We start from the raw sequence: 57,671 nt of genomic DNA, 5'->3' as shown, positions 1-57,671 counted from the left end.
CCGCTTGAAAAAAGCCTATTTCATCTTTAGCATCTAATGCTTGCTCGTGAGGTATAGCAATTGCAAACGCTTTAGACAATGCTGTAACTTCATTGATAAAACGTTTTTTACCATCTTCAATACTCAAAATATGCTCTTCTGCTGCTAATATTATTTTAAGTTTAGTTTTGGTATCAGCTGTAAAATATTCTTCATACAATAAACCTTTATTTCTCCCTAAATATGGAACGGATGGATCTTCTACTAATGAAGTAAAATCGCTGGAATAGCCTTGCTCTGGTTTCTCTAAAAACATTTGCGATACAACTTCTATTTTTTCCAACATTAGTTGTACTGCTTGATCCTGTGCAATGGTTGGGTCTCCTTTACCACCACTATCTGAATAAAAGGCTAATGCCTTTTTAAGGTCTGATGCTATACCCAAATAATCAACAACTAAACCACCTGGTTTATCTTTATAAACTCTATTTACTCTTGCAATAGCTTGCATTAAATTATGGCCTTTCATTGGCTTGTCAATGTAAAGAGTGTGCATAGAAGGAGCATCAAAACCTGTTAACCACATATCTCGAACTATTACTAATTTTAATTCGTCTTTTGGGTCTTTCATACGGTCTGCTAATGCTCTACGCTGTTGCTTTGTGGTATGATGTTTTGCCATTTCTGGACCATCAGAAGATGATGCAGTCATTATTACTTTTATTGCTCCTTTGTCTAAATCGTCATTGTGCCAATCTGGTCTTAAAGTGGTAATAGCTTTGTATAATTCTGCTGCTATTCTTCTCGACATAGAAACTACCATTGCTTTACCTTCAAAAACCTCTTGCCGAGCTTCAAAGTGTGTTACTACATCTTTAGCAATACTTTTTACTCTTCTTTCGCTTCCGACTAAGGCTTCTAATTTTGTCCATTTTGCTTTAGCCTTTTGGGTTTCGGTTAATTCTATTTCGCCTAATTCCTCATCTAAATCTTCAACCATTTTTTTACCTTCTTCTGTTAAGGCAATTTTGGCTAATCTACTTTCATAAAATATTCTAACTGTTGCACCATCTTCTACTGCTTGGGCTATATCATATATATCTACATAGTTCCCAAATACTGCTGATGTGTTTACGTCTGTATTTTCAATAGGTGTTCCTGTAAAACCTAAATAAGTGGCATTTGGCAAAGCATCTCTCATATACTTTGCAAAACCATAAACTACTTTATTACCTACCACATTACCATCTGCATCTTTTTCATCTATTGTTTTAGCTTTAAAACCATACTGTGTTCTATGGGCTTCATCTGCTACAACAATTATGTTTTTACGTTCTGAAAGGGTTTCAAAAATGTTTCCTTCTTCTGGTTGGAATTTTTGAATGGTTGCAAAAACAACTCCACCTGATGCAACTTTTAGCAACTCTTTTAAGTGATGGCGATTTTCAGCTTGTACCGGTGTTTGTCTTAATAATTGAGTGGATGAAGCAAAGGTGTCAAATAATTGGTCGTCTAAATCATTTCTATCTGTTATGACTAATATGGTAGGGTTGTTTAGATTTAAAACTATCTTACCTGAATAGAAAACCATTGATAAAGACTTTCCAGAGCCTTGTGTATGCCATACAACTCCACCTTTTCTGTCTCCATCTTCTACACTTGCTAATTGGGTACTTTTAACTGCTTTGTTAACTGCATAATATTGATGATAGGCTGCTATTTTCTTTACCGTTTCAATAGTGGTAATACCTGTTTTTAAATCTTCTTTTTTAGATTTTTCAAATACAATAAAATGACGAATAAGGTCTAAAACGGTTTCTTTATTTAGCATCCCATTGATAAGCGTTTCCATTTCAGGAATAAGATGTGATGCTTCACTTTCTCCGTCTGCTGTTTTCCAAGACATAAAACGAGTAAATCCTGCCGATAATGAACCTGCTTTGGCTTCTGTACCGTCTGAAATTACCAATATGCTGTTGTAGGTAAATAATGATGGAATGGTAGCTTTATAGGTTTGTATTTGCTTGTAAGCCGACCTTATTGTTGCATTTTCATCTACTGCATTTTTTAGCTCTATGACTACTAAGGGTAAACCATTTATAAATAGAATTACATCTGGTCTTTTGTTGTTGTTATTTTCAATAACAGTAAACTGATTGATAACATTAAATTCATTGTTATTTACCGTATCAAAATCAACTAATTTTACAATATCTCCTCTTTGGCTTCCGTTTTTTTGATAGGTTACATTTATGCCCTCTGTGAGCATTTTATGAAACGTTTCATTATCGGTTAATAAATCAGGTGTACCTATACGCAATACTTGTTTTAGAGCATCTTCTTTAGCATTACTTGGAATACTTGGATTTATACGGTCTATTGCTTTCTGAAGCCTTTCTGTAAGAATTACTTGATCAAAAGAGGTTCTTTCTTGTGCATCTGTATCAGGTGCAATATCTGGACCATAGATATAGGAATACCCAAGGTTTTCTAATTCTTCTATAGCATATAATTCTATGTCGTTTTCAGTAATTTTAGCCATAGCTTAAATAGTTAAGTCAGTAAATTCTACCTTAGTTTTTAAGCTATTCAAACGTACATTTTTATACAAATGTCTGTATTGTCTTTGTACTTGGGCTACAATGATACCAGGGTGTTTTTTAAATTTATCACTTAGTTTTAAAATTAACTCTCTATCAAATTTTGGATATTTAGATAACTCATTTCTTTCTTTTTCTGATAATAACATACGTGCTGCAAATGCATCTGCTTCATCTTCCTTGTCTTTATCTGGAACAATTTCTTCCAACCCTTCAATAAAAATATCTTTTTTGCCGTGGTATAAAATATGCCCTAATTCGTGATAAAAGGAAAACCAAAAGGCGTTGTAGTCTTTTCGTCTATCTGTTAATTGAATTAGTGGTGTTGAATAATTTTTTATCCATCTGGAAGCTCCATAAATTGGTGCTTTTTTAATACAAGGTGTATAGACTATTGCAATACCGCAAGAAGCACAAAGTGCTTGCAATTCTTCTAACCAATTATCGGAATGGTTGTAGCAAATACTTTGAAAAGAGCTGTAATTTGCTCTAATCTTCTTTTTGTCAAATGTATCTAATTTTATTTTTTCAGCTTGTAATTCTCCTAAACGCAACCAAACTGAAATGGCTTGTGGATGAACAGTATGCTTTAATTCTATTTTAAAAGCTAATGAGCTTTCTTGGTAAATAGCGTGCCATTCATTTGGTGTTGCAATTCTAAAGTATTTTAACAAGCCTTCTGCTAAAATTGTCTTTTCGTTGGTATCCGGCAATAATCCCCAATTCTTTAGCTCTTTTGTAGGAAAACCTTGAACCCACTCTTTGCAAGTTTCAAGATATTCCATTTGCTCTATCTCCAATAATTCATCTTGGTAGGTACGTTCTAAGTTTATCCAAAAACTTGCAGGCACACCTAAAACGTATTCTAATTTGGTGGCTGTTTCTTTAGTTATTGGTGCTTTTCCTTTGATTAACTCATTAAGTTTAGGAACAGACCTCCCTAAACGCTCTGCTAATTCTGCTTGCGACATACCTATATGGTCTATATGCTCTTGAATACTATCGCCTGGGCAAGAGAGTAAGGATTTTTTTAATTTTAAATCAGTCATTTTGTTTCCTTTTTAAGTTAGTGAGGGTCTTCTACAGACTCAATACTTATAATGGTTATCGCTTTTAAATCTACTCCACCATCTTCTAAGGTTGGTATAGGGTCTTGGTTTATTATAAATAGTATTCTCCAATTTTCTTGAATGTCTATTGACCAACTGCCTTTCCCTTTGCCTATGTGTTGGTGCAATCGTAATACAGGTAATTTTGAGATCACCTCTAAATTATCTGCGTTTTTAAGCTGAGTGATACGCAACTTTACCTTTTTTGCTAATGTGCCGTAACTCTTTGCTATACCTTTATCAGTATCGAGCGACTTCTTCAGCTTGTTATTTTTATACGATAATTCCATTGCAAAGTTACAAAATTAATTACTTAAAAGGTTAATGATTTTTAATTTTAATGATTTTTAGATACTAATCAAGTCTGATTTCTCCACTCAATAATCGTGGCAAAAGTGTTTTTCTTAAATGCTTTAATGTTTTTATTTCATCAAAATTGATTTGCCTTTTTTTAAAAATGTCTTGAAAAATTGGCGTTAGTCTTTCAATTGTTTTTTCATCTGGTATTAGGACTTCCACTAATTTAAGTTCGGATTGTTTAATTCCTTGAACAGTAGAGCCAGAACCCCTTCTTGAAACAAGATATTTACCATATCGTGAATTAAGCCATAAATACAAATATTCAGAGGGAAGAATTGCTTTGTCGGTTCTTAATGTATATACTCTTTGTGCAGGGTAATAATTAGTGTTACCTAAAACAAAATACAACTCACCTAATGGAGCCTCTGAAGTCATAATTATATCCCTTTCTTGAAGTTTCTCGCTTGCTTCCCATAGTTCTTGACTAACGTAATTCATTTGGTGTTGGCGAATTATTTCACCACCTTTTACAAACTTTGCACTTAATGCAGGTATTCCTTCATCAACATATACAGGTGTTTTACCTCTATTGTCTATTAATATGGTAAGACAATCAATCAATTTGACAACCTGCCAGTTACTCGGTATTAAACCTATTTCAGTACTAATTGAATTGTCACTTTCATTATCAAGCTTTATATTTTCTTCAAAAATGATATTAGCTAAGTTGTATAATGTTTCATTCGTTGATTCTAAATTTTTAATTTTTCTGCTAATACTAAATAATGTATCAGCAATTGTTTCTTGTTCCTTAGGATTAGGAAGAGGAATCAACATCTCTTTAAAATCTCTTTGATATAAATGAGGTATTACAGAACCTTCTGTTCTACTTTTTATTAGATGCTTAAAAAAATGAGACCTAAAATAATTGTACAAATAGCGTTGGTTTAGCTTTTCAGAATTTTGTCTTATAACAAAAACACCACTTGCAACAGTTGCTGGTTCAGGTAATTTATCTACATAAGCTATTTTTCCAATTGTACCATCTTTGGTCATTAAAATATCATCCTGTTGAAGCATAATTTCTGGACTTTCGTCATACCTTTCTTTTGGAATTCGACCTACTGTAGCCCAGTTTACTTCATCATTTTTTATTTGCTCACCATTTATTATAGCATAGCCTTCTTGGATGTACTCAGATTTTTTTAAACCTTTCCAACCAATACGTCCTTTTATGTAGAGTAAATCACCCAATGGCACTAAATCCCAATCCTTAGGAAGTAAACCTAATTCTGTTTCTATCCTTTCGCTCATAATTCAATACCAACTTTTTTAAGGTTCTTTAATAGAGATTCGTCAATTATTTTTGATTCTTCATATTGAAAACTTAAATCCTTTTGAATTTCATTAATCTTATCTTCATAAGGAATACCATCATCTTCAAGGTCTGGAATGCCAACATACCTTCCTGGAGTTAAAACATATTTATGTTTTTCTACAGCTTCAAGTGTTGCTGACTTACAAAAGCCCTTAATATCTTCATATTCACTTGGATTATTTAACCAGTTATGATAAGTGTCTTTTACTTGTTGAATATCAGATTCGGCAAAAGCCCTGTTTTTACGATTAATCATATACCCTAAATCAGAAGCATCAATAAATAAAATCTCACCTTTTCTTTTGGTCTTTTGTTTCCTCATAAACCACAAACAAGCTGGAATACCTGTATTGAAGAATAAAGAGCTTGGAAGCATAACAATACATTCCACTAAGTCTCTTTTCACAAACTCTGACCTTATTTCTCCTTCATTAGAAGTGTTTGACGATAACGCACCATTTGATAGAACAAACCCTGCTTTTCCTTCATTATTTAAGTGATATAAGAAATGTTGAACCCAACCAAAATTTGCATTGTTTATTGGGGGTGGTGCGATAGACCACCTTGCATCACTTCTTAAAAGATTTCCGCTCCAATCACTATCATTAAATGGAGGATTTGCGATAATGTAATCTGCTTTTAAATCTTTATGTGCATTGTTTAAAAATGAGCCTTCATTGTTCCACTTTACTTGTGAGCTATCAATCCCTCTAATGGCTAAATTCATTTTAGCCAAACGCCAAGTAGTCTGATTGCTTTCTTGCCCGTAAATGGAAATATCATTGATTTTACCTTGATGAGCCAAAATGAATTTTTCAGACTGAACGAACATACCACCTGAACCACAACAAGGGTCAAACACTCTACCTTTATATGGTTGTAGCATTTCTACCAATAGTTTTACAATACTCTCAGGCGTGTAGAACTGTCCGCCCTTTTTACCTTCAGCTAAAGCAAATTCACCTAAAAAATACTCATATACTTTCCCCAATAAATCTTGACTTCTGCTTACTTCATCACCTAAAGCAATGTTACTAATCAAATCAATGAGTTGCCCTAAACTGGTAGGGTCTAAATTCTCTTTGGCAAATGCTTTGGGTAGTACTCCTTTTAGTGAAGCATTGTCTCTTTCAATAGCATCCATTGCATTATCAATGTCTTTACCTATTTCAGGAAGTTTGGCTCTACCTTGTAAATAAGACCATCTTGCAGAAGGTGGCACAAAGAATACATTTTCTGCTCTGTACTCGTCTCTGTCTTCTGGGTCAGCACCTGCATATTCGCCTTCACCTGCTTTTAGTTTGGCATAAAGTTCTTCAAAAGAATCAGATATGTATTTTAGAAAGATTAAGCCTAATACAATATGTTTATATTCTGCTGCATCAATATTTTTTCGCAGTTTATCTGCTGCTTTCCAAAGCTGTTTCTCAATTGGTTCCTGGGTTGATTCCTTTTTTTTAGCCATCTATTTTAATTCCTTTTAATTCTTTGTAAAACAATTTTTAATGATTCCATAGCTGTTGGTTCTGATTTTGTCATATTGTATATTTTATCAGCTAACCAAAGCGTTTGCAAATCATCTTCTTCCACCTTGAAATACTTACTTAATGTTGCAAGGTGCTTTCTGTTGATTGGTTTTTCGCTATTTTCGACTTTGCTTATAAATGCTCCGTCAACTTCTATTACTGCCCCAACTTCTCTTTGCATTAAGTTTTTTTCATCTCTTAACTGCCGAAGTTTATCGCCTAAGGTGTTGGTATGAAATACTTTCTTTGTCATCTTAATTGAGTATTGATTGAAGTCTTTCTTTTTCGCTCCAGTTCACTAAAAGTGAACCTGTGTGGTGTTCTAAATGATATAAATAACCTGCTAATTTTTCAGGCACATAACCATCTGCTGTATTGTCTATGATGGATACTTTTGATTTAATAAATTCTTTAGCACTTGAATCATCAGCCATTTGAAAAAGCATATTTGCTTTTGAAATACTATTTGAAAAATAAGAGTTTGAGCTACCTGTAACGTAATTTACCAAAGACAGTGTGCTTGGTGTATTATTGTAAATAGCATTGAACTTAATGTCTTTTTTCTCAGGTATTAGATATTGATTTAGTTTCAATTTCTCTCTGTTGGCAAATGATTTCAAGTATTCATTTGCTATTGAAACAAATCTTTCTTTGGTTTCCTTTTCTTCTTTGTCATCAAATGCTATTTCTGAAACGCTTACTATATTTTGAATGAATAAAGTAAGGTCAAACAGTTTAGAGGGTATATCTATTGCATTGGCTGTTTTTAGGTAGTAGTATGTAATGCCTTCAGCATTTGCAATTTGCTTTATTTCAAAAGAGTTTTGGAAATGGTATAGTATTTTTAAAAAGCAAGTTTCTTCACCTATTGCAACTTCATACACTCCACTATTTAACCAACCACCATCAGAAATAACATAATCATCACCTTGCTTGGATAGAAATACTGAAACAAAACGATTGTTGGTCGTAGCGTATGGGGTAATAATTTCTAATGAATTACCTCTCTGTTTGGTTTGCCATAAGCCTCCAAAAGCATTTTTTATATCTGTGAAAATTTCTAATAGATTCATAGGAAGGCAATATTTTGATTAGGGTCTTCCTTAGTCATTTTAAAACCTAAGGTGTCAGACATTATTTTGATTTCGGGAAAATCATCATTCTTTAATCTTGTGTTTGATTCGTGGAAAAAATGAATAATACAAAGGTTTATATCTTCTAATGCCTTGCTTTCTTTTGGGTCTAACAACTTATCCGTTTTGTAGGCTATTTCAATACCGTTTTCATTGAACTTGTGAAAATGAGGTGTTGTGATTGCTTGCTCATTAAGAGGGATTCCGTCTATTCTATTATGATGGGTAGTACCATCACTATCAAACCTGAAAAATGGAGCTGGTGTAAATTCCTTTAACTTTAGTTTTATCTCGAAAAAATGGTGGTTATTGAGTTTAACTCTTACCAATAATTTCATTTTATCATTCTCAAGCTCAGGGTAAACAACCGGTTCTATACTTTCAATAAAATTATGGTTATTAGCTTTGCTATTAATTTCAATTACTTCTGAAAAAATAGACTTCCTTTCAAGCAATAGTTTATTGTAGAAAGAGTAGTTATTTTTAACCGCTAATGAAAGATGTTGACCCATATTGAACCATTTATTGACTTGTCCGAACTTGGGCAAATATACAAGTTTAAATCAATTCTCTTCATTATTGGGTCTCTTTTCCATAATGCCCTGTCTTTGGTTTCTACAAAAGCATTGGTAAAGGGTTGTTTAGATAATCATCAACCGACCTTTCGAATAAGCCTAACTATTTACCAAGGGGAACTGCTTATTTGCGTTGAAACTCTTGTGGCAAAAGTTCTAAAAATTGTTTTTGCTGGTTGCCAATTTATAAAAGACGAGATTTTCAAAGATTTGGAATTGTTAGAACTATTGGGTTCCGGCATTCCTCGAATCTCATAGCATTACGAAAAAGGGAGCTTTATTTTTTTCAATTAACTTCTTTGGAATTACTTTTTTTGCTAAAGAAACTGCAGCAGAGGTTAATGAAAAGGCTAAGCAATAAGATGGTGTAATTGATGCAACTGAAGATCTGGCTAAAAGACAAAAATAAGTCCTTCAATTAATTGCAAACCATACTTCTATTACTTCTACTGAAATTTAAGAATAAACGAATTTGCTGTTGGAAAACATATTATAGATATTAAGAATAAAGAGTTTTTAACACATAACGGCGGTACGCAAGGATATTGGCAAATCAACCTCGAAAAGAATTAATAAAAGTTCTTTTTCAAAAAGGCCCTTTCTCTCTCGGTCCTTTGCTGGTCACTTTCCATTGTCCATTCTCTTTGGCTAATTTGAAAACACCAGATTTTCCATCATAGGTAGTGCTATATTTTACCCAAGCAATGTCTCCATCTGTGGCTTCATCTAAGATTTCTACCTCGATGTCTTTATCTGATTCTGGCATCATACTTTGAACCGTAATCAAACTACTATATTCTTCTAATGTTGTATGCTTTTTAAGAACTGATTCATCTTTTGAGAAAAAGCTTTCCGAAACAATTTTTGCGGTTTCTGAAGGGGACGTATTTTTATTTCCTGAACAGGAAATGAATAGAACTAATAACGAACAAATGACGATTTTTTTCATAATAATATTAATTTGGGTTATTGATATATTTGTGCGACACCTTCAATTTTAGTTCTCTTTCCCCATTTTTCTCATTCAGCTCTACAACCAATCTACGGTCATTGCTTATTGAAAACTTAGGCACTATATAAACCAATCTAACAACTTTACCTTCCGCTATTCTAGATAGTAAATTGTACTTATATACGGGTTCTTGAATCAGTTTTTGTAACGATTTTCTCTTGCCTTTTTGTCGTGTTTCAATCGAAAGGTTTAGAAAATTCAAATCGTAATCCAAGGTAGATTTATTCTCAATTTGGATAACAAAATAAAGCTCTTCCTTATCAAAAACTATATTCTCAATACTCAAAATGATACCGTCATTTCGCTTCTTAATTCGACCTATACGCTGGTTTCTGTTAAGAAGATAAGAGCAGAATTTGTGATAATAATACGTTCTGTTGTCTATACTATCTTTAACAGTTGCAGTCTGAATAGAATCACTTACTAATGGCTTTTCATTCCCAATACTATTTGATAAAGGAATGAAGTAATTGAGCTGAGACAGTTGCTTTTTATACCTCACAATATACGAAAAAATTGATCCATTTCTGTTGACTACCAGTAGATTACTTTCTTTCCCAGGCTTTGCCTGAAGTAATCCAAAGTATTGTTCTTTCTCACGATTGTAGGTAAAAACAAAATTATCCGAACCAGTTATACCCTGACGTATAGGTTCTGGGAAAAATAGCGCAACATTTTTAGTGTCGTTTGCGTAAATAGTGTCGAGGACCGTGTTTGTTTGCGTTGTAGCTTGTGCCCAGCACAATCGAGGTGCGATAGCGGACATAATTATAAGAGCTGAAATAATGATATGCTTTTTCATAAGAGTGCGTTTTTAAATGCCCATTATAGGCTCATAATTTTGGTTTTAGAATTAATCTGTAATTATTTAGTACGGTTACTTTTATGTTTCGATTGTTACGCCTAAACACCTTTGTAATTCCGCCTACTTGTGGAACGGTAGGAATATTGATGTCGCTAACAATATCATCTATAACTTCGGTAGTAGCTTCTGCTCGAAAATTGTTTTGTACATATATGCCCTCACTGCCATCCGATAAATCGAAGGCTTTGAGTTTGGTGGGATGATGTTTTATATTTTCAATCTCAATTAAAGCCCGATTGGGCTGAAAACTTATAAATCCAAAAACAGGTGTGTTCTTTGGCATCAATTTATTATTGATTGTTGCATCTTTGGTTAGTCGCATTCGTAATCGAGTATTTACTTTCACAATTTGGTCGCCATCAACAACCACATAAATGGTTTCATCTGTATTGCCAATAATCGAAACTTCGTTTGGTTTCGGCGAAGCAGCAAAGAACAATTGATGTTCCAAGCCCAATTCTTTAGCTTCTATTTTTTGTTCTCTTTTGATATCGGCTGAGTCAATTTGCTGTGTGCTTTTTTGAGCGACTTTCTTTTGCCCAAAGTTTTGATATCGCTTTTCAGAATATTGAATTTTGCCAGCCTCGTAAATACTATCTACGATACGTTTCTTTTCCTGTTCTGGTAGATCAGGATTGTAAAGACCTGTTGAATCCAAAAATTTTTCATCGTAGATGCTAGGTGCGTTATTCTCACGCACTTCTTTCAAATCATTTATGGCATCCAGTTTAGAATCATATTCCTTTTGATTTTCTTCTAAATTGGGTATCAGGGTCTGTTCAAGGTTTTCATTTTCACTTTCATCATCGCCCATTACCATCACGGAATATGAAATCAGGAATATGAAAATCACAGCCAATACTGCTGCAAATACTATTTTGTTCTTTTCAATCTTCATAATAGTGGTTTTTAAATGCCCATTATGGGCTTTCAACTTTCATTATTTAGTTTTTTTAAAGTGTTTTCGAAGTAATCGGTAATCAATAATCCGTGCGGATTGTTTGGGAAGTTTCGGTCAACCATAATTAGGTTTCCGGTTGAAACTAGTTCATAGGTATCGACAATAGAGCCTCTATTTATTTCAAATATGGTTGTAGTTGTAAAACTGTAAGAGTTCTTATTCTCTATAACTTTTGAATTGATACTCAAGACTTTTTGAACCAATGAATATTGTAATAGCCGATTATAAACACCATCAGCTTTTTTCTGTCGGTATAGATTATCAATTGTACTATTACCCAACCAAAGTGCTTTTTTTAAATTACGCTCATAATTACTCGCATCAATGTTATAGAAGTACTTGTGAAATAGATCTAAATGTGATAAAGCTTCTACTTGAAAATTTTCTTTTTGGGTAACGAGTTTCAAAGGAATAATACTACCATCGGTATTAATTGCAAAAGCACTATTTAGCGCATTTTGATTTGTGTTGAATGCCATCCAGACTGAAAAGGTACTAGACAGCAATGCACAGACAACGACTGCCAAAACGATAAATCGATTCAATTTTAAGACGTTATAGATATTTTTGTATGGTGTTTTCATTCTGAATTGGATTAACTGGTAAACAATCTGAGTGTAAAGGACGTTGCACGTCTATAGAGTTTGAATTTCAAGAAAACGATAAAGCCTACTGAACCGAGTTGCACAACAGGTGCAAAAAAGCCTTGACCTACATCTGTACCAAACAAGTTGGTCCAAAAGTTAGTGTTCATTTCCGTGTAGAGCGCATTGATAAATACGTTTACTAGAAAGAAAGCAGGCACCAACATATAGACCGCAGCGTACAATTTAAAAAACGTGTAGGCAAGCGAACGAAACTTTTCAAAAACTGCTAGACTTATAACCAATGGAAAAAAGGCTTGCATTATACCTAATAAAAAATAGCGTTCTGCAAGAAATAGCGGATAGATAAACAAATCCAAAATCCAAAGAAAAAGACTTATGATAAATGCAAATATCTTGAAACCGTAGAGTGGTGTTACTAAAGCTTCATATAAGAGCGTCATAGCTGCTTGCGCAACCTCGATGATACTAACGTCTTCTTCTATGGGAATGTCTTGCATTTGCAAAGGAAGCAAAGCAGGTGCTGTGCCTCGATATTGTCCTTCAATGGCCACTAAAATACCATCAAAAAACCCTAACACCTGCGTTGAGAAAATTACTAATATGACGATGGCAAAATTCTTCATCAAATCCCCTGGACTTAATCCCCAGGTGTAACCATCTTTATCCGCTACACCTTCATTATATTTTTTAAGAATATTGATTAAAAAGAACAGAACAGCAAGCGTTTTCATTCCGGCAATGGTGTATTGCGAAAAGTTGCTGCTCTGTATGGTCTGGAAAACCGCATCTATGTATTCCAGTCCAATCCCTAAAAGAATGGTTGCGGTCATTTTTAGTATTCTGTTTCGCGGTTATTGACTTTGTCTTGCATTTTTCTGAAGGAAATAATATTCTTATAGCGTTTGGTTTTTGTAATGATGTTAGACACCATTTGCTTGGATTCCATTTCTTTCTGCTTTAGGATTTCAGCGCGTTCGGCATCGCTCATTTTTAGGTAATCGCTGGATAGAATTTCATCAATAAAATCTACCGTTTCTAATGAGTTTTGAACTATGGCATCGAAGGATTCTACAACTCTACTAACTTCATCGGGTTTAATGTATGGAGAGTTTAGTATGTCTTGTAAATCATTTTGCATTACATTTATAAGGTGCTGATTGTTGTCTGCAATTTCTTGGACAGCATTAAGTTGTTGAACCACGCTCGATACTTGCTCGATGGCTTCTTTAGCATCTTTTAAGAATTTTACAGACTTAATCATTTGAGCCGTCTGTTTACCTGATTCCAAAAGTTGTTTTACCAAACTGATAAAATTGGTGTTGTCATAAGTGGGCATTCCTTGGGCTTTAATATTTAAGCTAAACAGCAATGCGATTGCTAGTACTAAGATTTTTGTTTTACTTATTGGTGAAAATTTGTTTTGGTATTCGTGAATCTTCGATTTCATAATATTATGTTTTAGATGTGAATTGAATTATTGCTTTTTCCATATCGTTATGCTCATTGTAGAGCTTCATTATTTCTTCATTTTCCTGTCCATCGGTCAAGTAAGCTGCGTACACTTCTTTCGGAACTTCAAGACGAAAAATGTTACTTTCCTTTCCTATTTTGATAAACATTTCGGTGTACTTCTGTGGTCCAGAAAGGTTGTTTTTGATAGACTTTAATTGATTAAGGTCGTGGCTGGATAGATTGAGACGTTTAACTAATTCGTCATAGCCTTTTTCATTGTTTAGGCTGTAGATGATTTGTGTGTTTTCCAGTATGCTTGCTGATGTGGAATTATTGGGTAGCTGATTAATAGATTGCAGAATAATACCAATAGCACCATTTTGTTTACGAATAGCTTGGTAGTAGAATTCTACACTTTCCAGTACGTTGTCAAACTTTAACTGCTTGGCAAACTCATCAAATAGGATGATACCTTTTTCAGCACGGTTTTTCCAAATAGTTCTTTGGATAGCCGATTTTATGAGTTTTAACATTACAGATAAGATTTCCTTATTGTCTTTGACTTCATCCAGTTCAAAAACAATTAATCGTTTGTCCTCTATTTTATAGGTTTGGTCTTCGCTGACTTCAAATAGGAAACTGTATAGACCATCGCCGACATATTCTGACATTACGTGCAAAAAGCTTGTGACGTTGAAGTAGTCGGGATGGATTTTTAAGTCGTCAAGAAGTTTTTCTTGATGCCTTTCTATAAAGCTGTAAAATCCATCCAATGAGTGATTTTCTAGTGTACTATCGTAATAATGTTTCAGTATTTTTTTGATAGAAACCGATTGTGCCTTGGTCACTTTTAAATCTGAAGCGAACAGCTCAAACAAGAAGACAGATAAATCTTCCAACCGTTCAGGCGTCAAATCTTTTACATCGCTGATGTAAAAAGGGTTGATGCCTAAGTTCTTTCCGCTTTCATATCTAAGTACGGTATATTTCTCAGGGTATAGTTTTGCGAATTTGGTATATGAACCACCCAAATCGATGATTACCAAACGGACACCACTTTCAAAATATTGGCGTAAAATATTATTTGCCAAAAAGGATTTTCCTTCGCCTGTTGGCGCAAAAATCGCAAAGTTTCGTGCTTTTATACGTTTCTTGCGTTCGTCCCAAACATCTTTTAGAACAGGTACATTATGTTCTCTATCGTTAAAGATGATTCCTGTGGCATCCGAATTGTAATTGGTGTTATTAATGAACAGACATAAAGCGTGTTTCAAATCCGTTACATATAAGTCGTTATTTGAAAAATTAGAAGAAAAACAGCAGTAACTATTAAGGATGTAGTTCTTCCGCTCTTCGCCTCTTGGATAGTATGGAATGATGTCCAGTTCTTTAAACTCAGTTTTAATTTTTGAACCGATTCGACTTAAATTTTCAGGGGTCTTATCCCAATACACAATGTTTAGATGACCACGGATTATTCGTGCATTATCATCGGCATTAATCTGCTCGAGAATGTGTTGAATTTTGCCTAGTACCACTTTGTTCTGAGAGCCGAAATTGGAGCTTTTGTTCAGTTCTTCAACTTTCTTATCAAGCAGCTTGCGCCACTTCTGTTTGTCATCCAAATACAAGATTTGATTGACTATGTGATTCTCATTAAGCGTAAGCCCTAAGCCATCAATAAACCCTTGATGAAACACAAAATCGTCAGATGTGAATTTCTCATTGGTCTTGCTACTCTGTACACTTTCGCCAAAGCACAGTTCGCTATTGATAGCCAGGGCATCAAAATGGTTTTCGCCAATATTGACGCTTTTTTTATCTAGTATGATATCGGTATCAAACCCATCATTGAAGCCATTGAAATAGCCATTTGTGAGTTGCTGTATCTCTTTCGCTTTAAGCGAAACGAAGGTCATCTTTCGGCTATTATTTATAAAGGAGATAGAATCGCTTACTGAACCGATGAAGCTCTTAACGTTATCATCCAATTGTTGAACAATTCCTTTGGAAACTTTACGAAAAGGGTTTACATATTTTGAATTATTCAACGCTTTGTTCTTAGTGAGCGTAAAGAACAAAAAGCAACGATGTTCCATATAATCACGCCCTTTGAAGTGGTCGTGGGTCGCTTTTTCTAAAAAGGTTGTATTCGGAAGCTTTTCTGAAGTGTATGTTTTCTTTAGGTAGATATCCTGTTTTTGAACCACCGTACCAATGGGCAATGATTTTAAAGCCTGAAACCAAGCACCGTGTATGTCCTCGAAGTCTTTTTCGGATAAGGAATAAATTTCTGGTAGCGTTCCTTCATAGCACAAGACCACATTGCCATTATTGGCAAATATGATATTGTCTTGAATATCCGTAATAGGGTTATATGCAGAAAGATTAATCTTGTTCATAATCGAAGCCAGAATTTCTTTTGTTACTTATTATTCCAGGAAAGGCTTTAGCTGTTTGAAAAAGTTGTGGGTTATTAGCCATCCTTGTAAGAGCGATGTATAAGGCTGCATTAAAAACCATAACACCTATTATCATTAAGAAGCTGAATGAAAAAATGATGATTAATAACGAGGCAAGAATCGCAACCATCATTAATGCAAACAAGGAAATAGGCAGCCCAAAAATGACCGCCCGTTTTCTGATGTTTTTATAGACTTCGTATTTTTTCATACAGCTTGGTAATTTAAATCCCTCTTAGAGGGTTAGACTACGATTCCTATTAGGTATGTGAAGATGCCGACTACTGCGCCAGCAATCAAAACAAATACAAGTACTCTAGTTATTCCTTTTTTAAGGTCTGCGTTTTCCCCAAAGAAATGTCCTGCATTAAACAGGAAGCCAACTAGGAAGATGACACCTAATAAAATTGGAAAAATAGTTCTGATAGTGTCGCCAACATCATTAACTGAATCTTCAATACCACCAATTTGAGCAAAAAGTGAAGTGGATAAGAGCGAAAGAAATGATGCTAAATAGAGTGATTTTTTCATAATAAAATTGTTTAAATTTTTATGTTGTTTTCGTTATTAGAAATTTACATATATTTGAACATAAAACACTGTAAATCAGTAATTTGTGAATAAAATATTATTTGATTCTATTTGAATTCGTTTGTTATTATTTAGCATCAAATCCTATGATTTTTTGAAAGGAAGTTGTTGATAACCTGAAAATTGAAAATGAAAAAAGTGCTCAAAAACGTCAGTTTTGTCTTTTTGCTTCTAAAAATGTGTATCGTTTTTGGACAAGAAACGAGTGCTCAAAAACGGATAATTATTGACGTTGGACACGGTGGAAAAGATTCTGGTGCAATAGGTATAAATAAAATTCAAGAAAAGGACATCGTATTGGATATTGCGAATGCCATTTTGAAGCTAAATAAAGAATTAGGAAAACCTTTAGATATTTATTTGACCAGGTATAAGGACACACTTATTTCATTATCTGATAGAATAAGGCTCGCCAAAATCTTAAAAGCAGATTTATTTGTGTCGTTGCATTGTAATCATTCGGATAATCCAAATGCAAGAGGAATTGAAGTTTATGCTTCAAAGAAACAAGCGAAGTATTCTAAAGAATCTATTTTTGTCGGCTATCAAATTGAAAAAATGCTTTGCACAGCGATAGGATATGAAAGTAGAGGTGTGAAGTTTGCCAACTTTCAAGTGCTTCGAGAAACAGTTGGTTTTTGTCCTTCCGTGCTTTTGGAATTGGGTTTCTTATCTAATAAAGATGAAGGTACTTATATTTCAAATGCTACCAATATTCAATTCGCTGCCAACGCTATTTTACTATCAATCCAAAACTAATATTATTATGAAAGACATATTTTTAGAGTTAACCGAAAGTTTAAAAGCGATTATAGTGCAATTTATTTCAGAAGTGATTTTGTTATATAAATCATTTCGAGGTTGAATTACATTCTTTCATCAAGCATTATTGATTTATACCAGTAAAAGAAAGCCTCTGAATTATTCTTTTTAAGCTTGTTGAGCTTATTGTATTTAGGGTTTTCAATCAACCAGTCTTTTACCTCTAATGGGTTATCAAACCTTTCAATCTTATTATTGATTTGGGATTTGATTAGTTCAGACAAGTATGCCACTTTTGAAGATGCTATGATGGCTTCTTCAATATTGAATTTCTCAATGGTAAAGTTTGTAAAATTACTGATACCTGTTTGAAGATGTTTAAAATCTTCAGATTTAGTGTCGCGAGTTGAAAGCACAAAACAAGCTTCTTGCGTATCGTTTAGTACTTGCTCTGCGGTTATATCTAATTTTCTAAAGGAAAGCTCTTCTTTAACCACTTTTGCATAGCTGGTTCGTACCACCGTCAAATCAGAAATATTTTCCATTAAAAAAGCGACATCGAATAACTGTTTGATAATCTCTACAGGTCTTCCTTTGCTATATAGAATTCCTGTTGTTTTTGGGGCAAAGGCGGTTAGTTTATCGCCTAAAATAGCGTCAAAAGTTGGCATCATTACTTGTGTAATTTCGCCCTCTGTTTGAATCCAATCGTGAGCTATTGGGATTTCTGTGAGTTCAGGATATGGATTTGGGGTATAAAGAACATCCAATAAAATCGGCTCAATGCTTCCATCCACGTTGCTTTTATAATATGTTTTAAAATGTCCCACAGGGGCATCAGGTGTATGTTTTCTATTGTTGTCATCTTCCCAATGTGTGAAAACAGTTTTACTACACATAGTATCTAATATGGGGTCTATATCGCTTTGAATTTGTTCGGTTATGATATCAATGTCAATGGAAAATCGCTTTGGCTTTTTTGTTGCTAACAACAAAGCGGTTCCACCTTTGAAAATAAATTCTAGACCGTTTATCTTTAATTGTTCCAATAGTATCAAGGCATAAATAACCTTCTCTATAAGTTTTGGATCATACTTTCTGCCAAGTTTTTGCTTGACCTCAAAAATCCATTCTGGATGATATGTACTTTCTTTAATCATATATATTAAGTTTTGGCAAAATATTAATTTTTTGCCAAATTTAAATTTATTCTATGTTCTACTTCTTTTTCCTTATTTCGTCTTTGGGCATAACGTTTCATTTTACCTTGATTGATTTCAAACTTGCTAAAAGCCGACTCGTATATAAAATCTAATTCCCCTTGTTGCGCACCATACAAGTTGGTATCGATAATCATATCCACTAAAAGTTTTTCTAGTGATGGTATTATGATATTTTTAGTTTCGATTATAGGTGCTTCCGAAACCAAATGTTTTATAATAATTACATCATCACTATTATGAATGTAAAGCTCAAAAGTTTCTGCATCGGGTTCTAAAAAAACTTGTTTTCCTTTGTCCTTTAATTTGTAAAATACGGATTGGGCTACATCTTTTTCCAGTTCAACAATGGTGTAAAATTTAAATGGCTGGTGTCGCATTAAATCGTTTAGCCAAATAGTGTTCCAAATACAAAAGTCTATGAAGGGATAGTCCTTTTTGATTTTATTGAATAGTCGCTTTAATTTACTATTGATAACCGGACAAAATTCATTATTTCCCTGCAACGCATAAATACCTCTAGTGGGATTTTTTAATACCCCTTCTTTTTTTAGTTTCGACAAATAGACGTTAATCGAGCTTTCTTTCAGATTTGGAAAATCTTTGCGAATGCAATCAACTAAATCTTTTTTAGAAATAGTTTGATTCCCTTGAAAATAGGATGGTATTTTTTTTTCTATTGTATAATTCAAAGTAACTACATTTATTAAACTTTGGCAAAATACAATAAATTTGCCAAAGTTTAATTATTTTCTTTTGTCCCCAGCACCTTTATCAAAAGCAATCAAGTTAAACAGTTCTCGCATTCGGCTACGAACCCGATTACCATAGTGTTCTTCCAGTTCTTCAGCATTGAGGTTGGTGGTAGCGTGTGTTTTAATTTTATGTTTGGTTTGAATGTATAGTTCATATCTAGATAAGATGACTTCGCCCATTACGTTCAAATCTTTGCCATAGAACCTTCCAGCAGGTTCAATACCTAAATCATCAAAGCAATAAAATCTGGTATTTCCATAGTCTTCAATGGTTTTAAAACCGAGGTGGTTAAAACTGAAAGCCACGTTCCTGCAAGGAATCATTTCATAAGGTCTTTGCATTGGTACGATATGGCGCAGTAGTTTCATCAAGGTTGTTTTTCCGCATCCTACTGGACCAGAAAGTAAAATACCTTTGTCGATATCAATTCCGTTCTTTTCACAATTTTCTTTGTCCTTGATGAAATAATAGCAAAGATTACGAATGATAACGGTGTCTTCATCATAGATTCTAAATTGCTGACCAAAGAGTTTCATTCCCTTTGCATTTAGATAAATCAAGATTTTGTCAAAATCGTAAAGAACGCTTTTGCCATCAAACTTTCCGAGCGAGTATTCCACGCCACCTTCGGTAATTTTAGAGGGGTTGTCCATAATCTTTGTTTTTAGTGGTTCGCAAGTTGTCCTTGATTTGGGATGCTTGTTTTTTGTTTGGTTTGTTTTCTTCATCGAAAAGCTCGGTTCTATCCATCCAGTTGAGGGCTAAGGCACGCCAATCTCTAATTTCTTTTCCATCGCTAGTTTGCCAATTTCGAGTTTCATAATGCTCGAAGAATTTTTTTCCTTCATCAGCATTAAAACTTTTTTCAACAAAAAAATCAATAACTGCCTGCCTGCCCTTTGGTTGTTTTATATTGTTTACTTGTTTGGTATTGTTTATAGTAGATACCAATACTTGTCCACTCACGGGACGGTGAGAGTCCACAACTTGTCCAGATATGGGATAGTGCTGTCCTGCTATCGGTACACCATTGGGACGGTACTGTTCCGCAACCTGTTCTAATATGGGACTGTACCGTCCCGTATCAGGTTCATCACTTGTACCGATAATGTACATCTTGATTTTACTACCCTTGTAAGGATTATTTGAAGGGTAGTATGACAAGTAGCCCCAAGAATCTAGGTTGGTAACACACCTGTGATAAGTGGATTTTGAACCTATTTTTGATGCGAGCATCAAATCTCTACGATTAACATAGAATTCATTTGCAAAGCGGCTACTGTTCCATTCTTGGAACAAGGCCATATATAAACTGATATGGGTAGGGTTTAGGCGGTCATCAAAATAGAACTTTTCAAAAGCCGCGTTTAGTAGCTTTATATAGTTCATTATTTAAGAGTTTAGCTTGTGGTGTACACGGTTTGAAGTCATTACACCTTGAATTTCTTCGGCATCGTAATAGATAATACCCCCAACTTTTGTATATGGCAAAGTTCCGTTGATGCGGAAGTTCTGTAATGTTCCTGGACTAACCTGAAGCAAGTCCATGACCTCAGAAGATTTGAGATATTTTTTAAGTTTTCGATTTCCTTGCTTGGATAAGAGATTTTTGATGTCATCGAGTAATTCCATTTTGAATTCTCGAAGGTCGTCTGAAGTAATAATAGTTGCTGGCATAATAAAACGGTTTTAAAGAAAGGGACTATCGTTTTTACTGTCAAACAATTTGATAGCCCCTGACATGATTTGACTTTCGTTTTACAAAGTTGTGGAAGTTTATTGGTTTTTTTTCACAAGATGACCCAAGGTGGGTGAAAATTTAACATTTTGAAATTTAGGGAGTTTTGTTGTGTTTTATGGCTCATATCCAGAATTAACGAAACATAATACGCTTAAATTAAATGGTTTTTTAAAAAAAAATAAAAAAACAGGAGGTTACCCAAGTTGGGTGTTTTGTAAGTGTTTTTTTAAGGAATAAATCAAGAGTTTTTCTTTTCAAGTTCACTAGTTAAACACATGGATAGCTCGTCTAAAAATTTAGTCTTTCTCTTTTTTCTGGATCTTATTTCTAAATATGTTCTGTAAAAATCGCCCAAATCAAAATTAAAAATTTTTTGTAATTCATTGGCAATTTCTTTTATCTCTGCATGTCCGTTATTGATAGCCTGGCTATGGTATAGTGCATAGATTAACTCAGTTAGCGCTACTTTACTAGAAGTCCACTCTAATTTTGAATTATAAGACACATGGGAATAACCATTTATTCGATCTTCTAAATAGTCTATAAATCGTTTATAGCCATTAATTTTTGTCAATAACATATCATGCGATGTGTAAAAATCTAAATCATAAAAATAATCATTTGTATGCATCATCATTATTTGAACTGACTGATTACGTGTGAAATAACAAATGTCAAGATGTGCTTGTCCTTGTTCTATATAATTAACGAAATCTATATGGTTCATTAAAAATTGATAGTAGTGGTTTTTGGTTTTATCGCTGAATTTTTGTCGAAATTGAATGCTGATTTTTGAAAGTTGACATTCAAATGCATAGACTTCTAGGTAATAAATAAGATAGCTTGATGGTATTTGCTTCAACTTTTTGAAGAACTGGACTTCTTCTTTCTGGGATTTAAAACCTTTTGATTTCACTATACCTCTAAGAGAGCAAAGAGTTGTTCGACAAAGCTTTATTGCCTCTTGGGATATTTTTATAATATCCGTATTGGAATGTTGAATATCTTGGATAATAGCTTTAAAAATCTCTATTTGTGAAGAAACGTCCATTTTTAATAATATGAATTATATCATTTTGTGCAGATTTATGTGCTTTTGATAAAATTCGTTATAAAATGACAGTTTAAAAAATGGGATTTGGCTCTATTTATAAATCGAAACCTTTAATTTGTAAATAACGACTAATAAAGAATTGTTTTGTAACTAATTGGAATAAAGGTTTCTGAATTGATAAAACAACCTTTCTAATAAACGTAAATCTTCGGTAATGATATCTGCAGCTCCATGCATATCTTGCTTGAAGATAATGTTTTTCCCGAAAGATGTTTTTAGATGCTTTGGAATCTTTACATCCACTATATAGGTGCCAATATTGTCCGGCATACTTGTAATGCTTTGGACAACTCCGACTAAAACCCCAAATTCGTATTCGGGATAATCGTTCAATTTTAGGTTGACACGCTGACCTACTTTTATTTTTCCAGAATTAGTTTTAGGTGTTTTTAATTTAGCCACATAATATGGATTGTTTTCTGAAAACACCACAAACATTAATTCGTCTTTAACCACTGTTTGGTTGCTGTTGAATTGATTTAAAAAGGATAGTTTACCTTTTCGATTGGTTTTTAATACATATTTCAATTCCCAATCTTTTATGCTTTTTTTAAGTTGACCATAATTTTGCATCACTTCTTTTAATAGATTTACGTCCTCTCTATATTTCATAAATTCCAATTCTTTAGAGTTACCTCTAGCACTTTCAATCGATGCTTTCAACTGAGAGATAGTGAACTTCGTGTTTTCAAATTGCTTTAAAGCTGAATAATATGCAATTTGGTTATAATCGTAGTTCTGTTGAGAAATCACGCCTTTTTCCAATAACAGTTCATGTCGTTTTAAGTCTTTCTGAATGAAATTAATTTCTTTCTTATGAATTACCTGCTGCTTTAGGAGGTTGTTGAGTTGATTTTGTAACTGGAAAAGAGAAGAAGCACTTGTCAACATTCTGTTTGAATACGGTTGTAAATCCCGATTCATGATGTATTTGAAATAACTCTTCTCAAAATCGGAAAAAGGTTTATCAAGTTCTCCTAAAAATAATACCGGTAAAAACTTAAAAGGAAAAATAATGTGACCCTGATTAATTGATACGGTATCAATTACAGATTTCAATACCATCACATCTCGATTTATAGCGGCATTTTCTAGAATAGCTAATACCATATTTTTATTGACTTGTTGGTTATTAGAAACCATAACTGTATCTATTCTTGCGGTTGTTTTTGCATATAGTTTCTGAGGTAATTCTGGTGTTGTAAGATAGGCTTCTGCCGAAATGATATCCGGATATTTGATACACCATAAAAGTACGAGTAAAAAAACTATCAATGCTAAAAAAATCAAACTGCCCCATCTAATTAATTTTGAAGGTACGCAAGTAAGGATGTCGTTTAATTCCTCACTTCTAAATTCAATGTATGCTTCAGTTTTCTTCATGATTATACTCCTAAATCCAATTGGTTTTTCACAAGATTATAATAAGCGCCTTTTTGGGCAACCAAATTGTGATGGTTTCCAATTTCCTTTATTTGGCCATCTTCTAAAACAACTATTTGGTGCGCATTTTTTACAGTACTTAAACGATGTGCTATGATGACGACGGTTTTGTTATTAAAAAAGTTCTGCAAATTTTCCATAATAACCTTTTCATTGTTGGCATCTAATGCAGAAGTGGCTTCATCAAAAAACAAGAAATCAGGATTCTTGTAAATGGCTCTCGCAATTAAAACTCGCTGCTTTTGCCCAGAACTAAGTCCTAAACCCTCCGCTCCAATTAACGTATTATACGAAAGGGGAAGTGCTTCAATAAAATTTTTAATATTTGCCATTTCAGTGGCGATTTTCATTTTGGACATGTCCACATCATCATCTCCCATAGCTATGTTTCTTATAATTGTATTGCTAAAAATATAGCCCTCTTGCATGACCACTCCACAATGGTTTCTCCAAACTTCGTCTAAAATTGAATTTATTACAATTTTACCAATTGTTATTTTTCCCTTTTGGGGCCTGTAAAACTTCAAAAGCAATTTCATTAAAGTTGTTTTTCCACTACCACTAACACCTACAATAGCCGTTACTTTGTTGTTAGGTATATTTAGATTGATTTTTCTCAAAGTCGGCAATTCAACACCTGGATATCTATAGCTAAGATTGTATAGTTTGATATTGGCTGCTTTTGGGATTTCCACATTTGTTCCATATGATATCCTTTCTTCTTTTTTATTATGAATATCTTCCAATCGTTTTAAAGCGATTTTGGCATCTTGTAAGTCATTTGAAAAGTCAACCAATTGAACAATCGGCCCATTAAGCTGACCTACAATGTAGCTTACCGCCAACATCATACCTAAAGTAATATGACCATCAATAACCAATTTCGCAGCTAAAGCTGTTATCAAAATATTTTTCAGTTCATTGATAAATCCTGCACCTATATTTTGATATTGATTCCATGTCATTCTTGTGATGGACAACTTAAAGAGTTTGGCTTGGATATGTTCCCAATCCCATCTAAACTGCTTTTCGGCATTGTGCAATTTTATGTCTTGCATGCCATTTAGAAGTTCTATTACTTTACCGCGTTCTTGAGCAGTTTGGGAGAATTCTTTATAATCCAACACACTTCTCTTTTTTAGAAAAATTAGAATCCAGCCTAGATATAAAGTGCTTCCTGTCAAGAATAAAACGAATATAGACAGACTATAATATATCAGAACCAACCCGAAGACCAGTAAGTTCACAATTGAAAACAACACGTTTAACGATGAAGCGGTAAGTAACTTTTCAATACGTTCGTGGTCATAAATACGCTGCAATAAGTCCCCCGTTAGCCGTGTGTCAAAAAATGCCATAGGCAATCGCATTAGTTTGATGAAAAAGTCGGATAGCATGGAAATTTTAATCCGACTTCCCAAATGCAATAAAACCCAACTTCTTATAAGTTCCACACTCGTTCTTCCAATGAACAAACCCAATTGTCCTAATAATATTAAATATACAAATTGAATGTCTTGATTCCTGATACCAACATCTACAATGCTCTGCGTTAAAAATGGAAAAATAAGCTGGATTAAGCTACCTGCAATTAACCCGAAAAATAATTGGATTAAAAAGGATTTGTATTTTAAAAAATAGCGAAGTAAAAAATTAAAGTCCAAGCTTGTTTTTTCGAATTCTGAACCATCTTCAAAAATCCCTACCATGGGTTCTAATAATAAAACGACACCCTCTTCGGTGTTTTCTGTAGCATTATGACCTATCCAATGTTCTATAAACTCTTCTTTTTTATAAACAATGAGACCGTAGGCTGGATCCGAGATATAACAAATGTCTTTTTTGATTTTATATAATACAACAAAGTGATTTTTGTTCCAATGTAAAATACAGGGCAGGGGAGCTTCCTTTAATTGATTGAAATCAATCTTTGCTGGAAGGGATTTGAGACCTATAGATTCGGCTGCATTCGCTAAGTATTTGAGATTGCTTCCTGTCCGTGTGGTTTCTGATAAGTACCGTAGTTCAGAAATATTGATGGTCTTCCCATAATGTTTCGAAATGATTTTTAAGCAAGTTGGACCACAATCTTTAACATCCAACTGTCTATAAAAAGGAAACATTTCGCTTTGAAATTTAGTTTAAATTATGGTTCGTATGCCAAAATGCAAAAGCAAATATTTTAGAATATTCTTCTATGAGTTCATCGATGGTATCTCCTCCTTCATGTCCTGCATCATAATTAACATCCAGTAGGATGGGAGCATCTGATGTTGAATGGTCTTGCAACTTAGCCACGAACTTACCTGGTATCCAAGGATCAATTCGTGAATCATTATATCCGGAAATGATTAAGGATGCTGGATAGTTTACATTTGGTTTTAAGTTTACATAAGGATCCATTTTGATAAGCGCCATACATTCTGCTGAATCTTTTACCGTTCCATATTCTAAATGATTGCTGGCATTATTGGTGCGCTCTTCACTTCTTAGTGGATTTAACATGGGGGCATCTGCTATAAATACGTTGTATAAATCTGGTCGCTCCACTATGGCCATGCCTATTGCTACCCCGCCAGCACTGCTACTGTACAATACGGTTTTGTCCTTGGACGTAAATTTGTTTTCAATTAAATATTCAGTACAGGCAATTAAGTCCTTCCATGAATTGTGTTTTTTTGATTTCATGCCTTGTTCATGCCATGAATCTCCTTTTTCGCCTCCACCTCTTATGTGGGGGACTGCTAACACCCCTCCATTTTTTACCCATGTTAAAAAGATGGGTGAAAAAAAAGGAGTCATCAATTCTCCGTAAGCACCGTATGGATATAATAGTGTTGGATTGGAACCATTGTAATTTATCCCTTTTTTATGAATAATGGATAATGGAATTTCTTCATCATCATGTGAGGCTACTAAAACCTCAATTTCTTGCAATCCTTCAAATTCAGGATATTTTTTTTGGTTTGATAAGGGGTCTAAAATAAACGTTTGGTCTTTAAGAAAATATCTGGTATAATCATTCGTCCAACCATCGACACCTACTTGGAGAGTTTCGTTTTCATTTGATGGACTGTAAAGTGATATTTCTCCTGAATAAATAGGTAATTCAATTTGGGTTTCTTGACCATCTTTGTACTTATATAAAAAGGCTTCAACTCCAAACCTCGAACTTGTATAGTATAATTTGTTATTGGACACAATAAGCGATGTTAACACTTCGTCTTTTTTTTCAGGAACTAATATATTGGCTTTAAAAGGTTGCTTCAAATTTAAATCAAAACTGGATATGGTTCTGTTATCAGCATTTTTTCCTGAAATAAACACAAACTCATCATTTAAGAAAACTCCATAATCTGCATAAATTTTTTCATCCAAATCATAAAAAAGTTGCCAATTTATTTTACCTGTTTTCAAATCACTTAGTTTAGCATAATATGCTAACCAATAATTTTCAACAGATGCCTTATAACCAATAATGTATCTGTCGTTTTTTGATAAAATTTTAGCTATCGGCAAGTCTTTTTTAGATAAACTTGAAACCATGGATGAAGAAAATATAATATTTCTCTTATTAGAATTACTTCCCAACTTATGAAGCACCGTGCTGGAATTTAACATGTATTTTTCATCTTCGGGATCCAAAACTGGGATATACAAATACAAAAAACCACTAGAATCTGGCAGCCAAGAAATACCTAAATAAGAATCAGGTTCTGCATTTGTAATAATTTCAGGTAATACTGTCTTTTTTAAAACATTTATAATAATCAAATTGGACTCTTTGATTCCATCATAAGATAATGATACTAAAATAAAATCTCCGTCCCAGGAAGGCTGAAAATAGTTTATGGTGTATTCGTGATTAAGTTCACTGTGAAAAGTTGAAGGGTCAAATAATTCAATAGCTTCAGAACCCGGGGTTGCTTTGTAAAAGAGTTTATCATAAATGGTTTTTTTTTCTTTCTTTAAGAAAAAAACAAATCCATTATCCGCATATTTTACTCCATAGATGGTAGCAGCTTCATCGACGTAATAGCTTTTCATTTGTTCGACTAAAATTCTTTGATTTGAAAGTTTTTCCAGATATTTTTCGGAATAATCATCTTGAGCTCTAAACCAATTAATAGTGGAGGAATCCTTTAAATTTTCTAAGTGCCTATAATCATCAGTTATTAATCGACCAAAATAGTTGTCTTGAACTGGAACTTTGGGAGTTTTAGGGATTTTTAAATTAGAATTGTTGACACAGCTAATAGTCATAATCAAGATACTACATCTAAATATTTTTTTTTTTAAATTTTCCATTCTAAATGACTATTTGCTTTCCCAAGAAATTCTACATAAATACCTGCAAAACCAAAAAATATTACCTCCGAGTTTTTTTGATTTTATCTCTGTCTATTGCTCCACCACCGCCGCCTCCTACTATGGATTCGGTATTTTTAATTTTCTTTTTTAAAAACTCATTTATGGAGCTTACTTTTTTAAGTGACGTTGTTTTCATATCATATAGTTTTATTGATTACTAATTGTCATAAATGTATAAAAGCGTGTTGCTAAATCCTTAAATGTCTGCACGTTATTTATAAATGACGTGTGCTTTATTTGTCAAGCTGTTTTTTCTTTCTCAGTTCGTTAAGAAAATAGGAGGGCTTTATACTTGTTTTTTCTCTAAATGCTTTTGAAAACGATTCTGCAGTTGTAAAACCAAATTCTTCAGCAAGTCCTTGAATGGAATACTTAAGGTACATCCTTTGCTTTTTAATACTAATTATAGCATTGTTAATCCGTAAATCTTTTAAGTAAGTTGAAAAATTGGTTTGTTTAATATGGTTTATAATACTCGATAAGTAAGATGAATTGGTATTACAATCTTTAGAAAGAGAAGCAAGTGTAATATCTTTTGATAAATACCCTTTGGAACTTTCAAATTTCGATAAGTTTTCTAAAACTTCATCTACTATATGTTTTGAAATATTCAATCCAGTTTCATGATTTTGTTGGGTTTTAACTTCAAAAATGTTTATGTCGTCACCCTTTAATAGTTCTTGAAATTTTAGTTTGAACGTTTGTTGCCGCTTGTAATAATAAACTATAACAATGCTTAAAAAAATTACTGAAACGATACTAATAAATAGCCATTGTTGTCTATTATCCAACTTTTGAACCAATTGATGTTTCTCCTTTTTAAGATTGGGGATGTCAAATTCTGAATATACTTTTCTGTTGATATTAACATAATTTTCATCTAATATACTGTCAGCTGCCAACAATTGGTTCAAATAATATAGCTGCTTATCTTTGTTGTTATTTTTAATGGCATTTTTGTATAATATATTGTACACCTCTTTCAATTCTGGAAATGGGTCGTTCAACTCACGATGAATCGAGTCTATTTTTTTAAAATAGTTAATCATTAACCGTTCATTATTTTTATACTGATATATTTTTCCCATCATAAAATAACTGTCGGCTAAAACCAATCCTGAGTAATTTGATGAAAATTTAACCAATGTGTCTAATGCCTGGGGATACTTCTTTAGATAAAAATTTGCAGTAGCGTGCACTTTTACCAAATCAGCATGGGCTAATGAATCATTATTTTTATTGGTTTCTTTAATGGCTGTTCTGAGGATAGTTAAAGCCGAATCTGGTTTTTTGTTTCTTATATACGAAAGGGATAAATTATTAACCATCAATAAATAGTCATCATAATATGTTTCTAAATAATTAGGTGCATTAATAATATCTGAATAAATCTTCCTATAAATATTTAAAGCTTCCTCATGCAAACCCCATACATTTTTGATTGTAGCTATACCGATATCTACTTCAATTTGCATCAGTTTAAATTGTTTTTTATCAGCCCATTCGCCAGCTATGATGTAGTTGTCCAAAGCCTTATTGAAATCTGAATTAAAATAATATAGTTGTGCTTTTACCAAGTAGCCATTGGTTGGGTACATTTCATGATTGCTGTTTTTAGTTATGCTGATAATAGAATCTGAATATTTAATATCATTTTCTATATCCGCCCAAGTAATGAAAGAGAAATATGCTCGGGCTATTTCTAAATTATTTTGTTCTGATTTTGCTTTTTTAAGGTGGTAATTTTTATAAATATATAATTGAATAGAATCTGAGTTATCAATGGCTTTGATAGATAAATCGTTAAGCTCCTGGAAAGTTTTATTTTTTAGAGAGTCATTTTTATTTTGGCATAGCAATCCCTGAGCTACCAACATATACAATAAGTTTAATAGTAGGTAGCCTTTTAAGTTTCCTGAAAAATTAAATAAACTCACTATTTAATCTTTAATAAAAATAAAAGTAAAAAACTGTTTTTCAGTTGTTTATGTTGTTTTAAAGATAGTGAATTTTTAGGTACTGCTCTTTTGTTTGTAGAAATGTCAAAATTATATTACAGGAATGAATATCACATACATTACACTTTGGATAGCCTGATAATTTGTTTCGAACTTATTTTTATTATCAACCAAGTTTCGTCATGAGCTTGTTCATATCATCACTAATTTTAGCCTCAATAACTCTTGCATATATTTGGGTGGTTGCAATTTTTGTATGGCCTAAAAGTTTTGAAACAGTCTCTATAGGAACTCCATTTGTCAAAGTTACAGTTGTTGCGAATGTGTGTCTAGCCATGTGAAAAGTCACATTTTTTTTAATACCACAGAGATCAGCTATTTCTTTAAGATAACTGTTAAGTTTTTGGTTAGAAAAATCAGGTAACAATTTTCCTGTGAATTTAGTACGGGGGTGGTTACTATATTTGTCAATTAATAATGCGGCTTTTTTAAGGATAGGTATTTTAAATGGAACGCCAGTTTTATTTCTTCTTGCCATTATCCATTTTTTTCCATCAATTCCCATAACAATGTGTTCAGAGCTCAAACTCATTATATCTGCATAAGAAATGCCAGAATAGCAGCTGAAAATGAATAAATCTTTGACAACTTCCAACCTTTCAATAGAAACTTGAAGGTTTTCAATGCAAGTCAATTCTTTGGCAGTAAGGAACTCTCTTTCTGTTTTTTCCATTTTCAGTTTAAATTTCAAAAAAGGATTAGAGTCTATCCAATCTATAGCGTGTGCAAGGCTTATCATTTTTTTTAAGCGTTGAATATGTTTCATAACGGCATTGTTACCGATTTTTCCTTGATAATGTTTAGGTTCAAAGGATCTTAAAAAACTTTCAAACCCTATAACAAATGCATAATTCAAATTTTTAAGATAAATATCTGTTGTCTTAAATTCATCTAAAATGTATTCCAATAAATATTTCTGAGTAGTTTTATAATGACATAGTGTTTTGGCGGATAGCTTATGAGCCATTTTATCATTATGGTAATTAAATACATCTTTAAATGAATGTGTCTTTACATCTTCTCCCAGAAATCGTGATTTAATTAATTGAGGAGTAATCAATCGATTTTCATTTTGCAAGTCCCGATAACACTTTACCAAACTTGATTTTGTTTCATCTAGGAATTGATTGGTACTGCGAGCTAATTTTCCATTTCCTTTATGACGTTGGTATTTGGGATTCCAAGAATTAATGTCAATTTTTTTCTTCAAGCTGATGTTAACGCGTTTCCCGTTAAGTGTTATTCGAGCATAAATATTAGATTGATTATTTATGGCTCTAGAACCATAAATCCAGAATAGAATAGCAAATGTAGATGAAGTACGCATAGTTGTCGTCTTAATTGTTAAACAATAATTGAGACGAAAGTCAAATCAACTAAATACTTTATAAGTATAAATATAAGTCTTTTTTCTTAATGTTGACGATTAAGAAATCGTGTTGACGATTTGTGAACCTTTTAGTTCACATAACATAGCATTATTTGAATTCTCTAAAAAGAAAAAGCCTCACTAATCATATAATTAGCAAGGCTTTGTACCTATTTAGTGTTTCCACTTGTGACCCGGCTGGGGCTCGAACCCAGGACCCCAACATTAAAAGTGTTATGCTCTACCAACTGAGCTACCGAGTCTTTGTTTTTGCTTTCACTAATATACTAGTGGTTAGCGGGTGCAAATATATATCCTTTAATTAAAAAAACAATACTTTTTTTGAGAAATTTTTTGTTTTTTTGTTGTTCGTAAGCGTATGTTTTTAGTAATCAATTAAAAAGGGTAAAATGATTTTTATTTTAATAGGGTATATGGCGTCAGGAAAATCTACAATTGGGAGGATTTTGGCCAAAAAAATGGATTATGAGTTTATAGATTTAGATGATTTTATAGAAAAAAATGAAAAAATGCCCGTTTCTGATATTTTTAAAACCAAGGGAGAAATATATTTCAGAAAAAAAGAGTCGGAATATTTAAAGAAACTTATTTCTGAAAAAAGAAATATAGTTTTGTCTCTAGGAGGAGGTGCTCCATGTTATAATAGCAATATGCAGGCTATTTTAAATACAGGGGAAGCTGTAAGTGTATATTTAAAGGCTTCTATAGCAACCTTGGTAAGTAGGTTGAAGAAAGAGAAGGTTACACGCCCTTTAGTGTCTCATATTGAAACGGACGATGGGTTGGCCGAGTTTATAGCGAAGCACCTGTTCGAGCGGGGACAGTTTTACAACTTGGCCCACGAAGTGGTTTCGACAGATGGTAAAACTGAGAATCAAATTGTTGAAGAATTGGTTACGACACTACTTTAAAATTACTTCGTAAGCATCACCATCTAAAACCACATGTACGTGTTCGTGTAGGGAGGTTGATAAAGAAATACCTTTAAAGTCGGCTTTCACAGGATATTTTTTGTGATTTCTATTTACTAAAACAGCTGTTTTAAATTGTTTTAAAGGAACATTTAAAAAGTGTTTGACGCCATATATAAGCGTCGTACCAGAATTTAGAACATCATCTATTAAAACTAAGGACTTGTTTTTGTAGTCTTTTTCAGGGATAGATGTGCTAATGGTTGATAACGGATTTTTTTTATCAATAATCACTTTACATAGCACAGGAGTTATTTCTGAAATCTTTAGAAGTGCTCCTTTTAGTTTTTCGGCAAGAATATAGCCATTACTATCAATGCCTGCTAAAATTACCTCCTTCTCGTCGGCATTGCTTTCATAAATTTGAAAAGCGATACGTCTTATTTTATGATTGATCTCGTTGTGGTTTAAAATCACATTGGTTTTGGCGCTCATAATTTTTAAAATTTAATTAATCAAAGATATTCATATCAGATTAAAATTATATAATACTACTAATAAATGTTTAATGCTGTAAAGGGCCTCTACGGCTCAAGTATGTTTTTGAGTATGTAAAATCATTCGTTCTCTTCAGTGTAGTCTTCTATATCTCGTCTATCTTTTTTGGTCGGTCTACCACTGCCTTTTTTTCTATAATAGTCTTTTGCAAACTTTAAAAGTTCTTGGCCTTCAAATTGGTCTCTTGAAGTATGGTCTGTCCTGTAAAGGTCGACCAGTTTTGCGCCCACTCTATTTGGAGGAATATCATTAACAACTAGTTTGTAGTTGATTTGATCTTTTCTAACTTCTATCGTGTCTTGCGGGTAAACCTCTCGGCTAGGCTTAACCACATCGTTGTTTACTTTTACATGTCCTTTTTTACAGGCTGTTGTTGCAATGGTTCTGGTTTTGTAATACCTAATACACCATAAATATTTGTCAATTCGCATATAATTCTTGTAAAAACTACGTTAATCTTCTTGCGCAAGCTTGTATTAAAATTGTATCTTGCGCTCCAAAAATAAACAATTATGTGTGAATCATTTTGTGAAATTTTGATTACTTAAGTTTTACAGAGAGAGAATGTACAGCAATGTATGGTGTACCCACATGCAATTATTAAAATAGAAAACTTTAAATGAAATTAAGAAAAATATTAGCGCCTGTTTTGTGTGTGCTTATAGGGTTTACATCCTGTAAAAAAGATGATGATGACGATGTCGTGGTAACACCACCAAGAGATAGAGGAGAGCAACAAATAGCAGATAATGATTCTATAGTAAAATACTTGAAAACCCATTATTACAACGCTGCAGATTTTGAAGATAAAACCGCTACTAGCATTACACATTTTCAAATAGGTACTGTGGTCGATGGTGTTATTCCGGATCCTGATAAAAACGCATTGCTATTTGGGTCTGCTGCACTGGATAGTATTTCGGTGGAGTACGCTAATACGAATTACAATATATATTATCTTAAATTGAGTGAAGGTAAAGGTGATGCCCTAACTTTTGCAGATAATGTGCGTTTAAATTACGAAGGCCTTACTTTGGATCATGTTACATTTGATAGTTCTGCAAACCCAACAGTTTTCGATTTAACAGGAACGGTTCCAGGCTGGAGTAAAATAATACCATTATTTAAAACAGCAGAAACTTACACAGAGAATACTGATGGTACAGTAAGTTATGCAAATCACGGTGTAGGCGTTATGTTTTTGCCGTCTGGGCTAGCTTATTTTTCACAAACGCAAGTTAATATCCCTGCTTATTCTCCATTGATTTTTAAGTTTGATTTATTTGAAATGCAACAAAATGATCATGATAACGATGGGGTGCCCTCATATCTTGAAGATTTAAATGGAAATGGTGAGTTTTATACCGTAGATGGTTTTGCTGATGATGATACAGATGGGGATGGAATACCTAATTTTATGGATCCCGATGATGATGGCGATGGTGTGCCAACCAAAAGAGAAGATTTTGATAATGATGGCTATGGCGATGGTGATCCCACAAACGATATTGGTAAAAATGGCATTCCAAAATATTTGGACCCCGAAGAAACCGAAGCAAACAAATTATAAAACAAAAAAACCCGCAATCGCGGGTTTTTTTGTTTTAGGGATTATTGTGAGTGCTATAGGGTAAGGGATAGACTTAAAATCAATTGCTCCGGTCGAGTATCAATTCTACTTTCTGTTTTTATAATGTTATCATTTATAAAAGTAGCTTCGTTATGGCTAAACCCGCGTTCATACCTTAAATCGACACCAACTTTATTGAAGTTTAATCCAACACCAAAATTAAGTCCTACAGAAAAATCATCCTTAATATCATCTACTGTCACGTCTCCAAACTTTGTGTCTAATACATATTGTAAAGAAGGACCGGCAAAAACGCTAACAGGACCAAGAACTTTAACGCCAAGAAGTAAGGGAACATCTAGTTTTTGCATTTTAAAATTATCATCATCATACTCGCTTTTGGTTGCTGTATAAACAACTTCTGGTCTAAAATATATCTGGTTGCCTATTTTTCCAAAAAGCCCCACATGATAACCGATACTTTTGTCTGGATGTTGAGCACTTGCGGTGGCAGACTCAAAATAATCGCCATTGCCATTGTAATTTAATCCACCTTTTAAACCAAAACCATAAGCTGTTTGTGCGTAAGAGGCAAAGGACAATAAAACTGTAGCGAGAACTGTCAAGACCAGTTTACTTGTCGAAAAAGATGCCCGCTGTTTTTTTTGTAAATTTTGATTGTTTTTCATAGTATTTAATAATTAAGATTTGACATGTTTAATATCAAAAACGCTGCCAAATGGATATTATTCTGTAAAACGTTTTTTTTTATAAAAAATGTACTTAGCTATGTGGAATTTGGTTAACTAAAATTTAAATTTGTTTAATCGTATTTTCGGCTTGTATCCTTTAAGTTGAATTTATTATGACCAGTAATTTCAAAAAGACAGTAAAATAAATAAAGGCTTATTTAAGCTTTTTTTAAAATAGAACACATAGGTTTATTTTTAACTTAGCTTGAACCAGAATCAATTATATTTAAAAAAATATGTAGGTTTGCCGACTGATTGGATATAGCATGAAATTTGAATTAAAAGCAAAAGATTTACAAAGTAAAGCAAGAGCAGCCACTCTTACAACAGATCATGGTGTTATTGAAACACCTATTTTTATGCCTGTAGGAACGGTAGCATCTGTAAAAGGGGTGCACCAACGAGAATTGAAAGAGGATATTAGCCCAGATATCATTTTAGGTAATACCTATCACCTGTATTTACGGCCCCAAACAACGGTTCTGGAAAATGCAGGAGGGTTGCATAAATTCATGAATTGGGATAGGAATATATTAACAGACTCTGGCGGTTATCAAGTGTATTCGTTATCTGCCAATAGGAAAATAAAAGAAGAAGGTGTTAAATTTAAGTCCCATATCGATGGAAGCTACCATACTTTTACTCCAGAGAACGTTATGGAAATCCAGCGGACTATAGGTGCAGATATCATTATGGCTTTTGATGAATGCACTCCTTATCCATGTGATTACAATTATGCCAAACGTTCTATGCACATGACGCATCGTTGGCTCGACCGGTGTATCAATCATTTGGACAAAACTCCTTTAAAATACGATTACAATCAAGCCTTTTTTCCTATAGTTCAGGGGAGTACATACAAAGATTTACGTCAGCAATCCGCAGAATACATTGCGAATGCAGGCGCTGTTGGGAATGCAATTGGGGGCTTATCTGTTGGAGAGCCTGCAGATGAAATGTATGCGATGACCGATGTGGTGTGCCAAGTATTACCAGAAGATAAACCACGATATTTAATGGGCGTGGGAACGCCAATCAATATTTTAGAAAACATAGCACTGGGGGTTGATATGTTCGATTGTGTAATGCCTACACGAAATGCCCGAAATGGGATGCTTTTTACAGCACATGGCACGATTAACATAAAAAATAAAAAGTGGGAAAATGATTTTTCTCCAGTAGATGATATGGGCATTACTTTTGTAGATACCGATTATTCAAAAGCATATTTACGCCATTTGTTTTCTGTAAACGAAAGATTAGGCCCCCAAATTGCTACTATTCATAACTTAGGGTTTTATATGTGGTTGGTTAGAGAAGCAAGAAAACATATCTTAGCAGGCGATTTTAGGGTTTGGAAAGATATGATGGTAAAACAAATGGATAACAGACTTTAGTAAAAAACCTTTATACTTTAAAATAACTTAAAACTTATATAACGTTTTTGTTCAAGAAACGTTTACAAAGGATGAAAATACTGGATTGGTACATACTCAAACGCTATTTGATTACATTTTTTATGATGTTGCTGCTGTTTATCCCTATTGCAATAACAGTCCATTTAGCTGAGAAAATTGGGAAGATTCTTGAAAATGATGTGCCTGCTGGCGAGCTTTTAATTTACCTGTACGATTTTACGATTTATTTTGCGAACATCCTTTTTCCTTTGTTTTTGTTTTTGTCTGTTATTTGGTTTACTTCAAAACTGGCAAACAACACAGAAATTATCGCTTTTTTAAGTTCGGGAGTGTCTTTTTCTAGGTTTTTAAGGCCGTATCTTATAGGTGCCAGCGTTGTGGCCTTATTGGCTCTTCTTTTGGGACTCTTTTTAGCACCCGCAGCAAGTAAAGGCTTTAATGAATTTGATTTTAAATATTTTCACCCTAATCGAAAAGATACCCAAGATCAGAATGTCTATCGACAGATTAGTGATAATGATTATATTTATGTAAGTAATTTTAATTCTAAGCAAAAATTAGGATATAATTTTACTTTAGAGCATTTTGAAAATCATGCTTTAATCTATAAAATAGATGCTAAAACCATAAAGTATATTGAAGAGGATACTATTTATAGATTAACGGATTTTGTTAAACGAAACGTTGGCGAATTTGATGATGAGATTGAAAGCTTTAAAACAAAAGACACGCTATTTGATTTTGAGGTTAAAGATTTAATTCCCGTTATTTATGAAGCAGAAATCCTGCCTTATGGCGAATTAACGGAGTTTATTAAAAAAGAAGAACAAAGAGGCTCTTCCAATATTGGGCGGTATCAACTGGTGAAGTACAGGAAGTGGAGCTTACCAGTTTCTATTTTTATACTTACTATTATTGCAGTATCAGTATCTGCCATGAAAAGAAGAGGAGGGATGGGCGTGAATTTGGCCGTTGGTATTTGTATAGCCATGGTATTCGTGTTTTTCGATAAAGTTTTTGGAGTTCTAGCCGAACAGGCTAGTTTTTCACCGGTAATTGCGGTGTGGTTTCCCAATATTATTTTTGGGTTTTTGGCCATTTATCTCTTATATAATGCTAAGCGTTAAGATTAAGAACCACCTCCATTTACATGTGTTGGTCTTTATTGCTGGTTTTACAGCTGTTTTAGGGGAATTAATCTCTATAGACGCCATTCCATTGGTTTGGTTCCGTATGGTGTTTGCAACTGTTTTAATGTTTGCTTACATAAAGATCATGAAAGTGGATTTAAAAATTCCCCTTAAAGCCGTTCTTAACTTGTCCTTAGCTGGAATTATTATTGCACTTCATTGGATTACGTTTTTTGGAGCCATTAAAATATCCAATATCTCGATAGCCTTGGGGATGTTTTCTGCTGGAGCTTTTTTTGCGTCTATAATAGAACCCATTGTTTTTAAACGACCCGTTATTTGGTACGAAATGGTATTAGGCTTAGTCGTTATTTTGGGTGTATTAATTATTACGCATAGCGAACTTCAATACCTTTCAGGAATTCTTCTAGGATTGCTTTCAGCATTTCTATCCTCTCTCTTTGCTGTGCTTAATGGTAAGTTTATTCAGCAACATTCTCCCACAGTAATTTCTTTCTACGAGTTTTTAAGTGGCGTGGTGTTTCTATCTGTTTTTATCCTGTTTTTAGAGAAGCCTTTTTCGGTTGAATTTTTCAAATTAAGTCATTTAGATTATGCTTACCTTTTTATTTTAGCTTCCATTTGTACTGCATATGCTTTTATTGCCGCGGTACATGTTATGAAGGTAATAAGCCCTTATACCGTAGTTTTAAGTTATAATTTAGAACCTGTATATGGTATTTTGATTGCCATGCTTCTTTTTCCCGAAAAAGAGAATATGAGTCCGTCTTTTTATTACGGAACCTTTACTATTCTTGCCATGGTGTTACTAAATGCGATATTAAAAAACTTAAGATTCTTAAAAAGAAAACATTCATAGCCCTTTATGATAATTAAAGTTTTTATATTTGCGGGCTAACTAAAGTAAAGATATCCTAAGCCTAAAACATTTTTTATTAATAAAAATAAAAAGGGGTGCATTGTTTTTGGCTTAAACAAACATTAATATTTTAAACAGACTAATTGTAAATTCTTATGGAATATTTAGAATTTGAACTCCCAATAAAAGAACTCGAAGACCAATTGCAAAAGTGTAAGGTGATTGGTGAAGAAAGTGATGTAGATGTTACGGAAACCTGTGGCCAAATAGAAAAAAAATTAAAAGAGACCCAAAAAGAAATTTATAAGAACCTTACCCCATGGCAACGTGTGCAAATGTCACGCCATCCTAATAGGCCTTATACTTTAGATTATATTAAAGCTATTTGTGGAGAAACTTTTTTAGAGCTTCATGGCGACAGAGGTTTTAAAGATGATAAAGCCATGATTGGTGGATTGGGCAAAATAGGCGACCAAAGTTTTATGTTTATTGGACAACAAAAAGGGTTTAATACCAAAACCCGCCAATATAGAAATTTTGGTATGGCAAATCCAGAGGGCTATCGCAAAGCTTTGCGCTTAATGAAGTCTGCTGAGAAATTTGGGATTCCTGTTGTTACTATTTTAGATACGCCTGGCGCTTACCCCGGTCTTGAGGCCGAAGAACGCGGACAAGGAGAGGCCATTGCACGAAATATTTTAGAAATGACACGTTTAAAGGTTCCAATTATTACCGTAATTATTGGTGAAGGCGCTTCAGGAGGTGCCCTGGGAATTGGTGTTGGAGATACGGTTTTGATGTTGGAAAATACTTGGTATTCTGTAATTTCTCCAGAATCGTGCTCTTCCATTCTTTGGCACAGTTGGGAATATAAAGAACAAGCAGCAGAAGCGTTAAAATTAACTGCGGCCGATATGAAGAAACTCAAGATGGTCGACGAAATTGTGAAAGAACCACTTGGTGGCGCACACAAGAATAGGGAAAAAACATTTGAGATTGTGAGTGATGCTATCGTGAAATCTTTTGGAGCACTTAAAAACTTATCACCAAAAGACTTGGTGAAAAAACGAATGGATAAATATGCCAATATGGGTGTGTTTAAAGGTTAAGTCTTCTAAAACCATTACATAAAAAAAACTGAAGTCCGGCACTTCGGTTTTTTTTATGGTTATAAACAATATTATTAAGTTATTAACAGTTAGATTGTTGACTAACGGTTAACATCGTAGACACAAAATTCCCCAACAACCTTCTTATTTTAATTACTTTTGTAGCTATGGAACAACCCAATAAATTAAAAGGATATAAAGTCGATAAAAGCACTATAATTAGTCTTGAGAAAGGGAAGATACCCCCTCAAGCTATTGATTTAGAGGAGGTTGTGCTGGGCGCGATGATGATCGATAAAAAAGGAGTAGATGAGGTTATCGATATTCTTAGCCCTGATGCCTTTTATAAAGAGTCTCATAGGTATATTTTCGAAGCTATTTTTCAGCTCTTTGAAAACAGCGAACCTGTAGACTTATTAACCGTTTCCACACAATTGAAAAAAAACGCAACCTTAGAGCGCGCTGGAGGCGATTTCTATCTCATTTCGTTAACACAAAAGGTGTCTTCTTCTGCCCATATCGAGTTTCATGCGCGTATTATTTTGCAGAAATTTATTCAACGTAGTTTGATTAAGATTTCAAATGAAATTATAGAAGACTCTTACGATGAGACCAAAGATGTTTTTGATTTATTGGATAGAGCAGAATCTAAACTTTACGAAGTTACCCAAGGAAATATAAAGAAATCAAGTGAGACGGCTCAAGATTTGGTTATTCAGGCCAAAAAGAAAATTGAAGAGATTTCTAATAAAGAAGGCTTAAGTGGTATTCCTACAGGATTTAACAAGCTGGATAAATTAACTTCGGGTTGGCAACCATCCGATTTAATTATTGTTGCTGCTCGTCCTGGTATGGGTAAAACGGCTTTAACGCTTTCCATGGCCAGAAACATTGCGGTGGACCAAAATATTCCTGTAGCATTCTTTTCATTAGAGATGGCGTCGGTGCAGTTAATTACACGTTTAATTTCCAGCGAAACTGGCTTGTCTTCTGAAAAACTGAGAACAGGAAAACTCGAAAAGCACGAGTGGGAACAACTTAATGTAAAAGTTAAAGGCTTAGAAAAAGCACCTTTGTATATTGATGATACTCCATCACTTTCTATATTTGATTTAAGGGCCAAAGCACGCCGGTTATCTTCCCAGCATGGTATAAAAATGATCATGATCGATTATTTGCAGTTAATGACTGGCGGAACCAGCCATGGGGGCAATCGTGAACAAGAAATATCCATGATTTCTAGAAACCTAAAAGCCCTTGCTAAAGAGTTGAATGTACCTGTAATTGCATTGTCGCAGTTATCACGTGCTGTAGAGACCCGTGGAGGGAGCAAACGTCCGTTGTTATCAGATTTACGGGAATCTGGAGCTATTGAGCAGGATGCCGATATTGTATCTTTTATTTACAGACCTGAATATTATAAAATTGATGAATGGGATGATGAAGAACGCTCTCCAACCGAAGGGCAGGCAGAATTCATTATTGCAAAACACCGTAACGGGGGCTTGGAGAACATTCGCTTAAAGTTTATTGGAAATTTAGGGAAGTTTGATAATTTAGATGATTTTGATTCTCCGTTTGAATTCCATTCTAAAATGAATGCTGTTTCAAATGACGATGCTTTTAAATCTGATGATTTTAAAGCAAGTCCAGACCAGGCGTTTGGTAGTGCTTTTAATGATGATGATAATGATGTGCCATTTTAAAGACCAAACCTATAGAGTAAAGTCTATTTTTAATTATCTTTCATAAAAATAATAAGCGTTCAGGTTGTTTCTAACAAGCAGCAGCCTGAAAGCTATATAAAGTTCTACTTCCTTTTGAAAAAGATATTCTTGACCTTATTTTTTGTCTGCCTAAGTTTTAAAACATATGCATCCTATATCCTTATCCCTATGGATGCTGAAACTCAAAAAAATCATCTAAAAGCTTATGGGATTACTTATTGGGCACTTCATAAACAACTAAAAGTGAACTGGTTGCTTAACTATCGTGGTGGTGCTTTTCTGTTACCCGATACGGTAGATATTCAGAAAGAATGTCAGATACGTGGCGTGTCTTTCGAAGTCCTTTCAAATGATAAAACTGAAAGTATTTTGAAAGCGATAAGCAGTCCCAACCAAAATATGGAGGCAGTAATTTTAGAAAAAGCACCGAAAATAGCAGTATATACGCCTTCTGGAAAATTGCCATGGGACGATGCGGTAACTATGGTTTTAGAATATGCAGAAATACCTTATGAAACGGTTTATGATGAAGAGGTTCTTAACGATGGGCTCCTATTGTTCGATTGGTTACACCTGCATCATGAAGATTTTACAGGGCAATTTGGTAAGTTTTATGGAACTTATAAGGCAGCATCTTGGTATATTGAAGATAAGAAAAAGGCAGAAGATTTAGCAAAACAAATGGGCTACTCTAAAGTGTCCACAGAAAAATTAGATGTGGTGTTAAAAATTAGAGATTATGTTATTGGAGGTGGTTTTATGTTCGCCATGTGTAGTGCTACCGATAGTTTTGATATTGCATTATCTGCAGAAGGCATAGATATTTGTGAACCCATGTTCGATGGAGATGCCAGTGATGCAAGCTATCAAAATAAAATAGATTATAACAAAACATTCGCTTTTACAAATTTTACTTTAGAACGGAATCCTCTGGTTTATGAGTTTTCTTCTATAGATACCACGCCAAAACGCATGGTTCCTCAAACGGCAGATTATTTTTCGTTAATGGATTTTTCGGCAAAATGGGACCCGATTCCCACCATGTTATGTCAAAACCATACAGCTTTAATTAAGGGGTTTATGGGGCAGACTACTGCTTTTACTCGAAACGAAATAAAGTCTAACGTTCTGGTACTAGGTGAAAACAAAACTAATGGAGAAGCAAAATATATCCATGGAATTAAAGGAAAAGGTTTTTTTACGTTTTATGGCGGCCATGATCCGGAAGATTATCAACATAGGGTAGGGGATCCTAAAACAGAATTAGAGTTACATCCCACTTCGCCAGGCTATCGGTTAATTTTAAACAATGTGCTTTTTCCTGCCGCTAAGAAGAAAAAACAGAAAACGTAATATTAGGTTTTTTAAATAAGGAGAGCAGTGTCATATTGTGAGAAAATATATAAATAGCACTTATTAAAAAAAATAGATGTGCTTATAAGGGGTTTAATGTTTTATGAGTATACTTATGGAATTGAAAGTTCTAGACATACAACTTGTTTTAATGTTTCGTCCAATATAGCCATAGGCCTTATTGCTTTTTTTAATTCTTCTTACCAAAAAAAAAAATAAAAATAACAAAACAGTAAATATAAATCTACCACTGGTTCTTTAAACGTATTAAGTTAAAATCATATTATACCAATTTTAGTTTAAAAAGAGATGTATACAATACGTCAAAAATTATTTTTTTAAACGTATAAATATAGGTAAAGTGCCCTAAGCTTTCTTTGTAAAGCTTACAGCTCATCACGATAAAACATCTTATCGAACACATGTTTCCAAATTATAGTTTTTGGTAAAGTAATACTAGGTGGTTATAGGTAATGTATTTGAATTCAAATAGATAGTTGTTTTTTTATAATTTATTACTTACATTTGAAATGAACGATTCTCCAGAAACGAATCCATATTCTCTAAAAAAACCGTTATTATGAAAGCCATCATACCTAAAGCCGTTCTTCCCGAAACCATCTCAGAGCCTAATGCGCTGGTTAGTTATTACACTACTAATGTACTGTATCCAAAAATAGGGCCGCTTGCCATAAATCGGCAAGTTAAGGTTATTGCAAGGTTATTACGCGACTATGCTTCGTCTATAAACCTTATAGATATGACTAGAGATTTCGAAAAGAAATATAAAAAACCTGTTCAAGTTATACAACAGCCTAAAAACTGGTTAAAGGAAGAGATTAAATTTGAACCTATTTTGGGGAATACGAATCATTACCTAAAATCGTTTGTGGTAGAACTTTCAGAGTTTAGTGCTCCAATTAATACTATTTCCGAGGTAATCGATAAGAAGGCGTCCCTGCAATTTTCGGAGGATCGTACAGAGGTTAAAAAAATGGCTTACTCTAGGGGCCTTCCAATTATAGTTTCAAAAGACGTAGAAGGCGATTCCAGAATTAGAGCTTTAAGCGACATGAAAGAAGGCGATTTATTAGCGATGAAAAACAGAGTGATAGCCCGCCCCCTTTCAATGGATCAGCTTATGCGAAGTGATGACTTGAATATTCGTATGGATGGTGACGAACCCGTAAAGATGAAAACAAGTGATTTAAATAAAATGGCAGATACGCAGGAGCGCGCTTATAAATTGGGTAATATTATGCATGGGCTTTCTCATTTAAATGCCGTAATGCCAGAAATGATAGCTGCTAATTTGATAAATGTAAAAGGCGACTTATTGGGGGCCAGTTTGAAAAAGGCAGATTACCTCGATAACATTATAAAGGCTTTAGCAGACCGGTATGAAGTCGATGATCATAGGCTTAAGGCGATTGCGAAATTAATAGATCAAGCGATAGCTTACTTAGAAGCCCTTGGTCTAGAAAACGACCCATTAATAAAACGGTATCGGGAAAATTTAGAGTTTCAAAGAAAAGTTCAGAAATTTGTTATTGGGAAAATAGACCAAGCTAAGCCTATTGATAATGAGAGGATTCCATTGCCAGATGAAGCTGAGGTTACGAAATCAAGGGAATGGGCTTTTCAGCGGGGTGAGAAATTAGAATTATTCATAAAAAAACCCGTTTTAAAAGGTCCCTTTAGTGCAGAAGCGGTTTCACCCAATAGTGAATTGACTATTACAGAAAGTCAATTTGAAAGTCAGTTTCAAAGTACCACCGCAGTGCAAAGTACTGCTATGAACCGTTCAGACGAACAGGCTGTATTTACTTCAGACCGTTTTAAGCAGGAGCTTTCTAACATGACCGAAAGTGGTGTGATGGATGAGGCCTCTTTTAGTAGCGAATCTACACTTTTAGAGACTTTAAGAGAACGTAGGCGCGAAACGATAAATAGAACCTTAGCGAATATTTCCAGTGAAAATGAAAATCAATTAACACAGGGTTATGTGCGTGGAAGAAATTCGTCCAGAAGTTACACCACTAGAGGTAAAGATCCAGAATATGCCACTACAGAGCTTAGTTTTCAGGTGGTTACGCCAGTAGATGTTAAAGTGAGCCTCGAATCTATTAATTTAGTGTGGGCACCTCAAATTCCATCCCCTTTTATTAGTCTTCATAGAATAATTCGTCGTCAGCGTTGGTTAGCAGAAAGGGAGTATATAGCGCAAAATTATACTATAGATCCCGTAAGGCCCATAGTAGAGTACGAAGAGCAGGTTATTACTAAAGAACTTGGTATAAATGGACGAAGCCGGTATCAAACAGGGAGCTTCAGTTTCCCTTTAGATTCTACTTTTCAAACAGGAGGTTGGGAGCTATATTTACCAGGATCTAAAGTTGATTTTAGAAATGGTACAGGAGATGATTATAACTGGAATGAAACTTGGAACTGGGATGATTTGGAAAACTGGGACACCTATTTTAAATCGTTAGAGCTGGAAGGCAACTTAATAAATGGAGTAGCCGTATTGGAAACCACCGATCCAGAAACGTTTAATAAAGGTTTTTTTACATTTAGATTTGTGGTTCGCCGGATGACCGAAGCGAGCAAAGCCGCCCTTCGTGTGTATGCTAACGATCAAGCGGTTACAGCTGCCGAAAAACGAGCCATAGAATCTAGAGCCCGCCAATATGCCAAACTAAAACAAGAAGAGCTAATTCAAAAATACACCAACAGGCTTAATTTGCGTGAAGAGGCTTTCGATGCTTTAATAGCCCAGGTTTTTCAAGGTCAGGAACCAGAGCACTTTAGCTATTATAAAGAAATTCTTAGAACATGTATTGATTGGAATGCTTCTGGGATGCATTTTGAGGCGAATACTACGGTTGGATTACCTTATCCAGAGTATAGTCGCTCCCATTTTATGAATTGTGTGGGCGTTCGATTTATTCTTCCTATACTTAGGAGTGCTGAACAGAATTTTATAGACACCCTGCTTAAAAATGGAAATGATTATTATAAGTCATCTATTGAAACCGTACAAAAACTTACTAATAATTATAGAGATTTATTGGAAGGCTTTCGAGAAAACGCGCCAGATAAACTTGTTTTAGATCGCTATAGTAAAGAGGTTGTTATCGGCAAACATTTAGAGGCTATAATTTCTAACCACCCTTTTACAGACAGAGAATAAGGGGAATTAAAAGACACAATCGTGCTAAAAAAAATAAACTATCCTGTTGCGCCCCATAATATTATTTTAATGGGGCAGCCAGAGCCTTTTTCCAAATCTTGGATTATAAGTCCTCTGCAAAGAGGAGATTATACGTTTGTTGTTCATCCTAAAGGCATGATAAAGCTTGATTTCTCTATATTTCGGTTTGATTTTTTCTGTAAAGCGCATGATCATGCACCAGAAAGAGTTCTTTTTAAAGTTCCTAAATTTTTGCAGCAAGTAGTAGCGTGGGAATGGCATTTAATTAAATGGGAAATGGACATGGCTTTGGAAATTAAAAAGGATGTTCCTTCCCTGTCGACGCTGCTTTACGAATATAGGCCCACTGCTTCGGGAACATTTAAAATTAAAAATGAGGTGTTTAATTCAGATTATAAATTACTTATTTGGTCGTGTAACCAGCCATTTGAGACCAATGAGAATGACGAAGTTGTTTTAGAAGCCCATGCAAATGTTATTTTTGAGTGGTATAAAAATCAAGTTAAAAGCATTACGCCAGATATGGTATGGGGATTGGGAGATACTGCATACAGTGATGGCACGATTGCAACAGACTTTATAAATCAATATTATGATAACGCCCAGGCACTTCATTTACAGGAAGGTAAGGATAACTTGTTAAAGTCTTACCGTAGGATGTATAAAGCACATTGGAGTTTTGAACCGCTCCAGCAGGTTATGCGGAACTATCCTCATATAACCATTTGGGACGACCATGAAATTAGAGATGGATGGGGAAGTGAAGAGAATGATTTTTTAAAAAGCAATACGCTTATATATCAGCAGGCCAAGCGGGCTGCCCAGGAGTTTATTTTAAATAATGGCCCTAGAATACACCCTACAGGTAAGCAAAACTCTAATACCGAAGATGCGCATCAGGCCTATATTACAGCGCCCATAGCATCGTTTGTATTTGATGGACGGTCTAGCCGCAGGTATAATGATCCTTCTGGTAAAGTAATTTCAGCAAGCCAATTACAGGATTTTAAGTCGTTTTGTGAGGTGTTGGTCTATAACAAAGAAGTGAAGTTCTTAATAATGGGCTCGGCAGTTCCTTTTATTAACTTAGTGGATTTTATTGAGAATATAGGGTCAAAATTACCCGATGCGCTCAACAATCTTTTAGGAGAACTAAGAGACGACGTTAGAGACAGTTGGCATTCTCCGGGCAATATTGCACAGTTAAAAGAATTGATAGATGTTTTAAGACAGCTTCACCGTAATAGGCCCGATATTAATATGATAAATGTTTCTGGTGATATTCATGTCGCTAACCTATATGCTTTTCAGCCCTTAGGATTTCAAAGAGCCCTTTATCAAGTTACCACTTCTGCTTTAACTAATAGGTCTCACCCTAGTGATAAACTAAATGAATTGATACAGGTAAGTACCGAGGTGAGTACCGAGGCTTTGGGCGTTATAACACGAATATGGCAAACGGTGTCTGATCCTAATTTTCTTAAGATTGAACCAGATGGCCAATTTCTTAAACTCACCTTAAAAGTTTTTGATTTGGAAAAAGAGAACCTAAACCCTGAAGTGTTAGATAGCGCTAAAGATTTAGTTTACCAAGTAGGCAAGCATAGATTTGTAGGGCAGCATCTTTTGAAGGTTTAAATAGCGTTCGTACCGCCAAGCAAAGCGCATCGTTAGTTTTAAAACCTCAAGCATTGGGTCTGATAAAAAAGAAAAGCCCTGTAAACACTGGGTTTACGGGGCTTAAAAGTGGAGTCGGAGAGAGTACTTTTATCAAAAACAGCGTTTAACCTCAATACGCATAAACAGGGCAAATATAGTTTAATTCCAATGATAAAAAGGCTTTAAGGTTTATCATTGTCTTTGTATGTGTTAGTAAGTATTTGATTTAGTTTGAGTACAGCCGTACAAATACCGTACAAATGTATTATATTTGTATTGTTCAAATACTTCATACAATGGCAACAGTTAATTTTTTATTCCGATCCACTAAAGAAAACGCACCTCTTAATTTAAGATTGTTATTTCGTCACAACGACAAAGACCACGTTTTAGGCGCAAAAACACAGTTAGACGTATCAAAACACTATTGGACTAAAGAACACCCGCAGAAACGCCCAAAAGACGTTGAGGTCACCAACAGGCAACAGGAAGTAAACACCGAACTCAATAAGATTGAAAATCACATTTTAAAGGCGTTTGAAGAGGTTAACCCGCTATCAGTCACAAAGGATTGGTTAAAAGTTCAAGTTGATTTGTATTACAACCCGCCAAAAAAGAATGCTGAAATACCTACAAATTTAATCGAATACATTGATTTTTACATTGAGTATCGAAAACACGAAATAAAATCCACCTCAACAAAAAAATATAACGTTATAAAAAGCAAGTTGGAACGTATGCAGACCGAACGCAAACACCCAATTTTAATAAAGGATATTAACGATAATTTTAAAAATGAATTTGTAGCCTATCAAAAATCTAAAGGTTACGCACAAAACACAATACAAAGAGAATTAGTATTTGTAAAAACGTTTTGTAAACACGCCCGATTTTTAGGTTTAGAAACAGACCCACAGTTAGACGGTTTGAGAATTGACAAAGCAAAGGCAGAAAAAATTTATCTAACGTTTGATGAATTGGAAGCCATAGAAAAACAAGACCTTGAACATGATTATTTAGATAACGCGCGGGATTGGTTAATCATAAGTGCTTATACAGGTGCGAGGGTTTCTGACTTTTTACGGTTTACAAAAAGCATGATTCGGATTGAAGACGGTAAAAGTTTGTTAGAGTTTAGGCAAACAAAAACCGATAAATTAATGACAATACCAATTCACAAAAAAGTAATGCAGATACTTGAAAAAAGAAAGGGCAATTTCCCCCGCTCAATTTCAGATCAAAAATATAATGACTACATAAAAGAGGTTTGCAAGATTACAGGCTTAAACGGTACGCTTAGTTTAACGCAAAAAATACAAGGCAGTAAGTTAATGGAAACGAAAAACGGCTATCGTAAAGTATCGGCAAAGTATGAAAAATTTGATTTGGTTACTTCCCACATTGGCAGACGTTCGTTTGCTACCAATTTTTACGGTCAAATTCCAACTACTTATTTAATTTACATAACAGGTCATAGCAGTGAGTCACAATTTTTAAATTACATTGGCAAAAGTAACAAGGATTTAGCAATGGAAATAAGTAACTACTTTAATTAATAAATAAAACAGGCAACGTTTTTAACAATTTGTTCAAATGAAAAACGATTTTAAAATTGATATTGATCTTTTAAACTTTCTTAATGAAGCGTATAGTGGTGTGAATTACTTTAAGGATTGGGCAGAGACCCCCGAAATAGTACCAATAGATTTTGAGCATAAGAAATTACTGCAAACCTACACGGTAAGTCCTGAAATTTATAACTATTATAATCGGATTAATTTATTTGAACGGTTTACAAAAGAACAAAAATATATTAGCACCCCAGTATTAAAAGATAGGCGAAATTTAAAAGTTACACCTTATAATCTAAAAATATGTAGTGCTTATTATTACAGACCTGATTTTATTTTTAAGCTTGGTAGTATCTTTTATGATAAACCTATTTACAACGATAATAAACAAATAGAGACTTTATTGGACTTAAAGTCTTATTTCTTAGAATACGCAAAAGGATTTAATAAAGGCTATTCTGATTTTGAAAAAGATAAAATAAACTTTTTGGATCCAACTTTTACGGATAAAGCCGACCGATTAAAAAAAGTCTTTGAGTTTATAACGGCAAGACCAACAAGTAAAAAACACTATTGGGGTAAATTAACATTTAGTCAATATAATTTCACGACTGATAAACAAATTTCAAAAGCTTTTGAAGATGGGTTGCAACAAGGTTACTATTATAAGGCATGGACAATAGTATTTACTTTGAATGACTTCTTTGCACCGTTATTTGCGGGATTAAATTTAACAGCTAATAGGAGAAATGAGATTGAAGCCGTTGAGGTAAATAACCACCCACCCCACGACCCGAATTTATGGAGTTTAGAATGTTATAATCTATTCAAGTATTTATTTGATAACTTTTATAAAAACAAAAAACGACAGCTCACCAATATTTGGTTTTTCTTGAATGAACACGACCCAATGAAGTACACTTTGAAAGCTACAAAAGACAGTTATAAAGATTTTATATTTAAATATCACAGCATTGAAATAAAGAATTTTGATAAACAGCATTCAAATTATACGGATAAAGTGTATCCAACTTTGAACGATCACAGACAAAATTTTGAAAATAGTTTGAAATAGATTGTAGAACACGCAAAAAACACGTTTAACACGTTTTTCACCTCTTTTAAGGCAGTACTTTGTCGGCGGTTATTGCGAGTATTAATAACAATAATACTTTAGCGATGAGCACAGTGCAATTTATCCAAACAACGCCAGAACAATTAGTTGACCTAATTACACAGGGAGTAAAAATCCAACTTCAAGAACTAAAAAAGAACCTCAACAGCGAGCAAGCTAATGACGATCTTTTAACACGTGAGGAAACGTGTAAATTCCTATCTATTGACAGCAGTACTTTGTGGGCATGGACTAATAAAGGCAAAGTTAAGGCGTACGGTATCGGATCACGTAGATACTACAAAAGAACGGAATTATTAGAGTGTTTAATTCCTTTAAAAAAATAGGACTGTGAGAGGTACAAATTCCAACAGTCCTAATAGCTTTTTGAACAATAGTATAAAGGCTAAAGATAAACAAATCTTACTTAATCACATAGTTCAGACCATTGAACAAAAGACAGGTTTGTCACTTTTACAACTTAAAAGAAAGCACCCACAGCACGATCTTTATAAAATTGGTTTATTCTATTTCACTACAACGAATAAAACAATATGCGAAGCTTTAAAAATTCCTGTTGAAGCTGGCACAAGACGAAAACGAAAATTAGAAAAGGACGGTCGTTTAATGTCATCTATTAAAAAAGGTATTTGCCCATTTACAGGACATAAAGCAAGGTTTTTATCTACCAATCCAGACCAATATAACAAACTGTTAGAATGAGTGTAAAGGCTTCACCGCAAGCCTTTATTTCTCATCACGTCAAACTTGACTTTTTTAATGACAGCAATTTAAAAACTGACATTCAAAACCGTATTTCAGATGCAACAGAAATTAATTTTCAAAAAGCATTGGAGAACATTCAAGGCGATGACAAAGAAGCTAAAGGCGTTGATTTATCAGAATTGACTTTATTGGCAATGGCTTATTTTTTTGAATGTGTATTTCCAAAGCACGCGCAAATTAAAGATGCTGACTATTCCATAAATTCAGTCAAAGGCTATTTTGATGCGTGTAATCATACATCATACACGGCAATACATGAAATAGATACAACGTGCCAAAAATTAAGAGATACGGCATTATTTAAAGCGTGTTATCTAATTATTCAATGTGCATGGTTTTTTAATTCAGACCACTTTGGCAGTCATCAACATATTGAATATGTAAACCATTATGCAAAGACACGAAACAAACTACCTGAAAAGGATTACAGGCATGATTTAGGTTACTTGAACAAAAAGTACAATGATGTAGATGAGAGCAATATAAAAGGCGTGTACGGTTACGCAATGGTTAATCAATGGTATTATCTTATATTGTTTTTAGTGGTAAAGGAATTAAAGGTTTCAGATGCTAATTTCAAGACAAGCGAAACGAGATTTCGAGAATACAACCCATTAGTTAAGTGTTCGAGAATGTTAAGACCATTAACACCGTTCAAAGTTGTAGAAGCTGACATAAAAAGTGCGTTTCCCTCATTTATTGATTTCGTAATAAATGCCGACAAAGGCAAAGACGTTTATTCCAATCTTGAAAAGAACCATAATATAACCAGAACCGAAGCAAAAATTTTGTTTAATACATGGTGCAATAGTGGTAAGTATAAGACCGTAGAAGAAACAAAAGATTTCCTTTTAACCTGTGGTTACTCTGTGAATGAATGTGATATTATAACAACTATAACGCATTCCAAAGACTTTGCATTTATTGATTTTATGTGCAAGTATGAGAAACAATACATTGATAAATTTTTATACATCCACCCATATTTGAACGGTACAAGGCTACACGATGCAATTTTATTTATAGATAAAAAGACAAAACCGTTTCAATTTGTATTTGATGAGAAGTGCGTTTTCGGTTATAAAGCATTAAACAAACCAATTTATACCACATCATACGGTTATAGCAGAAAGCCGATGAGGTACGCTTATACTTCAAGCCTACCAAGTGCATCCAATGAGGAATATAAAAACCTCATCAGAAAACAGATTTCAACTAAGCCAAAAGCAATTGGAGAAGCAAACGGATTTCGTTTTTACGCGCATAAGTACGAGTATATTTCAGCAGATTTTGACATGGGGAAACACTATGATTATAATATGTTTATTTATCAATGCAAAATGATGACCTCAACACTTTGTTTCCTCAATAAAAAACCAATTTCCAATAAACAGTTATTTCTTATACTTAATCACATTAGACAAAACAGCAATATAATATTTAACGTCCGTTTCTTATTTAGAGAGCTTTCAAGTCAACTTCATGTAATTCATGACATTATCTACAAACAGAGGGATTTTGAGCTTACAGAGAGGCTAAAATTTAGACGTGATTTAGATTTCTTAATTGCATACAACACGGCAAAAGGTATAGTAAATAAGAAAAACCGATTAAACAGCCTGTTTTATTTGTTAGAAAATAGAATTGCACAAAGTGATTATTCCTTTATTGACTTTAAAGTTAGACAAAGCGAGGGTACAGATGAGCTGGCAAGGTGCATAACCTTAAGATTTAACGAGTTATGTACAGGTCGTACTCGAAAACCAAAGGCTCACACAGTTAGCGAACAGGCTCTTTATAGTATTACTTATAAAGAGGGTGCGCGTTATCTTGTTGAGCCTCATAAATTCACAAATACAACACGGTTAATTCAAAGGAAAATTAAAGTTTATGAAAGGGAAATATTAAAGATAAACCGCTTTGTAAATAATTGGCAGATAGCAAAACAGTATCTGTTTATACTTAGTGAGGTTACAGGAATTGAAATAACTTTAGATTTAAAACAAAATTTAGATACGATCCAAAAAGAGAAAACATATTTAAGCCAACAAATTACAGGAAATGAATACAAGACCACAAAACGAGGTGCAACGGTATTTGATAAAATGTATCTGACAAAACCACAAACAGAAATTAAAGCAAATACGCCTACAATAAAAGACTTTGAAACCTCTTTAGAGCATAGTGCATTTAATATTGATATTGAGGAAGCGCATTTTAGAGGGGATCAATTCTTTCAAGAGTATTTGAAATTTAATAAGCTGGATGAGAACCAAAAAGAAGTGCAAGAAATAAAGGTAAAGAGTGTTATCGTGTTCCCTCAATTTGATTTTGATGCTTAAAAAACGAACCAATACGCGCGCGAGGGATAAAAAGTAAACAAAGCAAGATTTTTTTACAATCACAACGCGTACGCGCGTATAGGTTAAACAATAGTTCAGAAATAGGCGTGTTCCCTTAGTGATTAAGGTTATTTTTAAAAAAACAGAATAAAATGGGAAGAGAAAGTACGGGTGCATTCACTACACAGGAATGCAGAAAAATTGATATTAGATGGATGTTGAAAAAAGGATATTTAAAAGAAAACACCAAATGCTCAGGACAATTGAGCTGGACATGTGGAAGCACCGCAGGATTTGAAGCTATTCACACAAAAGAAGAAAAGTATTTTCGATTGAAATACACAGTCACGGATCGGCAAGGCGTAAACACAGATTATGATTATAGAATTGAAATGGTAACCATTCCCAGTAATTTAGGCAAAGGGGAAATTTTATATTTTGTTTGTCCTGAAAGCGGAAAGCGTGCAAAAGTTCTTTATTCGGCATACCGACATCATAAATACTTACATAGGGATTGGTATTTAGAACGCTATGGATTACGACTATATTACAATTCACAGATAAGCTCAAAAATAGACTATAACAACACGATGTATTTTAGTACTAAAAAGAAAGTAGAAGCCTTGGAAGATGAACTATACCAAAAGAATAAAAAGAGATACTACAATGGAAAACCAACAAAGGAGCTTGAAAAACTTAATCTTTTAAAATTCAGAATGAACCGATACGACCATAAGCGAAACGAAATTTTCATTCAAGTTATGGAGAAATATGGAATAGGTTTTTAAAGTAAAATGATATGAGCCAAAACGAATAAGTTGATAATCGTATTTTGCGATGATTAGTTGAAAATAATAAACGCATCAACAAAGAGCTCAATCAGAAAATTTGTCTATATTTTAAAGTGATTTAAAACACCTTCATAATGGCACGCAAAAGATCAATAGAATGGCTAATAAAAAACTATTTGCCTTTTTTGGAAACATTTGGAATGGATGAAAAAAACATTCGAGAAAACTATGTTAATAATTGGGTAAATAAAGATAAAAATGATGTTGAAAGTTACCTATGGAGTATTTTTAATTTACTTATAGACGAAAACCTTAAACAATCAAAAGCTAAAAACTTAGAAGGTTATTACGATAGAAATATGAAGATTTACAGTAAAATGTCAATATTTCTAAGAAAGTATAAAAGCAAACCCGCTGGTCATTTACAAAAACTTTATAATGAGAACTACATAAAAAAAGAAAATCAGAGTTTTAAAGATAATACTTTTCACATGGATGTTGCAATTTATTGTAAAGCTATTGATTGCAAGTTCGGGGACGAGGTAGATGGGAAACTTATTTCTATAAAAGAAGCCTTGGAAAACTCTATTATACCTTATGATAAATGTACTAGCGAGGTTGGTTGTTTATGCTTTTATAGTATAAGACCTAGGAGAGATGAGAATGACGATCTTATTTATAAAGATGATTATCTAATAAAAAAGAAAATCGAAAATAAAAAAGGTTTTTGGAGTAGGTTATTCTCTTGAACAGATTATAAAGGGATGAATAAAATAATGCTTATCTTGATTAGGTTATTTTAAATTCGATGATTCTATATTTTATTTATGTTTACTCGCATAGTAAGATTTATAATCAGATTAAGGACACTTTTTATAAGTGTCTTTTTTATTTAACGAGCTTTGTAGTCTGTTTGAGAAGTAGAAAAAACTCACAAAAGTGACCTTGATTTTCCTTTGTGTTCATTTTGTGTTCAATTCCATGAACTAAAAAACCGTAAACATTTATTAATTAAGCGTTTACGGTTTATGAAAGTGGAGTCGGAGAGAATCGAACTCTCGTCCAAACAAGTAACCAAAGGGCTTTCTACACGTGTATTCTTTTCTTGGGTTTTCGACTAAAAGCTGGTTAAAGACAACCTACTTTTAGCTTAGCTTCTTTAGTTTCGTAAAAGCATCAAAGCACTGCTTAAACTATATTGACATTTACGATGCCTCAAAATGGAACGCCGTCAATCAAGGCTTTCCGGAGACATAAAGCTTGTACACCTTGTGTACCTAGGCTAATCTTACTGTAAATTCAGATTATGCAGCTAAAGCGTAGTTATTCTCGCCGTTTAAAAGTTTGACCTAGCCTTTTACGTGTCTCAAAGTCATTACACGACGTGCTTACCGTTCAATTAATCTCGCTGTCAAAACCAGTCGACCCCATTAATTAAATGGTAATGTACAAAGTTATATAAAAAAAAACAAAAAACCGAAAAATACCTTATCGATCTAAATAAAAGTGATATTCTGTTTTGTATGGAGTATTGGTTTGATATTTAATGTGTTAAAGCTTTACGTTTGAAAAGAATAAATTCTTTTGTAGAAATTATTAGACAGTTTTATTAAATATAAACATAGAAAAACAGATGTATTTTTTTTAAATAATTAAAAAGATGGTATTTTGCAAACTTATAGATTAACCATAAAAATAATATATATCGAATATTTAATATGTTTTCAGTCTTCTAAAGACTGTTTTTTAACCACTAGTGCACTAGTTATTTTAAAACATCTAGTTAATGTGTAAAACGGCCGTAGTAACTGGAGCTGCCTCAGGCTTAGGTTTTGAATTATCACTTTTATTGGCAAAGGATCACTATAATCTTATTTTAATCGATTTGGATACCGCTAGTTTAGAATTGGCAAAATGTGAGATTTTAAAATGTGCTAGTCCAACCATAACTTTAATAGAACAGAACCTTAGTGTGCCCCAAGCTGCCGAGAAAGTATATCATGAAATTAAAGATATTCCTATAGATGTGTTGATTAACAATGCTGGTTTCGGACTTTTTGGTAAGTTTTATAAAACAGATTGGGAACGCGAAATGGAGATGTTGCAACTACATGTGATAACCACTACACACTTAACAAAACTGATTCTTAAAGGTATGTTGAAGCGTAATTGTGGTAAAATATTGAATATGTCCTCTTTGGCTGCATTTCAGCCTGGGCCTTTAATGTCCATATATTACGCCACAAAAGCGTATATGCTTTCTTTTTCTCAAGCGCTATCAAATGAGTTGATCGGCACGGGGGTTACGGCAACCGTATTATGTCCAGGGCCTACAAAAACATCATTTCAACAAGTCGTTTCGGAAGGCTGTGCCAAGAATAAAATAGGGTTTAACATGGCTTGTGCCAAAAAAGTAGCCATGTATGGTTATAATGCTATGAATAAAGGAAAAACCGTTGCCATTCCGGGGGTTTTTAATAAGATTTTAGCAGGATTACCTCGTGTGCTGTCTAGAAATAGAACCACTTCGATTGTTCGGAAAATACAAGAAAAGAATCGGAAGGTTGAGGTTTGATACCCTGTTTTTAAAAAGAATGGATTGTGTAAACAATTACGGAGTCCTGCTGTGAAAAAGCGCCGTATATATTATACGTAATTAGGGATGGTTTTAAAACACCTCTAGAGCCCGTTCAAATTGGGCGCGACAACTTGTATGTAGGAACCTCTCTTTCTCTCTTATTCTAATCCATACCCATCTGTTGCGAAATGTTTTTTTTTGAATTCTATAAACAGAATGGACTTTACAGGACGTTTGGCTTGTTATATTTATATTCAAGACTTAAAGTGGCCATTATCCCGAGGGTGTAGGCCATTAGATCGGCTGTGCTAAAGGTATTGCCAAGCAAAAGTGTTATAAAGCGATTGTTCTGCATATTTAAAATCGTTACTAGTTTTGCAAGTTGTAAAAATTCTATTATGTAGGCGAAGATCAAAACAGAAAGTCCTAGTTTAAAGGAGTTGCCCTTTACAAAGCTTTTAAAGAAGCCATAAATAAGAATTACCACTAGAAAATCGCCAAAGGTGTGCCTTATAAAACTGCTTTTTAAATAGAGGGCGATAAGGATTTCGGTTGTAAAAAGCATTAGGGTTATTAAGGCGTATGTTTTATTGAATTTTAATGTCATAATTTTATTATGTTTTGGCGACGTTTTGCGTTAGCGATTGAAGGGGAAATCCTTTTGTTTTTTCGACAAAAGATTGGAACGGAAAGCGCGACCCCTTTTCGGGGTAACGCCCAAGATATTTCGTTTTTTAAACTATCCGTTGTTCCAATCTATTTTTCGGGAAACGTACATAACGAGTGCGAGTATTAAAAACAGACCGATGCTGCCTACTAATAGGGCATAGTTTTCTAATTGA

The 57,671-nt window shown here is 33.9% G+C and carries 53 protein-coding genes, 1 tRNA gene and 1 other RNA gene (2 of these 55 only partly in view); 19 read left to right on the top strand and 36 right to left on the bottom strand.

Translation table 11 applies throughout. The features are described from left to right. The 17 genes from ACFFU9_RS15165 to ACFFU9_RS15085 all read right to left on the bottom strand — a co-directional run. Window positions 1–2,521: the 5' portion of a type I restriction endonuclease subunit R gene (locus tag ACFFU9_RS15165; RefSeq protein ID WP_379862323.1), read on the bottom strand. 704 nt of this gene lie to the left of the window's left edge; the window shows 2,521 of its 3,225 coding nt (coding positions 1–2,521); its start codon is at window positions 2,519–2,521; its stop codon lies off the left edge, out of view. 3 nt (window positions 2,522–2,524) lie between these two features. Then, window positions 2,525–3,628 (bottom strand): ImmA/IrrE family metallo-endopeptidase, encoded by a 1,104-nt coding sequence (locus ACFFU9_RS15160; RefSeq protein WP_379862322.1) that lies wholly within the window; start codon window positions 3,626–3,628, stop codon window positions 2,525–2,527. 17 nt (window positions 3,629–3,645) lie between these two features. Next, on the bottom strand, window positions 3,646–3,978 hold the full coding sequence (locus ACFFU9_RS15155) for a hypothetical protein (protein ID WP_379862321.1): 333 nt from the start codon (window positions 3,976–3,978) through the stop codon (window positions 3,646–3,648). A 64-nt stretch (window positions 3,979–4,042) separates the two neighbouring features. Next, complete coding sequence (locus ACFFU9_RS15150; protein ID WP_379862320.1) at window positions 4,043–5,302, bottom strand: restriction endonuclease subunit S; 1,260 nt, start codon at window positions 5,300–5,302, stop codon at window positions 4,043–4,045. Then, entirely contained in the window at window positions 5,299–6,831 is a 1,533-nt protein-coding gene (locus ACFFU9_RS15145; protein ID WP_379862319.1) for a type I restriction-modification system subunit M, read from the bottom strand. Before ACFFU9_RS15145 ends, ACFFU9_RS15150 begins: the two co-directional genes overlap by 4 nt. 5 nt (window positions 6,832–6,836) lie before the next feature. Then, window positions 6,837–7,145: a helix-turn-helix domain-containing protein gene (locus ACFFU9_RS15140; RefSeq protein ID WP_379862318.1), complete on the bottom strand. Its 309-nt coding sequence runs from the start codon at window positions 7,143–7,145 to the stop codon at window positions 6,837–6,839. A 1-nt stretch (window position 7,146) separates the two neighbouring features. Next, window positions 7,147–7,965, bottom strand: coding sequence for a hypothetical protein (locus tag ACFFU9_RS15135; RefSeq protein ID WP_379862317.1), 819 nt, complete (start codon window positions 7,963–7,965; stop codon window positions 7,147–7,149). Continuing rightward, window positions 7,962–8,537 (bottom strand): hypothetical protein, encoded by a 576-nt coding sequence (locus ACFFU9_RS15130; protein ID WP_379862316.1) that lies wholly within the window; start codon window positions 8,535–8,537, stop codon window positions 7,962–7,964. The genes ACFFU9_RS15135 and ACFFU9_RS15130 overlap by 4 nt, the downstream gene beginning before the upstream one ends. 649 nt (window positions 8,538–9,186) lie before the next feature. After that, entirely contained in the window at window positions 9,187–9,549 is a 363-nt protein-coding gene (locus tag ACFFU9_RS15125) for a hypothetical protein (protein ID WP_379862315.1), read from the bottom strand. Window positions 9,550–9,556: 7 nt separating this feature from the next. Beyond that, a complete protein-coding gene (locus tag ACFFU9_RS15120) occupies window positions 9,557–10,414 on the bottom strand; it encodes a DUF4138 domain-containing protein (protein ID WP_379862314.1) in 858 nt (285 codons plus the stop codon). 31 nt (window positions 10,415–10,445) lie between these two features. Beyond that, window positions 10,446–11,375: a conjugative transposon protein TraM gene (traM, locus tag ACFFU9_RS15115; RefSeq protein WP_379862313.1), complete on the bottom strand. Its 930-nt coding sequence runs from the start codon at window positions 11,373–11,375 to the stop codon at window positions 10,446–10,448. Between the two features lie 32 nt (window positions 11,376–11,407). Further along, a complete protein-coding gene (locus tag ACFFU9_RS15110) occupies window positions 11,408–12,022 on the bottom strand; it encodes a conjugal transfer protein TraK (RefSeq protein ID WP_379862312.1) in 615 nt (204 codons plus the stop codon). A gap of 11 nt (window positions 12,023–12,033) precedes the next feature. After that, entirely contained in the window at window positions 12,034–12,876 is an 843-nt protein-coding gene (locus ACFFU9_RS15105) for a hypothetical protein (protein ID WP_379862311.1), read from the bottom strand. 2 nt (window positions 12,877–12,878) lie between these two features. Next, window positions 12,879–13,493, bottom strand: a complete 615-nt coding sequence (locus ACFFU9_RS15100; protein WP_051315574.1) for a hypothetical protein — start codon at window positions 13,491–13,493, stop codon at window positions 12,879–12,881. 4 nt (window positions 13,494–13,497) lie between these two features. Next, window positions 13,498–15,900 (bottom strand): TraG family conjugative transposon ATPase, encoded by a 2,403-nt coding sequence (locus ACFFU9_RS15095; RefSeq protein ID WP_379862310.1) that lies wholly within the window; start codon window positions 15,898–15,900, stop codon window positions 13,498–13,500. Then, on the bottom strand, window positions 15,887–16,171 hold the full coding sequence (locus ACFFU9_RS15090) for a hypothetical protein (RefSeq protein ID WP_379862309.1): 285 nt from the start codon (window positions 16,169–16,171) through the stop codon (window positions 15,887–15,889). The genes ACFFU9_RS15095 and ACFFU9_RS15090 overlap by 14 nt, the downstream gene beginning before the upstream one ends. A gap of 32 nt (window positions 16,172–16,203) precedes the next feature. Then, window positions 16,204–16,491 (bottom strand): hypothetical protein, encoded by a 288-nt coding sequence (locus tag ACFFU9_RS15085; RefSeq protein ID WP_026813281.1) that lies wholly within the window; start codon window positions 16,489–16,491, stop codon window positions 16,204–16,206. 189 nt (window positions 16,492–16,680) lie between these two features. On the opposite strand from ACFFU9_RS15085, the gene ACFFU9_RS15080 reads away from it, so the two are divergent. Next, window positions 16,681–17,310, top strand: a complete 630-nt coding sequence (locus ACFFU9_RS15080; protein ID WP_379862363.1) for an N-acetylmuramoyl-L-alanine amidase family protein — start codon at window positions 16,681–16,683, stop codon at window positions 17,308–17,310. 107 nt (window positions 17,311–17,417) lie between these two features. Here the strand turns inward: ACFFU9_RS15080 and ACFFU9_RS15075 are convergent, their stop codons facing one another. The 13 genes from ACFFU9_RS15075 to ACFFU9_RS15015 form a co-directional block, all read right to left on the bottom strand. Then, window positions 17,418–18,473 carry a nucleotidyl transferase AbiEii/AbiGii toxin family protein gene (locus ACFFU9_RS15075; protein ID WP_379862308.1) on the bottom strand — a complete coding sequence of 352 codons (1,056 nt, stop codon included), beginning with the start codon at window positions 18,471–18,473 and terminating at the stop codon, window positions 17,418–17,420. Between the two features lie 23 nt (window positions 18,474–18,496). Then, entirely contained in the window at window positions 18,497–19,225 is a 729-nt protein-coding gene (locus tag ACFFU9_RS15070) for a DUF6577 family protein (RefSeq protein WP_379862307.1), read from the bottom strand. 54 nt (window positions 19,226–19,279) lie between these two features. Then, the gene (locus ACFFU9_RS15065) at window positions 19,280–19,942 is read right to left on the bottom strand and encodes an ATPase (protein ID WP_379862306.1); all 663 of its coding nucleotides are present in this window, start codon (window positions 19,940–19,942) and stop codon (window positions 19,280–19,282) included. After that, complete coding sequence (locus tag ACFFU9_RS15060) at window positions 19,926–20,678, bottom strand: hypothetical protein (RefSeq protein ID WP_026813286.1); 753 nt, start codon at window positions 20,676–20,678, stop codon at window positions 19,926–19,928. The genes ACFFU9_RS15065 and ACFFU9_RS15060 overlap by 17 nt, the downstream gene beginning before the upstream one ends. A gap of 3 nt (window positions 20,679–20,681) precedes the next feature. Beyond that, window positions 20,682–20,966, bottom strand: coding sequence for a helix-turn-helix domain-containing protein (locus ACFFU9_RS15055; RefSeq protein WP_379862305.1), 285 nt, complete (start codon window positions 20,964–20,966; stop codon window positions 20,682–20,684). A gap of 302 nt (window positions 20,967–21,268) precedes the next feature. Continuing rightward, window positions 21,269–22,081: an RteC domain-containing protein gene (locus ACFFU9_RS15050; RefSeq protein ID WP_379862304.1), complete on the bottom strand. Its 813-nt coding sequence runs from the start codon at window positions 22,079–22,081 to the stop codon at window positions 21,269–21,271. Window positions 22,082–22,234: 153 nt separating this feature from the next. After that, window positions 22,235–23,527, bottom strand: a complete 1,293-nt coding sequence (locus ACFFU9_RS15045) for an HlyD family secretion protein (protein WP_379862303.1) — start codon at window positions 23,525–23,527, stop codon at window positions 22,235–22,237. A 2-nt stretch (window positions 23,528–23,529) separates the two neighbouring features. After that, window positions 23,530–25,710 carry a peptidase domain-containing ABC transporter gene (locus tag ACFFU9_RS15040; protein WP_379862302.1) on the bottom strand — a complete coding sequence of 727 codons (2,181 nt, stop codon included), beginning with the start codon at window positions 25,708–25,710 and terminating at the stop codon, window positions 23,530–23,532. Window positions 25,711–25,723: 13 nt separating this feature from the next. After that, window positions 25,724–27,850, bottom strand: coding sequence for a prolyl oligopeptidase family serine peptidase (locus tag ACFFU9_RS15035; protein WP_379862301.1), 2,127 nt, complete (start codon window positions 27,848–27,850; stop codon window positions 25,724–25,726). 106 nt (window positions 27,851–27,956) lie between these two features. Next, on the bottom strand, window positions 27,957–28,094 hold the full coding sequence (locus tag ACFFU9_RS15030) for a hypothetical protein (protein ID WP_379862300.1): 138 nt from the start codon (window positions 28,092–28,094) through the stop codon (window positions 27,957–27,959). A gap of 97 nt (window positions 28,095–28,191) precedes the next feature. After that, window positions 28,192–29,835: a helix-turn-helix domain-containing protein gene (locus tag ACFFU9_RS15025; RefSeq protein WP_379862299.1), complete on the bottom strand. Its 1,644-nt coding sequence runs from the start codon at window positions 29,833–29,835 to the stop codon at window positions 28,192–28,194. 247 nt (window positions 29,836–30,082) lie between these two features. Further along, a complete protein-coding gene (locus ACFFU9_RS15020) occupies window positions 30,083–31,303 on the bottom strand; it encodes a site-specific integrase (RefSeq protein ID WP_379862298.1) in 1,221 nt (406 codons plus the stop codon). 232 nt (window positions 31,304–31,535) lie between these two features. Next, window positions 31,536–31,608 (bottom strand) — tRNA-Lys (locus ACFFU9_RS15015). Window positions 31,609–31,755: 147 nt separating this feature from the next. Between ACFFU9_RS15015 and ACFFU9_RS15010 the strand changes: the two genes are divergently transcribed. Next, on the top strand, window positions 31,756–32,277 hold the full coding sequence (locus ACFFU9_RS15010; RefSeq protein ID WP_379862297.1) for a shikimate kinase: 522 nt from the start codon (window positions 31,756–31,758) through the stop codon (window positions 32,275–32,277). Here ACFFU9_RS15010 and ACFFU9_RS15005 read toward each other — a convergent pair. Together ACFFU9_RS15005 and ACFFU9_RS15000 are read right to left on the bottom strand one after the other, a co-directional pair. Further along, window positions 32,269–32,772: a phosphoribosyltransferase family protein gene (locus tag ACFFU9_RS15005; RefSeq protein ID WP_379862296.1), complete on the bottom strand. Its 504-nt coding sequence runs from the start codon at window positions 32,770–32,772 to the stop codon at window positions 32,269–32,271. The genes ACFFU9_RS15010 and ACFFU9_RS15005 overlap by 9 nt on opposite strands. Before the next feature lie 122 nt (window positions 32,773–32,894). Beyond that, the gene (locus ACFFU9_RS15000; RefSeq protein WP_379862295.1) at window positions 32,895–33,266 is read right to left on the bottom strand and encodes an Hsp15 family ribosome-associated heat shock protein; all 372 of its coding nucleotides are present in this window, start codon (window positions 33,264–33,266) and stop codon (window positions 32,895–32,897) included. 188 nt (window positions 33,267–33,454) lie between these two features. On the opposite strand from ACFFU9_RS15000, the gene ACFFU9_RS14995 reads away from it, so the two are divergent. Then, a complete protein-coding gene (locus ACFFU9_RS14995) occupies window positions 33,455–34,405 on the top strand; it encodes an FKBP-type peptidyl-prolyl cis-trans isomerase (RefSeq protein WP_379862294.1) in 951 nt (316 codons plus the stop codon). A gap of 53 nt (window positions 34,406–34,458) precedes the next feature. Here the strand turns inward: ACFFU9_RS14995 and ACFFU9_RS14990 are convergent, their stop codons facing one another. Then, window positions 34,459–35,094: a porin family protein gene (locus ACFFU9_RS14990; RefSeq protein ID WP_379862293.1), complete on the bottom strand. Its 636-nt coding sequence runs from the start codon at window positions 35,092–35,094 to the stop codon at window positions 34,459–34,461. A gap of 329 nt (window positions 35,095–35,423) precedes the next feature. On the opposite strand from ACFFU9_RS14990, the gene tgt reads away from it, so the two are divergent. The 15 genes from tgt to ACFFU9_RS14915 all read left to right on the top strand — a co-directional run bounded on the left by tgt (window position 35,424) and on the right by ACFFU9_RS14915 (window position 55,000). After that, complete coding sequence (gene tgt / locus ACFFU9_RS14985) at window positions 35,424–36,554, top strand: tRNA guanosine(34) transglycosylase Tgt (protein WP_379862292.1); 1,131 nt, start codon at window positions 35,424–35,426, stop codon at window positions 36,552–36,554. A 71-nt stretch (window positions 36,555–36,625) separates the two neighbouring features. Next, window positions 36,626–37,702: an LptF/LptG family permease gene (locus ACFFU9_RS14980; RefSeq protein WP_379862291.1), complete on the top strand. Its 1,077-nt coding sequence runs from the start codon at window positions 36,626–36,628 to the stop codon at window positions 37,700–37,702. Next, window positions 37,689–38,585, top strand: coding sequence for a DMT family transporter (locus ACFFU9_RS14975; RefSeq protein ID WP_379862290.1), 897 nt, complete (start codon window positions 37,689–37,691; stop codon window positions 38,583–38,585). The genes ACFFU9_RS14980 and ACFFU9_RS14975 overlap by 14 nt, the downstream gene beginning before the upstream one ends. A gap of 155 nt (window positions 38,586–38,740) precedes the next feature. Then, the gene (locus tag ACFFU9_RS14970; RefSeq protein ID WP_379862289.1) at window positions 38,741–39,694 is read left to right on the top strand and encodes an acetyl-CoA carboxylase carboxyltransferase subunit alpha; all 954 of its coding nucleotides are present in this window, start codon (window positions 38,741–38,743) and stop codon (window positions 39,692–39,694) included. A gap of 167 nt (window positions 39,695–39,861) precedes the next feature. Then, the gene (gene dnaB / locus ACFFU9_RS14965) at window positions 39,862–41,400 is read left to right on the top strand and encodes a replicative DNA helicase (protein WP_379862288.1); all 1,539 of its coding nucleotides are present in this window, start codon (window positions 39,862–39,864) and stop codon (window positions 41,398–41,400) included. 189 nt (window positions 41,401–41,589) lie between these two features. Next, window positions 41,590–42,774, top strand: coding sequence for an asparagine synthetase B (locus ACFFU9_RS14960; protein WP_379862287.1), 1,185 nt, complete (start codon window positions 41,590–41,592; stop codon window positions 42,772–42,774). Window positions 42,775–43,354: 580 nt separating this feature from the next. Further along, complete coding sequence (locus tag ACFFU9_RS14955) at window positions 43,355–45,967, top strand: hypothetical protein (protein WP_379862286.1); 2,613 nt, start codon at window positions 43,355–43,357, stop codon at window positions 45,965–45,967. Window positions 45,968–45,988: 21 nt separating this feature from the next. Continuing rightward, window positions 45,989–47,626: an alkaline phosphatase D family protein gene (locus tag ACFFU9_RS14950; RefSeq protein WP_379862285.1), complete on the top strand. Its 1,638-nt coding sequence runs from the start codon at window positions 45,989–45,991 to the stop codon at window positions 47,624–47,626. Window positions 47,627–47,943: 317 nt separating this feature from the next. Continuing rightward, window positions 47,944–49,203 carry a tyrosine-type recombinase/integrase gene (locus tag ACFFU9_RS14945; protein WP_379862284.1) on the top strand — a complete coding sequence of 420 codons (1,260 nt, stop codon included), beginning with the start codon at window positions 47,944–47,946 and terminating at the stop codon, window positions 49,201–49,203. Window positions 49,204–49,240: 37 nt separating this feature from the next. Beyond that, a complete protein-coding gene (locus ACFFU9_RS14940; RefSeq protein ID WP_379862283.1) occupies window positions 49,241–50,293 on the top strand; it encodes a hypothetical protein in 1,053 nt (350 codons plus the stop codon). 104 nt (window positions 50,294–50,397) lie between these two features. Next, window positions 50,398–50,679 carry a helix-turn-helix domain-containing protein gene (locus ACFFU9_RS14935; RefSeq protein ID WP_379862282.1) on the top strand — a complete coding sequence of 94 codons (282 nt, stop codon included), beginning with the start codon at window positions 50,398–50,400 and terminating at the stop codon, window positions 50,677–50,679. A 40-nt stretch (window positions 50,680–50,719) separates the two neighbouring features. Continuing rightward, window positions 50,720–51,055, top strand: a complete 336-nt coding sequence (locus ACFFU9_RS14930) for a hypothetical protein (RefSeq protein ID WP_379862281.1) — start codon at window positions 50,720–50,722, stop codon at window positions 51,053–51,055. Beyond that, the gene (locus tag ACFFU9_RS14925) at window positions 51,052–53,460 is read left to right on the top strand and encodes a hypothetical protein (RefSeq protein WP_379862280.1); all 2,409 of its coding nucleotides are present in this window, start codon (window positions 51,052–51,054) and stop codon (window positions 53,458–53,460) included. Before ACFFU9_RS14930 ends, ACFFU9_RS14925 begins: the two co-directional genes overlap by 4 nt. 152 nt (window positions 53,461–53,612) lie before the next feature. After that, window positions 53,613–54,248, top strand: a complete 636-nt coding sequence (locus ACFFU9_RS14920; protein ID WP_379862279.1) for a hypothetical protein — start codon at window positions 53,613–53,615, stop codon at window positions 54,246–54,248. A gap of 137 nt (window positions 54,249–54,385) precedes the next feature. Further along, window positions 54,386–55,000, top strand: coding sequence for a hypothetical protein (locus ACFFU9_RS14915; RefSeq protein WP_379862278.1), 615 nt, complete (start codon window positions 54,386–54,388; stop codon window positions 54,998–55,000). Between the two features lie 283 nt (window positions 55,001–55,283). On the opposite strand, the gene ssrA is transcribed toward ACFFU9_RS14915, so the two are convergent. Further along, window positions 55,284–55,680: a transfer-messenger RNA gene (gene ssrA / locus ACFFU9_RS14910) on the bottom strand. 357 nt (window positions 55,681–56,037) lie between these two features. Between ssrA and ACFFU9_RS14905 the strand changes: the two genes are divergently transcribed. After that, window positions 56,038–56,826 carry an SDR family NAD(P)-dependent oxidoreductase gene (locus ACFFU9_RS14905; RefSeq protein WP_379862277.1) on the top strand — a complete coding sequence of 263 codons (789 nt, stop codon included), beginning with the start codon at window positions 56,038–56,040 and terminating at the stop codon, window positions 56,824–56,826. 226 nt (window positions 56,827–57,052) lie between these two features. Here ACFFU9_RS14905 and ACFFU9_RS14900 read toward each other — a convergent pair whose 3' ends face one another. Both ACFFU9_RS14900 and creD read right to left on the bottom strand, forming a co-directional pair. Continuing rightward, window positions 57,053–57,436 carry a ribosomal maturation YjgA family protein gene (locus ACFFU9_RS14900; protein ID WP_379862276.1) on the bottom strand — a complete coding sequence of 128 codons (384 nt, stop codon included), beginning with the start codon at window positions 57,434–57,436 and terminating at the stop codon, window positions 57,053–57,055. A 132-nt stretch (window positions 57,437–57,568) separates the two neighbouring features. Continuing rightward, window positions 57,569–57,671 carry the 3' portion of a cell envelope integrity protein CreD gene (creD, locus tag ACFFU9_RS14895; RefSeq protein ID WP_379862275.1) on the bottom strand. Its footprint extends 1,271 nt past the window's final position, so the window shows 103 of its 1,374 coding nt (coding positions 1,272–1,374); the start codon falls outside the window, past its right edge; its stop codon occupies window positions 57,569–57,571.

This window comes from Mariniflexile ostreae, from assembly GCF_042427585.1.
GTDB classification, from domain to species: domain Bacteria; phylum Bacteroidota; class Bacteroidia; order Flavobacteriales; family Flavobacteriaceae; genus Pseudalgibacter; species Pseudalgibacter ostreae.
This window is presented reverse-complemented; position numbering and strand designations above follow the sequence as displayed.

Coding starts and splice junctions, on each gene's coding strand:
- ACFFU9_RS15160 (WP_379862322.1), bottom strand. CDS start 3,628: ATGACTGATTTAAAATTAAAAAAATCCTTACTCTCTTGCCCAGGCGAT.
- ACFFU9_RS15155 (WP_379862321.1), bottom strand. CDS start 3,978: ATGGAATTATCGTATAAAAATAACAAGCTGAAGAAGTCGCTCGATACT.
- ACFFU9_RS15150 (WP_379862320.1), bottom strand. CDS start 5,302: ATGAGCGAAAGGATAGAAACAGAATTAGGTTTACTTCCTAAGGATTGG.
- ACFFU9_RS15145 (WP_379862319.1), bottom strand. CDS start 6,831: ATGGCTAAAAAAAAGGAATCAACCCAGGAACCAATTGAGAAACAGCTT.
- ACFFU9_RS15140 (WP_379862318.1), bottom strand. CDS start 7,145: ATGACAAAGAAAGTATTTCATACCAACACCTTAGGCGATAAACTTCGG.
- ACFFU9_RS15135 (WP_379862317.1), bottom strand. CDS start 7,965: ATGAATCTATTAGAAATTTTCACAGATATAAAAAATGCTTTTGGAGGC.
- ACFFU9_RS15130 (WP_379862316.1), bottom strand. CDS start 8,537: ATGGGTCAACATCTTTCATTAGCGGTTAAAAATAACTACTCTTTCTAC.
- ACFFU9_RS15125 (WP_379862315.1), bottom strand. CDS start 9,549: ATGAAAAAAATCGTCATTTGTTCGTTATTAGTTCTATTCATTTCCTGT.
- ACFFU9_RS15120 (WP_379862314.1), bottom strand. CDS start 10,414: ATGAAAAAGCATATCATTATTTCAGCTCTTATAATTATGTCCGCTATC.
- traM (WP_379862313.1), bottom strand. CDS start 11,375: ATGAAGATTGAAAAGAACAAAATAGTATTTGCAGCAGTATTGGCTGTG.
- ACFFU9_RS15110 (WP_379862312.1), bottom strand. CDS start 12,022: ATGAAAACACCATACAAAAATATCTATAACGTCTTAAAATTGAATCGA.
- ACFFU9_RS15105 (WP_379862311.1), bottom strand. CDS start 12,876: ATGACCGCAACCATTCTTTTAGGGATTGGACTGGAATACATAGATGCG.
- ACFFU9_RS15100 (WP_051315574.1), bottom strand. CDS start 13,493: ATGAAATCGAAGATTCACGAATACCAAAACAAATTTTCACCAATAAGT.
- ACFFU9_RS15095 (WP_379862310.1), bottom strand. CDS start 15,900: ATGAACAAGATTAATCTTTCTGCATATAACCCTATTACGGATATTCAA.
- ACFFU9_RS15090 (WP_379862309.1), bottom strand. CDS start 16,171: ATGAAAAAATACGAAGTCTATAAAAACATCAGAAAACGGGCGGTCATT.
- ACFFU9_RS15085 (WP_026813281.1), bottom strand. CDS start 16,491: ATGAAAAAATCACTCTATTTAGCATCATTTCTTTCGCTCTTATCCACT.
- ACFFU9_RS15080 (WP_379862363.1), top strand. CDS start 16,681: ATGAAAAAAGTGCTCAAAAACGTCAGTTTTGTCTTTTTGCTTCTAAAA.
- ACFFU9_RS15075 (WP_379862308.1), bottom strand. CDS start 18,473: ATGATTAAAGAAAGTACATATCATCCAGAATGGATTTTTGAGGTCAAG.
- ACFFU9_RS15065 (WP_379862306.1), bottom strand. CDS start 19,942: ATGGACAACCCCTCTAAAATTACCGAAGGTGGCGTGGAATACTCGCTC.
- ACFFU9_RS15060 (WP_026813286.1), bottom strand. CDS start 20,678: ATGAACTATATAAAGCTACTAAACGCGGCTTTTGAAAAGTTCTATTTT.
- ACFFU9_RS15055 (WP_379862305.1), bottom strand. CDS start 20,966: ATGCCAGCAACTATTATTACTTCAGACGACCTTCGAGAATTCAAAATG.
- ACFFU9_RS15050 (WP_379862304.1), bottom strand. CDS start 22,081: ATGGACGTTTCTTCACAAATAGAGATTTTTAAAGCTATTATCCAAGAT.
- ACFFU9_RS15045 (WP_379862303.1), bottom strand. CDS start 23,527: ATGAAGAAAACTGAAGCATACATTGAATTTAGAAGTGAGGAATTAAAC.
- ACFFU9_RS15040 (WP_379862302.1), bottom strand. CDS start 25,710: ATGTTTCCTTTTTATAGACAGTTGGATGTTAAAGATTGTGGTCCAACT.
- ACFFU9_RS15035 (WP_379862301.1), bottom strand. CDS start 27,850: ATGACTATTAGCTGTGTCAACAATTCTAATTTAAAAATCCCTAAAACT.
- ACFFU9_RS15030 (WP_379862300.1), bottom strand. CDS start 28,094: ATGAAAACAACGTCACTTAAAAAAGTAAGCTCCATAAATGAGTTTTTA.
- ACFFU9_RS15025 (WP_379862299.1), bottom strand. CDS start 29,835: ATGTTGGTAGCTCAGGGATTGCTATGCCAAAATAAAAATGACTCTCTA.
- ACFFU9_RS15020 (WP_379862298.1), bottom strand. CDS start 31,303: ATGCGTACTTCATCTACATTTGCTATTCTATTCTGGATTTATGGTTCT.
- ACFFU9_RS15010 (WP_379862297.1), top strand. CDS start 31,756: ATGATTTTTATTTTAATAGGGTATATGGCGTCAGGAAAATCTACAATT.
- ACFFU9_RS15005 (WP_379862296.1), bottom strand. CDS start 32,772: ATGAGCGCCAAAACCAATGTGATTTTAAACCACAACGAGATCAATCAT.
- ACFFU9_RS15000 (WP_379862295.1), bottom strand. CDS start 33,266: ATGCGAATTGACAAATATTTATGGTGTATTAGGTATTACAAAACCAGA.
- ACFFU9_RS14995 (WP_379862294.1), top strand. CDS start 33,455: ATGAAATTAAGAAAAATATTAGCGCCTGTTTTGTGTGTGCTTATAGGG.
- ACFFU9_RS14990 (WP_379862293.1), bottom strand. CDS start 35,094: ATGAAAAACAATCAAAATTTACAAAAAAAACAGCGGGCATCTTTTTCG.
- tgt (WP_379862292.1), top strand. CDS start 35,424: ATGAAATTTGAATTAAAAGCAAAAGATTTACAAAGTAAAGCAAGAGCA.
- ACFFU9_RS14980 (WP_379862291.1), top strand. CDS start 36,626: ATGAAAATACTGGATTGGTACATACTCAAACGCTATTTGATTACATTT.
- ACFFU9_RS14975 (WP_379862290.1), top strand. CDS start 37,689: ATGCTAAGCGTTAAGATTAAGAACCACCTCCATTTACATGTGTTGGTC.
- ACFFU9_RS14970 (WP_379862289.1), top strand. CDS start 38,741: ATGGAATATTTAGAATTTGAACTCCCAATAAAAGAACTCGAAGACCAA.
- dnaB (WP_379862288.1), top strand. CDS start 39,862: ATGGAACAACCCAATAAATTAAAAGGATATAAAGTCGATAAAAGCACT.
- ACFFU9_RS14960 (WP_379862287.1), top strand. CDS start 41,590: ATGGATGCTGAAACTCAAAAAAATCATCTAAAAGCTTATGGGATTACT.
- ACFFU9_RS14955 (WP_379862286.1), top strand. CDS start 43,355: ATGAAAGCCATCATACCTAAAGCCGTTCTTCCCGAAACCATCTCAGAG.
- ACFFU9_RS14945 (WP_379862284.1), top strand. CDS start 47,944: ATGGCAACAGTTAATTTTTTATTCCGATCCACTAAAGAAAACGCACCT.
- ACFFU9_RS14940 (WP_379862283.1), top strand. CDS start 49,241: ATGAAAAACGATTTTAAAATTGATATTGATCTTTTAAACTTTCTTAAT.
- ACFFU9_RS14935 (WP_379862282.1), top strand. CDS start 50,398: ATGAGCACAGTGCAATTTATCCAAACAACGCCAGAACAATTAGTTGAC.
- ACFFU9_RS14925 (WP_379862280.1), top strand. CDS start 51,052: ATGAGTGTAAAGGCTTCACCGCAAGCCTTTATTTCTCATCACGTCAAA.
- ACFFU9_RS14920 (WP_379862279.1), top strand. CDS start 53,613: ATGGGAAGAGAAAGTACGGGTGCATTCACTACACAGGAATGCAGAAAA.
- ACFFU9_RS14915 (WP_379862278.1), top strand. CDS start 54,386: ATGGCACGCAAAAGATCAATAGAATGGCTAATAAAAAACTATTTGCCT.
- ACFFU9_RS14905 (WP_379862277.1), top strand. CDS start 56,038: ATGTGTAAAACGGCCGTAGTAACTGGAGCTGCCTCAGGCTTAGGTTTT.
- ACFFU9_RS14900 (WP_379862276.1), bottom strand. CDS start 57,436: ATGACATTAAAATTCAATAAAACATACGCCTTAATAACCCTAATGCTT.